The organism is Picosynechococcus sp. PCC 11901, assembly GCF_005577135.1.
In the GTDB taxonomy this organism is placed as follows: domain Bacteria; phylum Cyanobacteriota; class Cyanobacteriia; order Cyanobacteriales; family MRBY01; genus MRBY01.
The window spans coordinates 804847-862517 of sequence record NZ_CP040360.1 but is presented as its reverse complement, the minus strand read 5'-3'; the positions used below and the strand labels follow the sequence as shown (position 1 = coordinate 862517).

Sequence of the window (57671 nt, the reverse complement as noted above, 5' to 3'; positions counted from 1 at the left end):
TCGTTAAGTTCCATCCCTTCGGTGGGCTGCTCATCCACAGCAACGATCACATCTTGGGCCATAATGCCCGCTTCAAAGGCTGGCGTCTCCTCAATGGGCGCAATCACGACCACCTCTTCTGTATCTTTATCCTTGGCGATCTGAATGCCGACCCCGGTCAACTCACCGGACGTATCAACCTGTAAATTTTCAAAATCTTGGGGGGGCATAAACCGGGTGTAAGGATCTCCCAGGAGATCTAACATTTCCCGAATTGCATCGTAGGCTTCGTCTGTGTTGGCATAGTCTTTGCTGAGAAACTCTTGCCGCACTTGACGCCAGTCATTTTGGTTAAAGGTCGCATCAACATATTCTTTGTTGATGACATACCAAACCTCGTCCACAATTTCCTTTGGGCTGTCTTTGAGGTAGGCTTGACTTTTAGAGTAGTGCAGCCCTGCCCCTGTAACCGCCACAGTGGTTAACACTAGAGCTGTTGCACCGAGTACAAAGGGTTTAGAGTTTGACATGGAAGGCTTCAGATAATTAGTAAATTGGGACTGCCCCCATCAATAATTTGCACGACAGCCACTATACCTATGCTAATGCAGCAAACTTAAAATCGGGAAGAGCGATGAAGATTTCCCGATTAGATCAGCATTATTTATGGTGGCTAAAAATAAAGACGAACCAAGGTTCGCCCAAAAAAATTAGCAGCTTGATTGTGTTGAATATCTCGGCCTAGGCCAATCCAGGTACGGCAGGATGGAAGAAAAAGGCCAATCCGAGCACTGTATAGGTCGCTAGCAACAAGCTTCCTTCTAACCAGTTGGAGTTGCCGTCAGAACTAATGGAGTTGGCAATCAGTACAGCCACAGCCACGGCCACCAGTTCAAAAGGATTAAAATCAAGATCCATCGGTTGACCAATGACCCAACCAGCAATCACTAAGACCGGGGCGACGAAGAGGGCAATTTGTAAACTAGAGCCAACGGCAACGGACACAGACAGATCCATTTTATTTTTGAGGGCAACGGTAACAGCGGTGGCATGTTCTGCGGCATTACCGATGATGGGCAGGAGGATCACCCCTGTAAAGAGAGGACTGAGGCCAAGGCTTTCGGTGGCTGCTTCGAGGGAACCGACTAGGAGTTCCGACTCAATGGCAACGGCGAGGGTAACAATCAGTAGGACTCCAACCCAGAGCCAAAGGTTAACTTTTGCCTTGGCTTCTTCTTCTGTTTCCCCTTCTTCTTCGATTTCTGCGACCCCCACATCATATAGATAGGAGTGGGTTTTCATCGAGAACAATAAAGTGAGGCCATAGACCAGAATGAGCACAATGGCTACGGCAACGGAAAGATTTTGGAGAGTTGCTTGGCCGATACCAGCGGAGGTGTACTCTACGGCGGTAGGAATTAGGATCGCAATTACCGCCAAGTTCATGGACGAAGCATTAAGGCGGGCAGCGGTGGGCTGAAAGTCTTGTTCTTTGAACTTGAGGCCACCCAGGAGCATCGCAAAACCCATCACCAGCAGCAGGTTACTAATGATTGATCCGGTGATCGTGGCCTTGACGACATCGACTAAGCCGGACTTGAGGGCGATAAAAGCCAAAATTAATTCGGTGGCATTACCAAAGGTGGCATTTAACAGACCGCCAAGGTTGGGGCCGACGACAACGGCAATTTCTTCGGTGGCTTCTCCCATGAAAGCGGCTAGGGGTACAATGGCGATCGCCGCTGTACAAAATACAGTCACGGGACTCCATTCAAGGAAGTGGCCAGCCAAGGAAATTGGGATAAAAACGAGCAGGGCCAGGAAAAGAGTGTTTTTGTTTAGCATAGAGACGTAAGGGTTGCGCTAGTGTCCAATATAGACGCGAAACCAAGAATCCGCGCCCCTTTCGGCAGAGATTCCCCAAGGCGATCGCCTCGACCCTTGATACTTGCCCTAATACGCGACTTTAAACCCTAAAAATATAGGCAAGGGAGAATATTTCGTGAGAAAAAAAATCTCCCTTGATGGGAGATGTTAACAATTAAATTACTCTCTTAAGGAATAGGAATCAGGATAGAAATTAGGCCGGCATCCCCACTAACTTGGCGCTGAGATCCCAAAGGACATCTGCTTTGTTGTCATCGAGAGCTTCATCAGAAACTTCTTGCATAAAGGCTTCCCGTCCTTGCTGTTGGCGGTTTCCCCAACTCCAGTAAACACCAGATACATCGAAGCCAGAATCCGCAACAACTTTAGCGAGACGTTCTCCGGCCACTTCTTCAGTGACATAACCCCCGGTGATATTTTTTTGGAACCAAGGGAAGATCTTCCGAAATAGACCATAGTGATTTCTAAAGAGGCCCGTTTCGGCAACGCAACCCGGATAGAAGGAATTGAAGATAATCCCGGTGTCTTTGTGATAGCGGTTGTGGAGTTCCCGCATGGTGAGAATATTGCAGAGTTTGCTGTCTTTGTAAGCTTTACCGGGTTTAAAGATTTTGCCGTCGATCATGGCAACAGGGGGCTTAAAACCAGCGGCCATTCCCTGGAGATCGCCAAGGTCGGGGGGCGCAGGAATGGGAATTTTACCGCCTACTTCCTTCGGGTTCGCGGTGACAGTGCCGAGAATCACAAGGCGTTTGTCTGCAGCGGGGGAATTTTTGAGGTCTTCCAACATCAGATTGCAGAGCAGGAAATGACCCAAATGGTTGGTGGCAACGCACAGTTCATAACCGTCTTTGTTGCGTTGGGGTTCCTTGGCGAGGGGCAGATAAACCGCCGCATTACAAACTAGGGAGTTTAGGGTTTTACCCGTTGCCCGAAAATCGGCGACGAATTTACGGACGCTATCGAAATCAGCGAGATCAAGGTTCATGATCGTCCGACTGGCTTCGGGAATACCAACTTCTTTGGCGACTCGCTCGGTTTTTTCGAGGTTGCGGCAGGCCATGACCACATGCCAGCCTTTATCGGCGAGGGCTTTGGCCCCATAGAGTCCGACCCCGGACGAGGCACCAGTAATGATCGCTGTTTTTTGTTGATCTGTCATGATTCTATGCTTTGGCGGAAATTCATCACGTTAACTGCTTGTTGAAAATCTTACTATCGTTCTTTTCCCTTAATTTCAGGGGAATTCGTCGGGGGGAATTTGTCCTGGGAATTGGGCAAGCAGTACGGGAGGGCTGAATTGGGCAAAGGCTTATGCCATGGGGCGATCGCCTTTTGCGTGGGGGAACTGAAACGGCGATCGCCAAACTTTTAATATTTGTATCTCAATATTGCCCACTGCTTTACAAAGCCATATTTCTCGTAAAAACCTGGGGGAAAACTTTACTGAAATTTGAGGCCAGTTCAGGCGGGTTTAGCTTCGCGCTCTAGGAGGAGGGTCACGGGGCCATCGTTGCTGATTTCCACCTGCATCATGGCACCAAATTGTCCGGTTTCGATCTTCAGCCCACTTTGGCGCAAGAAAGCCACAAATTTTTCGTAAATCTGTTCAGCTTGATCTGGTTTGGCAGAACCACTAAAGGATGGTCGTCGGCCCTTACGACAGTCGCCATAGAGGGTAAATTGACTAACCACAAGGATTTCCCCTTGGATATCTTGGATCGAGGCTTGCCAGGGATTGCCCTCAGGATCCGGAAAGAGGCGCAGATCAAGGCATTTGCGGGCGAGCCACTGTAATTCGGCGTCGGTGTCGGTGGGGGAAATGCCGACAAGGAGCGTTAAGCCTTGGTTGATTTGGCCGACAATGTGCTGATTGACGCTGACGTGGGATTGTTGCACCCGTTGGAGAACAATTTTCATCGGTTTTAGTAGAAGCCGGGTTGAATACTACAATGGAGGCGATTTGTGTAATGGGAGAACTTTAGTATGGCTGAGCGAAATGGTGGGGCCTTTGTGGGCGGTGTGCTCATTGGGGGCGCTGTGGGGGCGATCGCCGGTTTATTATTCGCACCGCGCTCTGGTAAAGATACCCGAAAAATTCTCAAAAAATCCCTCGAAGCGTTGCCAGAACTGGCGGAGGATCTCTCGGATAGTCTACAACTCCACGCTGATCAACTCTCGGAAACGGCCCGTCGCAATTGGGAAGATACCCTGCAACGGTTACAGGAGGCGATCGCCGCTGGGATTGAAGCGAGCCAAACCGAAGCCCAACGCCTCGATGCCGAAGAAGAGGAACTCCTTCCTGTCCAAGAGATTGACCCGTCCCAAAATTAAACCGTTTCATTTACAGTGCAAGATCCCCTTTTTTGGTTACTCCTGTCTTTTTTGCTCGTTGCCCTCAGCCTTACCGCTGTCCTCGCCGCTGCTTTCCCGGCCTTTTTGGAACTGGGACGGGCGGCCCGTAGCGCAGAAAAACTCCTCGATACCCTCAACCGAGAACTACCGCGCACCCTCGATGCCCTCCGGCGTACGGGGGGAGATATTACCGAATTAACCGATGAACTCGAAGCCAGTTTTAAAAGTGCACGGGGGATTCTCCAGCAGACAGAAAAAGGACTGAAGCACACCCAACGACAAATTCAACAGGTGCAACGGGGGGGACGTAGCACTTGGACGGGATTCCAGACGGCTTGGCAAACGTTTTGGCGATCGCCCCGTAAAAAATCCAGGCGACGTCGTTAAATTTTCCTTATTCTCTGATGTCATCGCCAAGGGAAATTTAGCCGTAACGGTAATAGGCAGCACAGGCTCCCTCGGAGGAGACCATCGGCGCACCAAGGGGACGTTCTGGGGTGCAGGTTGTACCAAAGGCGGGACATTGCTTGGGTTTTTTTCGACCTTGCAGAATTTCGCCACTGATACAAGAAGAAGGTGCCTGGGGCTGGAAATGCGTCAAATTTAGCTTAAATTTGCGAGAGGCATCAAAGGCGGCATATTTTTCGCGCAAACCGAGACCACTCTGGGGAATTTCACCAATCCCGCGCCAAGTGCGGGGCACAGTTGCAAAAATTTCGGTCACTAATTGCTGGGCCGTGGCATTCCCTGCGGCTTGGACGACGCGACGGTATTGATTTTCGATATGCGATCGCCCTTCCTCCAACTGTTTCACGCAGAGATAAATCCCCTGCACAATATCCAAGGGTTCAAACCCCGTCACGATCAGGGGGATTTGGTAATTTTCGGCGATCGCCTCGTATGGTTGATAACCCATCACCGTGCAGACGTGACCCGCGAGCAAAAAACCCTGAATGGTTCGATCCGGGGCGGACAAAATCACTTCCATCGCCGGCGGCACTAACACATGGGCGACCAAGAGGGAAAAATTGGTTAGTCCTAATTTGGCGGCTTGGTAGACTGCCATCGCCGTCGTCGGTGCGGTCGTTTCAAAGCCCACCGCAAAAAAAATCACCTGTTTATCGGGATTTTCCTGGGCCATTTTCAGGGCATCGAGGGGGGAATAAACCATTTTTACGGCTGCCCCCCGCGCCTTCACCGCAAGCAAATCGAGACTCGTCCCCGGCACGCGCAACATATCACCGAAGGAACATAACACCACATCGGGCAACTGAGCCAGGGCGATCGCCTGATCAATCAGTTCAGCGGGAGTGACACAAACCGGACAACCGGGGCCATGAATCAAGGTAATTTCGGGGGGCAGCAGTTGATCGATACCGTATTTAACGATGCTGTGGGTTTGTCCGCCGCAGATCTCCATGATTGTCCATGGACGGGTCACAAGGGCGGCGATCACCTGCACATATTTCTGAACCGCTGCGGGATCGCGAAATTCATCTACAAATTTCATTCACTATCCCCCCTGCAAAGGACTCCATTTCCGCCAAAGTGGCAAGGGTTTCTGTTGCCGCCACTTCATCCAAAACACTCAGGGCAAACCCCGCGTGAACCACTGCATAATCCCCCACTTGGGCTTCCGGCACATAGGCGAGGCTCACCTCCCGCACCACACCGCTAAAACTAACGCGACCCATTTTAAAAAGGGGGTCATCCCCTGTAATTTCTAAAATTTTTCCCGGCACAGCAAGGCACATATTTTCGCAATATTTTGATTGGATTGGCTACTGTTTATCCTAACGAATTTTTCGCCTTGATGTTATTAGTTTTAAGTTTTTTTATTAAGCTTTTTGTTGAGGCTCTTCTGGATGATTTTCCAACAGTAAAAATCAGATCGCTTGTCCAGCAACCACCATAATCTGCCCCAAGGCGATCGCCCCATCATTGGGCGGAAATTTCTGTGGGTAATAGACATTTGCCCCGCTAGATTTCAACTTTTGGATCGTTTGCTCTAATAAATATTTATTTTGAAAACAGCCCCCCGCTAAGACAATATTTTTTCGAGAATTAAAACCAAGCTTAAGGGTATGCAGATAAATAGCAAAAATAATTTCTACCAAGGTATTGTGAAATTTTGCCGCAATAAAATTTTTAGGCAAGTCATTTTGCAAATCCTGAATAATACCCTGAAATATACCACGACTATCAATCTCTAAGATTGAATCATTTTTTGTGTATTGAAACTGATAAAAATCTGGTATTTGCAAACCATCAATTGAAAATTCTAAAGCCATCGCTGCCTGTCCTTCAAAACTTTCACTTTGCCTTAAATCAAGCAGAGAGGCAACCCCATCAAATAAGCGTCCAACACTAGAAGTGAATGGTGTATTAATGTCTTTTTTAAACATTAATAAAAGCAATTCCAATTCTGTTGCAGAAAAAGCCTGAATTGTGGGTAAATTTAACTTTTTCAATACCTGCAAATCATAGAGTTGAGACAACAAACCTAAAGCACTGCGACGGGGTTCTCGACTCGCTTGATCTCCCCCCGGTAACGGAAACGGTTTAAAGTGGGCAATTTTTTCACAACCCTGTTTTGTCACCCAGAAAAACTCACCGCCCCAAATTGTGCCATCTTCGCCATATCCCGTCCCATCCCAAGCCACACCTAACAGCGGCGATTCAAGCTGATGTTCCGCCATACAAGCATATATATGGGCATGGTGGTGCTGCACTGAAATCAAAGAAATATTCAGTTTCTGCGCGAGATTTTTAGCGTATTGAGTAGAGAGGTAATCAGGATGTAAATCACAGGCAATAATATCAGGTTGAAAGTCATAAATTTGACTTAATTTCTGCAATGTTTTTTCCATCGCTTGCAGTGTTAATTGATTGGATAGATCACCAATATGCTGACTTAGAAAAATACGATTTTTTTGGGCGATCGCCACCATATTTTTTAGATGTGCCCCCATTGCCAAAACACTTTTCGAGAGCGTTCGTTTTAAGGTGAGTGGCTCTGGCGCATAGCCCCGCGATCGCCGCAAAATTATAGGCGTATTGTTCATCACTTGCACCACTGAATCATCCACCGGACGCAAAATTCGGCGATTATGAATTAAAAAGCCATCGGCAATATTTTTGAGCCTCTCTAGCGCTTCAGTTTCCTCAATGCAAATGGGTTCATCACTGCGGTTACCACTGGTTGCAATGACTGGAAAATTCAGGCCTTTTAATAACAAATGGTGTAGCGGAGTATAGGGCAACATTACTCCTAAATTCGGATTGTGCGGCGCAACATTTTCAGCAAGATTAAATTCTTTTTTCTTCTGTAATAAAACAATCGGACTGGCTTGGGAAGTCAAAAATTCTTCTTCTAATTGTGGCAGAAAACAATCATTTTTAATGGACGGCAAATCAGGATACATCACTGCAAAGGGTTTATCAGGACGTTGTTTCCGATCTCGCAATTGTTGTACTGCTTTGTTATTTCTGGCATCGACTAATAACTGAAATCCGCCTAAGCCTTTTAGGGCGACAATTTTTCCATCACGAATATATTGAATTGCTGCCTCTAAAGGTGATTGATTTGTATTTTCTTGCCCTTGGCAATGACTCAAAAATTCAAGTTTAGGGCCACAAATTGGGCAGGCGTTGGGTTGGGCATGGAAACGGCGATCGCCGGGGTCTTCGTATTCCCGTTGACAGTCGGCACACATCGGAAAATCTGCCATTGACGTTAGGGGGCGATCGTAGGGCAGGGTTTCAATAATGCTATAGCGGGGGCCGCAATGGGTGCAGTTCGTAAAAGGATATTGATAACGGCGATTTTGGGGGGCAAAAATTTCTGCAATGCATTCAGAACAGGTAGCCAAATCGGACAAAACAATCGCTATTTTTTCCCCAGTTTGACTGGCATGAATTTCAAACTTTTTAAACCCAATAGGCTCCAAATATTGATATTTTAAAGCATCAATTTTGGCATGGGGGGGCAACTCTGTTTGCAGTTTTTCGAGAAATAAATTTAAAAGCGATCGCCCACCTTCTACTTCAATAGTAACCCCCGCAGCCGAGTTATTCACCCAACCAAATAAATTGAGTGCTGTCGCTAATTGGTAAACAAAGGGACGAAAACCAACCCCCTGCACCGTACCTTGAATCTCTAGGTGTAACCGTTGTTTCACAAGAAATTCAAGGAATTAATACAGGTTGCCCAACAATCATTTGATACTGGCTTTGAAGATAGTTTGACCAGTTATCCATGCCCTCCCCTGTGCGCGCCGATAGTTCAAAAACTTCTGCTTGGGGACACATTTTTTTGATATTTTCTAATGCCAAATTACGGTCAAAACCAACAACTTCAGCAATATCAATTTTGTTAATAATGACGACATCAGCGGACTTAAACATCGTCGGATATTTTAAGGGTTTATCTTCCCCTTCAGTTGTGGAAAGTAGGACAATTCTTTGGTTTTCACCGAGGTCATAGGCAGCGGGACAAACTAAATTACCCACATTTTCAATGATTAATAGATTGGCATCATTAAGGGAGATTTTTCTTGCCGCATTCAAGACCATTTCTGCATCAAGATGACAAAGAGTTCCTGTAGTAATTTGGGCAATCGGAATATTATTTTTTCGCAGCCGTTGGGCATCGTTATCCGTTTCTAAATCGCCCACGATGACGGCTGAATTCAGTTTATTTTTTAATTGCTTAATGGTGCGTTCTAATAATGCCGTTTTCCCTGATCCGGGACTTGAAACGACATTAATAACAAATAAATCTTTCGCCAAAAAATAGCCGCGATTACGCTCAGCTAGACGATCATTTTTTGCAAAAATAGATTGATTAATATCAATGGCATGGCTATGGTTCCCATTGTGATCATGGTGATGGTGATGTTCATGGTCATGGGGGTGATGATGGTCATGATGCCCGTGGGAATGATCATGGGCGTGGGTATGAATTTCCACAGGTTTTTCAACAGCGTTACAACCGCAATTTCCACACATAATTTAAATCACCTCTAATGATTTTAATTCGACTTCTTTACCACTTAAAATATGTTGACTTAAACTACTGCATAACGGACATTCATAAAATAAATTAGGGGGTATAAAGGGGCGATCGCATTGGGCACAGTAACAGGTCACAGGAACCGTTTCAATGATCAGTTTAGCCTGTTCGGCAAGAGTTCCGCTTGCCACCGCCTCAAAGGCAAAACTCAGGGCTTCAGGAACAACACTACTGATTGCCCCAATTCGCATGGTCAAGTTTAAAATTTTGGCGGCATTTTGTTTCTCGGCTGAGGCACAGGCGATCGCCACGGTTTCTGTCATAATGGCTACTTCATGCATGGTGTGAGTCGTTCTTGCAAAAGATGAATCGCTGTTTCGATTGCTTTTTGGGTTATATCAGAATAGTTTTCCCCCAGTTTGAAATCTTGGGCAGGGATTAAAACTAAGTAAGCATCGGGCACATAATGATAAATTTCTTGGGCTAAATTCAAAAGGCTTTTGGGGTCAATAAAATGTCCAAAATTGTGTTCATTATCTCCCCGTTGAATAGGTTTAATCATTACGGTTTCAACGGGAGCCGCATCGATAAAATAAACGCGCTCCACTTGTACCAAATCTTCCACTAATTCAGGGGTGAGTTGATGGGTGGCGATCGCCTTTATCTTTTCCTGATCAAAAAAAGCTTCCGCAACCTTTTGTCCTGCCCCGTCGTCAGAACGTAAGGTATTACCATAACCAATAATTAGAGTCTGTTTCATTAACTATCACGACGAATTTCTTTGACAATGGAACCATCAGGGGAAATTAATTGTAAAATTATCGGCATTTGTCCGGCGGCATGGGTCGAACAACTTAAACAAGGATCATAATTTCTAACCCCAGCTTCCACCCGATTTAAAATGCCTTCTGCAACAGTTTCACCGTGAATATAATGTTTGGCAATTTGGGTCACAGTGCGGTTGATCGCAAAGTTATTTTGTCCTGTCGCAATCACTAAATTTATCTTTTTGAGCAGTCCATTTTCATCCACTTGATAATGATGAAAAAGGGTTCCCCGTGGTGCTTCACTCACGCCAACAGCTTCGGTTTGATTCACCCCCGCCTCTGCTTGTAAACGATTAGAAAATAAATCGGGATCATCAATCATCCGCTCAATTCTTTCGAGGGAACCTAATATTTCAATCAGTCTGGCATGGTGATAAACAAAGGAAGCCTGCACAATTCTGCCGTGCCGTTGTCGATATTCAATCAGTTCTTGATCGGCAGCTTCGGTGCCAAAATGTTCGCAAATATTTAACCGTGCTAAAGGCCCGACACGATACACCCCTGTTTCGCCAAAAAGTTTGTAATAGGGGGATTTTAAGTAGGAATCTTCCTGTAATTTTTCCCCCAAAAATTCACGGTAATTGTTCGGATTAAGGCGATCGCCCACAATATTGCCGTGGTTATCGATCATCCGCAAAATGCCGCCATAATGTTCCCACGCGCCGGACTCGCCCACTAAGCCCAGATAAAGGCTCGGAAAATTGCCAAAAACTGCCACTTCTTCCTGATGGGAATCAAGAATTTTTTTAAATAAACTCAGGGCATTTTTAACGGTATTTTTTGCTTCTGGCAAACCCTCTTTAATATAAGTTTGTCCTTCTTTTGTTAACGGCGATCGCACGCCACCAGGGATTGACCAGGCGGGGTGAACTTTTTGGCTCCCAAGAATTTTAATAATGTCCTGTCCAAATTTTCTTAAACGAATTCCACCCCGTGCCAAATCAGGATCAGCGGCAATTAAACCAAATACATTTCTCGTTTTTGGATCGCCATCCCAACCGAAAATCAAATCAGGACTACTAAGGTGGAAAAAACTGAGAGCATGGGATTGGGTAATCTGAGCAAGATTAATCATCCGCCGTAATTTTTCTGCCCCAACAGGAATCTTTACAGCTAATAATTGATCGCCTGTTTTTGAGGATGAAATTAGGTGACTGACGGGACAAATACCACAGATTCGGGACGTTAAGGCAGGCATTTCCCAGAAAGGACGGCCTTCACAAAATTTCTCAAACCCCCGAAATTCCCCGACATGAAAACGGGCTTCATGCACTTCTCCTTGATCATCTAGGTAAATGGAAATTTTGGCATCTCCTTCGATGCGAGTCACGGGATCAATAATGATTGTTTTAGACATTTTTTACTCCTAGATGATTTTTCAAGCGAACGCTAAAAATGTGTTGATTAAAATAGTTTTTATTTTAACGAATTATGACTGTTAACCACTACACCAATTGTCAACCATTAAATGATCGATGGCTTCTGGATTTTTTTCTAAATATTCTTCAAGGGCAGTTTTATCTACTTTTTGGGATTGTTGGTAGGCGGTTTCAGCTTGTAGTTCTTCCACCATTGCCCATGCTTGAATACAGTCACTCGAATCATGTCCTTTTTCTTGACAGATTAATTTTGCTTGTTGAATGGCGGCTTGCATTTCTGCGGCAAATAACAGTTCTTTGGGACGTTCTAAAAAATCACTTTTGCTAATTAAATCTTCAACGGTAATTATCCCTAAAAGTTTGTCAGTCATGACGGGGGCACTGTGCAAATTCCATTGACTAAATAGGCGGGCAACATATTCAACCGCCAGATCGGGACTCACGAAAATACAAGGTTTGGTCATAATTTCATAGACCCGTATTGCCCTTGGATCATGACCATAGGCGATCACTTTACTGACGATATCAGTGGCGGTCAAAATGCCGTAGGCATCGTGAACATGGCGACGATCAACTATTAATATACGGGTTTTATTCACTCGCATACATTGGGTGGCACTGGCAATGGTCGCTAAACCTTTGATGGTCACCACATTGGGATTCATGATATCGGCGGCAGTCAGCATGGCAAATGTTTGGGACATAAAATCTAGCCGAATTTGATCATTTCTCGCCCTTCCATTTCCGGCAATTTTCCTTCTAATAAGGGGGCGATCGCCGCTTTAATTCGGTCGGCATCGGGGGGGCAACCGGGGAGGAATAAATCGATATCAACGACTTCATGGATGGGCAAAACTCTGGGTAATAAGGGCGGCAAAATTCCTCCGGTAATTTGTTGGGGTAATTGGTGTTCTTCGGTGAGTTCTTTATAGCCCCGTTCTAAAATGGTTTGGGCATCTCCCTTTTGATTGCGAATTCCTGTAACATTGGTCGTTACGGCACAGTCCCCAAAGGCAATTAATAGCTTGGTATTTTGACGAACTTTTTCTAATAATTCCAAATTTTCTTGGTTCGCAACAGCCCCTTCAATGAGACAAACATCGACATTTTCAGGGTAATCTTTGACATCGGAACCGACGGGACTAAAGACCACATCTACATATTTTGTTAACTCAATTAAAAATTCATCGAGGTCTAAAAATGACATGTGGCAGCCGGAACAACCCGCCAACCAAATTGTTGCAAACCGAATTTTTTGTTGGGTTTCTTGCGCCATTATCTTGTCCACTCCCCTTTTGTACGTGCGGTAATTAAAAAGTCTAGTTTTTGGCGATCGCCGAGTTTACTGCCTACGGTGGCTCCCTTGCGGAAAATCGATCCCGTTGGACAAGCATCCACACATTTGCCACAACTCGTACAGGCATCCACCTCACCCCAAGGCTGATTTAAACCGGAGACAATTTTTGATTCACCGCCCCGATTAGATACATCCCAGACGTGTGCCCCCTCGATCTCATCACAGACCCGAACACAGCGGGTGCAAAGGATACAGCGATTATGGTCAATGCCAAATTGCTTATGGGAAATATCCACCTCCCGTTTTGGATATTGGTACGGAAAGCGCGAATGATCCATCCCCACCTCTACCGCCATATCCTGCAACTCACAATTACCATTCGCCACACAGACGGCACAAACATGGTTCCCTTCCGCGAAGAGCAATTCCACCGTCATCCGACGATATTCTTCTAATTTTTCTGTGTGGGTCTGGACGACCATTCCCTCCATCACCTCCGTCACACAGGCGGGTTGGAGTTTATTACTCCCCTCAATTTCCACGAGACAGAGGCGACAAGCTCCCACATCGGACACCCCCTCCAGATGACACAGGGTCGGAATGTGAATCCCCGCATCACGGGCGGCTTCGAGGATCGTTTCCCCAGCGCGGGCGCTGATTAGCTGATCATTTATCGTTAAGGTTTTAACTGCCATAGTTTTGCGATTGTGCTTAAGGTTCTCTCTGTAAGGACTGCATGGGAATTTTAAAAAAATTTAATCGGTATTACCCGCCACGAGGGACTCGTACTCATCACGGAAATAACGCAGGGTACTCAAAATTGGATTGGGCGCACTCTGTCCCAACCCACATAAACTTGCTTCCTTGACCATGTGACAAAGTTGTTCGAGCAGCTTGATATCTTTGGGTTCAGCTTGTCCCTTGAGCATTTTGCTTAACAGTCCCGACATCTGCACCGTTCCGGCACGGCAGGGGATACATTTACCGCAGGATTCGCACTGGCAAAATTCCATGTAAAACTTCGCCACATCAACCATGCTAGTGGCTTCGTCCATGACGATCATGCCGCCGGAACCCATCATTGTGCCGAGTTTGATCAAGGAATCATATTCGATGGGCGTATCAAGGTAGTTCGCCGGAATACAACCGCCGGAGGGCCCTCCGGTTTGGACAGATTTGACTGTGCCGCCGTCGGGGATGCCACCGCCCATTTGCTCGACAATTTGCCGGACAGGGGTTCCCATTGGCACTTCGATTAAGCCGTTGTTGGTCACTTTTCCGGTGAGGGCAAACACTTTTGTGCCTTTGCTTTTTTCGGTGCCGATGCTGCTAAACCAGTCTGCCCCTTCGCGGATAATCGGGACGATGTTGGCGTAGGTTTCGACATTATTAATTAGGGTGGGATGTCCCCACAGTCCAGACTGGGCGGGGTAGGGGGGTCTAGGTCTGGGGGTTCCCCGTCCGCCTTCGATGGAGGCAATCAGGGCGGTTTCTTCGCCACAAACGAATGCCCCTGCGCCAATGCGGATGTCGATGGTGAAATTGAAGGGGGAATTAAAAATCTGACTACCGAGTAAACCTTTACTTTTGGCTTGTTTGATTGCTTTTTCGAGGCGTTGGATCGCGAGGGGATATTCGGCCCGAATGTAAATATATCCGTGATTTGCGCCCACGGCATAGCCGGCGATCGCCATCCCTTCGAGGACGCGGTGGGGGTCACTTTCGAGCACCGCCCGATCCATAAAGGCCCCCGGATCCCCCTCGTCGGCATTGCAGACAATATATTTTTGATCGCCAGGCATTTTCGCGACGGTCGCCCATTTCAACCCCGTGGGATAGCCGCCGCCACCGCGCCCCCGTAGCCCGCTCTGGGTAATTTCCTCCACCACTTCCATCGAGGTCATATCTTCGAGCACTTGGTACAGTTGCCGATAGCCGCCCCGCGCGATGTACGCTTCAATCCGTTCGGGGTCAATTTTGCCGCTATTTTCTAGCACCACGGGTTTTTGTAACGTGAAAAATGGCGCTTGGCGATCGCAAATTTCCAGCTTATTCGAGGGCGTTTCCCCCAATGCTACATCGACGATCTCTGGGGCAACTTCTGGCATCACCTGCTGAAAACAAGTCTCTTCGCTCACATCCACCAACGGCGCAAACCCACAGAGTTTCATGCAACCGACGGGAACCACCTCCAGGCGATCGCCCAAATTTTTTTCTTTAATCCGTTTCTCAATCTCTTCTTTTACCGCCAAACTCCCAGAGGACATACAACCCGCCGCCGTACAACAGCGAATCTGAATTTTTGTGTGGCTATCCTGTTCCGCTTCAGCAATTTCAAATAATTCCGCTAAATCTGTCATCTTTCCCGCAAATCCTGCCTACAAATAAAACACCGAAATTCTGATCCCTGATCCCCGTCAACTCCCCTCAGACAACTGCCGCAACCTTGCCATCACCTGATCGGCGTTCTGTTTGCCGCACACCTCATCGTCATAAACCACCGCTGGCGCAATGCCACAGGCCCCAATACATCGCGCCGTCACTAGCGAAATTTGATCATCCGGAGTCGTTTCCCCCGGCTTAATGTGGAGGGTTTCATCAATTTTATCGAGGAGTTCTTGGGAGCCTTTCACATAGCACGCCGTCCCCAAACACACGACGCAAGTATGTTTCCCCTTCGGTTTTAAGGAAAATAAATGATAAAACGTCGCCACCCCGTACACTCGACTGAGGGGCAGTTTTAACCCCCGCGCCACATATTCAAGCACCTCATCTTCGAGGTAACCAAAGACTTCCTGGGCCTTGTGCAGAATCTCGATCAGGGTATCTTGGCGATATTGATTCCGTTTCATGGCGACTTCCAGCACCCGAAAACGTTTATCCGCAGGAACCGCATGGGAAATGGCCATGGTAATCGTCTCAAATGACAATAAAAATCAGGCGGCGATCGCCTTTGCTTTCATCTTAAAAAGGATTAATCCCAAGGATCAATTAAACGCCTTGAAACCTCAGAATTCTACAGAAAAATTTAAGCTTTTTCTCTAAAATGTTAAGTCTTACAAACGAACCTTGATTGTATAAAAATTAGCATCAGCTTTTTGCGAATTAAGATAAATTTGATCGCGCTATAAAACAATTATTTTGTTGTTTAATTCCAGGGAATTTGACAGTTAATAATTTTAATCAATGTACAAAAAATACTTAACAAATTCGCGGTAATTGTTCACCACTCAGACGTTCTAAAATGCGTGTTACTCCCAGATCATTCTCTACAATCACGGGGGCGATCGCCAAATGTTGTTCCCCACAGTTTTGGGTTGTCACGAGACCAATTTGACGGGCGTTGGGGTTGTGGTGCTGCAAAATCGCTAGGCCTTCCGCCGCCTTTGCTGCTGGCAAAATCGCCACAAAGCGGCCCTCATTGGCGATATGTACCGGGTCAAAGCCAAAAATTTCACAAGCCCCGCGCACCGCTTCAATTACAGGAATTTGATTGCCATGGACTTTAAACTGATATCCAGCGGCGATCGCCAACTCATTCAAGACCGCCCCTAGCCCGCCCCGCGTGATATCCCGTAAACAATGGATTTCAATCTCTGCTTTTAACAAATCCTGTACCGGCTCCACCAAGGGGGCACAGTCACTTTCAATGGGACTTTCAAAGGCTAACCCTTCCCGCTGGGCCATAATCGCGATGCCATGGCGACCGAGATCTCCGCTGACTAAAATCGCATCCCCAGGGGCGATCGCCTTTGGTTGAATATTAAGCCCAGATTCAATAATGCCAATGCCTGATGTGTTGATAAACAGACCATCCCCCTTACCCAGCTCCACCACCTTCGTATCTCCCGTGACGATCTGTACGCCGACTGCCTGGGCCGCCTGCTGCATCGAGACCACCACCCGCCAGAGGGTTTCTAAGGGTAAGCCTTCTTCTAAAATAAAGCCCACACTAAGGTACAAAGGACGCGCTCCCGCCATCGCCAGATCATTCACCGTGCCGTAAATCGCTAATTTGCCAATGTCTCCCCCCGGAAAAAAGAGGGGCTGCACCACATAGGAATCCGTCGTAAACGCGAGTTTCTCCGCCGATACTGGTAAGGCCGCCGCATCATGGCTCGTGCAAGGCTCACCAAAGACCGTGGCAAACATTTTGTCGATGAGGTCTTGCATCAGTTTGCCACCGCCGCCATGGGCTAACAGTACATGGGAAGTATTTTGTAAGGGAAGCGGGCAGGTTAAATCCATGGGGGCGTATTGCTTGCTATTTTTTCGTTTAAGGTAGCGCCTCCCCAAGGGAAAAAGAACCCCGCCATCACTTTGGGTAATGAAAGTTCAAATCCTGAAGTTTGCGGGTGAAATATCGCTGATCTAACAAGTTGTCTCAGCTACGGTTCGGGGCTTGGGAGATGGGGTAATCTGGACTGAAGAATTTGAGCCTCAACGCAAGAAGGAGTCCCCATGAGTTACCGGATGTCGCGCCGTGCCTATGCAGAAACCTATGGCCCCACGGTGGGCGATCGCCTGCGCTTGGCAGATACGGAACTGTGGCTGGAAGTGGAACAGGATTTCACCACCTATGGGGATGAGGTGAAATTCGGGGGCGGGAAGGTGATCCGCGATGGTATGGGACAGTCTGCCGTGACGCGTGCTGATGGGGCGGTGGATACCGTAATCACCAATGCGCTGATCGTGGACTGGTGGGGCATCGTCAAGGCCGATGTCGGCATCAAAGATGGCAAAATTCACAAAATCGGCAAAGCTGGCAACCCTGACATCCAAGACAATATCGACATTATTATTGGCCCCGGCACGGAGGCGATCGCCGGTGAAGGCCATATCCTTACCGCTGGGGGCATCGATAGCCACGTGCATTTTATTTGTCCCCAACAAATCGAAGTGGCGATCGCCTCTGGGATTACCACAATGATTGGTGGCGGCACTGGCCCAGCTACGGGCACCAATGCGACCACTTGTACCCCTGGAGAATGGCACATTTCTCGGATGCTCGAAGCCGCCGAAGGGTTTCCAATAAATTTAGGATTTACAGGGAAGGGCAACAGTGCCAAACCAGAAGGACTGATTGAACAGGTTCGTGCCGGGGTAATCGGCCTCAAACTCCATGAAGACTGGGGGACAACCCCCGCCGCCATCGACAATTGTCTTTCGGTCGCCGATCAATTTGATGTGCAAGTCGCAATTCACACCGATACCCTCAATGAAGCGGGTTTTGTGGAAGATACGATCGCCGCCTTTAAAAATCGCGTCATCCACACCTACCACACCGAGGGGGCTGGGGGCGGCCACGCACCGGACATTATCAAAGTCTGTGGTGAAGCGAATGTATTGCCATCTTCGACAAACCCGACCCGTCCCTACACCCTCAACACCCTAGAAGAACACCTGGATATGTTGATGGTTTGCCATCACCTCGATCGCAGTATCCCTGAAGATGTCGCCTTTGCCGAGTCGCGCATCCGTCGGGAAACCATTGCCGCCGAAGATATTTTGCATGACCTGGGAGCCTTTAGCATGATTTCCTCAGATTCCCAGGCCATGGGGCGCGTTGGGGAAACAATCATTCGCACCTGGCAGACGGCCCATAAGATGAAAGTTCAGCGGGGCGCTCTGGCCCAGGACAGTGGAGATAACGACAATTTTCGCATTAAACGCTACGTTGCCAAATACACAATTAACCCAGCGATCACCCACGGCATTTCCAATTATGTTGGCTCCATTGAGGAAGGAAAATACGCCGATCTCTGTCTCTGGAAACCCGCTTTCTTTGGGGTCAAACCAGAACTGGTGATCAAAGGGGGGGCGATCGCCTACGCCCAGATGGGCGATCCTAACGCCAGCATCCCCACACCGCAACCAATCCACATGCGGCCAATGTTCGCCAATTTTGGGAAATCAATGCAATCCACCGCCTTCACCTTTGTTTCCCAAGCAGCCATGGACGCGGATGTGGCGACGCGATTGGGTCTCCAGAGAACCGTTTTACCCGTTGCCAACTGCCGCAACCTGACGAAGCGCGATCTGAAGTTAAATGATTACCTGCCTAAAATGGAAGTAGATCCCGAAACCTACCATGTGCGGGCCGATGGGGAATTACTGGTCTGTGAACCGGCCACTGTTTTACCCATGGCGCAACGTTATTTTCTTTTCTAAACACAATTTAACCATGACAAAAACAAAGCGACTACACTGAGCAATTGAGAGATTATCGGAGGAAGCGCAGGATTTTTTACTAGATTTTGTTGTTTTCCTCAAACAGCGCTATCCCCAAGGTACTTCTCCAAGTGAATTGAATACATTCCATAGTACTTCTGAGAAAAAAGATCCCTTAATCGGCTTGTTTAGCGGCTTTTATAATTGATCTGCTGATGCAGAGAATACCTTGCAAGAATACATTCAGAAAGAGTCTGACTAGGCATATAAACAATTTATTTAAGTTTGTTCATTTATGAATCCGACACCAGAAAATAACAACTCTGTAAGCAATAAACATGAGTTGGCTCCTACGCAAAATTTACTGGAAAATTCATTGGTAGAATCACTCGGAGAATTCGCTCTGGATTCATTGCTCAAAGATGGTGTTTTCAAAGATATTCCGGGATTCTCTCTTCTATTAGCCGCAATCAAAGCACCAAAAACGTGGAGCGATTATCAATTTCAAAAAAATCTTAAGCGATTTTGCAAGCCGCTTATTAGTATCTCTGAGGTTGATAAGCAAACATTTTTAAATAGACTAGAAAATCAAGAACAATTTAGACAGCGTGTCGGAAAAAATTTACTTTTACTTCTTTCTCAAATTGATGATATCCGAAAACCAGAATTAATTGGACGAGTCTTTGGATATCTAATCAAAGGCAAAATACAGCGTTTTTCGGTCTTATGAGGCGGAGTAGCAACAATGGGTAAACCAATTCTGCAAGTCTTGGCTTGATACTTGTGAGAAGGCGGCCTCAATCCCTTGTGCGAGCTCTGGATAAGTACGGGCTCCCCACGAACGTAAAATACTTTTGACTTTGGAGAAACAATTCTCAATCGGTGAAAAGTCTGGCGAGTATGGAGGAAGAAATATCAGTCTTGCACCAACTGCTTCAATACAGTCCCTAATGGCTTTCCCCTTGTGGATAGAGCAGTTGTCCATAATCACACAGGCTCCTTGCCATAACTGAGGTACTAACTGGCGATGTATGAAAGCTTCAAAAGTGAGACCATCACTACTGCCCAGTAGATTTACATTGGTCAGTACCTTCTCAAGACTAATGGCACTAATCATGGATACTCGTTTCCCCCTTTTGCTGGGACGTTTCCCATGGGCACGTTTTCCCCTGGGTGCTCGACCCCGTAATCGAGTCAGCGCTAAATCAACCCCTGATTCATCAATAAAGATCAAGTCTTTTACTAAAATCTCCCGCACCAGTTGCCAAAATTCATATCGTTGCTGCTGTACTCGTTCTGTTTCTTTCTCATCGGGATGCAGTGTTTTTTTTGAGGGTTATCTTGAGTTTTTGGAGCATCCGAAACATTGTGGTCACACTAATCCTGACGCCAACGGTTTCTTCGAGAAGGTCACAGAGTTCGGCTAAGGTTGCATCATTATGCTGCTTTACTAGCTGTTGCAGGGTGATGAGTTGAGTCTCATTGAGTTTAGAGGGTGTTTATAAAGTAAAGATAAAGAGAACAGGATTTTTGCCCGTGAAGTCGTTAAGGTCAAGCATAAGCGTAACGACACAGGAGAATAGCACCAATGTCTCAAGCTTCTTACCCCAGTGACCTGACCGATGCAGAATGGGCTTTACTAGAACCCTTGATTCCTGCTCCAAAGTCCGGCGGTCATCCACGTACTACTGATATGCGACAGGTCTGCAATGGGATTTTCTATCTCCTCAAAACCGGTTGTCAATGGGCCTATCTGCCCAAGGACTTTCCTCCCTCCTCCACGGTGTACTACTACTATCGCAAATGGCAGAGGCAGGGAGTTTGGGAAAACATCAACCATGCTTTGCGGACTCGCTGCCGTCAAGCAGTGGGGAAAACCCCAGAACCTAGCGTCCTGATTGCCGATAGCCAATCGGTCAAGACGACAGAAAAAAGGGCGATGTCTATGGCTTCGATGGCGGGAAACAGGTCAAAGGAAGACGGAGAAACTTGCTAGTCGACAGTTTAGGGTTACTTTACAAAGTGATAGTCTCCGAGGGAAATAGCTCAGAACGAACCTTTGCCCTTGCTGCAGTGATGGAGCTAAGGGAGCAGCAACAGCAGATGTTGAAGCGATTGCGGTTGATGTGGGTAGATGCTGGATATCGAGGAGGACGCTTTGCCTTAAGTCTCTGGTTAATGGTGCAAGCCAAGGTGGAAGTGATTAGTAGAAACAGTAAAGAATTCATGGTACTCCCGAAGCGTTGGATTGTTGAACGTACATTTGGTTGGTTGAATTATTATCGTCGCCTTAGTAAAGACTATGAGCAATTATCAGAAGTGTCGGAGGCAGGGATTTATGCTTCCATGAGTCGTCTGATGTTGCGTCGGCTAGTTTCCTAAAGATTTACTTTATAAATGGTCTCTTAGTGGGGGTTTGTTTGAGGCGCTGCTTGGGTTGAATATCTCCTGTTTCACGATATTGCTTAGTTAGTTTACGCACGAAACTGTAGGCAACCCGGAATTGCTCAGCAATTTGGCGCTGTGATAGTTTGCCTTCGAGATAGGTGTCAATAATTTTTTGGCGTAAATCAACAGAGTAGGGTCGCACTGCAAATTTTGATTGGGTAGATTACAGCTTTATCTTACTCGCTATCGCTTTACTAGCCCGAAAAATGCTGTATTGTATCCACAGTATGAAGAGCTTATTCTTGCAATAAACAAAGTCAACGTGAATTATTTGAGTGATTTGATTTTGTTTTACTCATACGATCTGCCACCAAAGAATTTAGTTGGTCATTCTGAAAGATTGATTGGAGAAAGAAAAACATCAAGAAGTGCGATGCAAAACTTGATTCAAGCAGGCTTGGTAGATTTGAGATGTATGCCTGATGTCCTTATTTCAGATGATGGAGATTATGAAAAATCAATAGGTCAAATAAACTTTTCTGAAATGTGGCGAATTGATCCTGTAACGGCTAATGGGAAAGTTATAGTAGAAATCATCGAAAATCGAGAAGAAATTTTTTCTTAAAAGTATCATGTAATTGATGGCAAACTAGATCGAGAAAATTCATTCAACTTGTAATGGCGATCGCCAAACGCAAACACATCATCAAAATTTTGACCCTAGACAAACGCGTTTTTTTCTTTTTAGACCAAGACATTGCAAGCATTTTTACCTCTTACCAGAATGAGATTCTGGATACTTTCTATTGGTAATCATTGATTTTTTTTCTAAGTGTAAAGAGAATTTTTATTTCAAAATCAATCCTAGAGGGATCAAAGAGAGGACGATAGAACTATGAGCTATTGATCCTTTGGCAGATCTCTATGAAAAAAGTCTTTGTCCTGGATACGAATGTCCTGCTCCATGATCCCAAGGCGATGCTGTCCTTTGCGGATAACGAAGTGGTCTTGCCGATCACGATTATTGAAGAATTAGACCGCTTCAAAAAACAAGTCGATTCCATCGGTCGTAATGCCCGGCAAGTTTCCCGTACCCTTGATGCCCTCAGCCATGGGGGATCTTTGGTGCAGGGAATCACCCTCGATCAGGGAGGCTTGCTGCGGGTCGCCCTCTGTAAACCCGAAATTCTCGAAACTTTGCCGACGGAATTGGCAGGGGATTCTGGCGATAATGAAATCTTGGCGGTGGCCCTAACGGAACAAAATAATTGTCAATGTCCGGTAGTGCTTGTCAGCAAAGACACCAATCTGCGCATCAAAGCCGGGGTTTTGGGCCTGACTACGGAAGATTATGAAACGGGCAAGGTCAACCTCGATGAGTTTTATGGGGGGACAACAGAAGTTCTTGTAGATGCAGAGGCGATCGCCAAATTTTACCAAGACGGAACTGTGACCCTACCCGAAAGCTTTTTTCTCAATCAGGCGGTAACCCTCGTTGATCGCCTAAAGCCAACCCACACTGCCCTGGGGATTTGTCGCGGCGACGAGCATCAGGTGGTGCCTCTCCATAAAGCAACGAAAGCTCCGGTTTCCAATATCCAAGCGCGCAACCGTGAACAAAAATTTGCCTTGGAATTATTGCTACAGGATGAGATTCAACTGGTGACGTTGGTCGGGAAAGCGGGCACGGGTAAAACTCTCCTGGCCCTCGCTGCTGGGGTGGCGAAAGTGGCCGGGGAACGCCTTTATAATCAACTGCTCATTTCACGGCCCATTGTGCCCATGGGCAAAGATTTGGGCTATCTGCCGGGGGAAATAAAAGAGAAACTCACCCCCTGGATGCAGCCCCTTTACGACAACTTAGATCTGATTTTCAATACCCAAGACCTCAAAGATAAACCGCGCCACTGGCGGCACGGCTACGAGGAACTGATGGAATTAGGCTTGTTGCAAATCGAACCCTTGACCTACATCCGAGGCCGCACGATTCCTCGACAAATTTTGATCGTTGATGAGGCGCAAAATTTAACGCCCCACGAGGTGAAAACCATTTTGACCAGGGCCGGGGAAGGCACCAAGATTATCCTCACCGGGGACGTCGAGCAGATTGATAATCCTTATGTGGATGCGTCCAGTAATGGGCTGACCTATGTGGTAGAAAAATTTAAACAGGAGGCGATCGCCGGTCACATTACCCTCCTCAAAGGTGAACGATCGCCATTGGCAGAACGGGCCTCAATCCTGCTTTAAAAGCTGATTCTAGGGCAACCAACGGGGATAAACTCCCGCAAAGGGTAGGGCCTCCAACTGAGTTTGGTCGGGGGTTTCACCAGGAACAATGAGCCAGAGTTGCCCCCCGGCGATCGCCTCCCCGGATGCCGTCCGGAAAAAAGGCTCTTCCACGTCGGTAATGTCCGTCACCACTTGGCTGAAGAGCAACCCCAGACCATCGGGAGCCATGCTGAGGGCAATATCTTGGTATTGGGTCAACTGGGCGAGGCGATAGACCGTCTGGGTTTCGAGATCAATCTGGGCAAAATAGGGTTGCTCCCGGTATTCGTCCCCAGGGATCAATTCTGTCAGTAAACAATAAAGCTGGGTTTCCGTGGGGTTAAAGTCGCAATCTAGCACCGAGCCGTCCGTATCCAGTAATTTTTGCTCCTGGTTGCGGCTGTTGACCAAATAAAGCGATCGCCGATAGCGTAACTCCGGATTATCACTGTTGAAATCCACCAATACCGCCGTTGTCCCATCGGGCGAAAAGGTCACCACCTGACCGAAGCGGGGCAAAAAGTCGAGGGGTTCTTCTTGGATATCTTCTAGGGAAAAAATGCCAATCCCTTTCCCCTGGGGTAGGGCAATGGTTTTCCCGTCCGGGGCGATCGCAAAATCTCCCCCCGACAAGCCCAACGGTTGCGGTTCTTCCCCAGGCATCACGAGCCACAGCCCAAAGTCCGCCGGATCATCCCGCTTGACCCGTTGCACGGCGATCGCCTCTCCATCCGCTGCGAGTTGAAACTGCAAATTTTGGTAGGTACGATTATCTAAAACCAGTTCTAAATCTGAAGAAGTGTCGTCTTCCCCAAGGCCTGTGCTTACCCGATAAAGTTGACTATCCTGAATCCCTTCTGCTGGGCGCGTCCGATCCACCGCACTAAACAAAATTGCTTTCCCCTCTGGATACACCTGAAAGTCCAGCACCACCAAATTCGGCGGCGTTAAAATGCGTTTCTCGTCCTTTGTCCAGTTGTATAAAATTAACCGTCCCTTTTCCTGCTGTGTCTCATCGGTGCCCACATAGGCCAGGGCGCGATCGCGGGTGCGAAAACTACTGGAAAATGGCTGCATCGTCTTGCCTAGATTTCCCGAAGCCGCAAATTTTTCCCGCGCCCCCCGTAAGGTTAATTGATAATCCTGGCCATAGGGAGCCGGTGCCAGCAACGTATAGGCCAAACGTTTACCCGCCCAACTGGTCTTGCCAGGGAGCGGTGGGTCAATAACTAAATTATCCTCAACCCCCACCGCATCCATCGGTCGGTCGAAGGTCAAAATAAAGGCCGTATCATCCCCACCAATGCGTTGTTCCTGCCAAGAAAATTCCCGCACCCTCGGCCCGGTATTAATCGGACAATCCACGCCACACAGTTGCTCACCACCGACACCGATGCCGATCATCAGACTAAAGATCACAATCAACAGGAGGGCAAGACGATCAATGCGGGTCATGGTTTTCAAAACGGTCATAGGATCTACGGGGGCTGATTGCTCCCATTAAAAAAGGAAAGTGCAGCAAAAAAAATCGTTAAGGAATCCACTGGGGTTGATAGCCCGGCAGCAGAGATTCCGGTGGAACAGGCTGAATTTCTGTATCTGTCCCCAACTCCGGGAGCGCCAATAGCCAGAGTCGGCCCCCTTCCACCGCCAGGCCCGTAGAAGTAAACAGATCGCTGGTGGGCGTTGGTGGAGTCGTGACCACTTGATCAAAGAGGAGGGCAACCCCATCGGCGGCAATGCTCAGACCCACATCCCGGTAATTCGGTAAAGCGAGGAGGGCAGTTTCTTCCCCTGTTTTGAGATTCAAGGCACTGAGAAAAGGTTCCTCAAGCACTTGGCCTGAGGTTTCATTTCGATCCAGCTTGAGGCAATACAAAAGTTCCGCCGCGCGGGGTTCAAAGCGACAATCAATAATCGGCGTGAGGGTGCGTAAAATTTCTGTGGCTTCTCCCTGGGCGTCGATGCGGTGGAGAGAGTAAACGCCATTGGCCTGCTGGAGGGCGATTTGTTGGGTTTGGTCGGGGGAAAAGGCGAGGAGCTTCGTAAATTCTTCCTTGGCTTGGACGGCACCACCATTACGATTTAGGGGAACGAGGGAGAGTTTATTTTGTTGGGAAATGGCAACAACTTCGGCATTGGGGGCGAGGAGAAAGTCATCGGCGGGAATCCCTAGGGCGCGGGGCTCGGCTTGGCCTTCAATGACCCACAAACTGCGATCGCGGGGATTCTCTCGATTTGTGCGCTGAATAATGATCCGTTCTCCATTGTCCGCAAGTTGAAAGGCCCCATTGCGATAGTCTGTGGCTGTTAAGACAGACTGAATGCGCCCGGCAGGTGGGGGGGTGGCGGTAGAGCCTTGGAAATTTAAGCCTGTGCTCACGGTATAAAGTTGTTGGTCGCCAATCTCAGCCTGGGCCGATCCACGGGGAATGGCAGAGAATAATAGGCGATCGCCTTCAGGATACACATCGAGATTAAGAACGATGAGGTCGGCTGGGGTGAGGACGCTTTTTTCCTGGCGAGTCAGGTTATACAAAATCAAGCGGCCCCGGTCAGTGCCGTCGGTGCCAATGTAAGCAAAGGCTCGGTCTCGACTTTTTACCCGACTCAAGAAAGGCACGATATTGGGCTTCTCTGCCGCTTCTGGGGTAGGAGCAGCTAGTTTAAATTGATAATCCTGGCCGTAGATGGGGCGTTCATCAAGGCTATAGAAAAATGTTTTGCCGACCCAACTCCAACGGCCTGCCAGGGGTGGTTCAATGGTGAAATTTTCCGTGACGATAGCTGGATCGAGGGCCTGGTTAAAGGACAGTTGAAATTGCTCGTCCGTTACCCCAATTTGTTGCCCCTCCCAACTAAAGGCCTGCACTTGGGTGAGGGTGCGATCGCCAAATCCCCACAGCAGTGCCACCGCTAACGTAAGGCTAAAAAGAGCAGCGAGGACGACTTGATCGAAGCGTTTGAGGCGAAAAATATCCAAAACTGAAGAAGCCACGAAATTTTGCCACCTTGCATTTTAGCTCACCGTTCCCCATTCCCCGGTGCTAGTCGCCGACCCAGGTGTCCTGGCGCAGGGAAGCTTCAATAAAAGCATCGAGGTCGCCATCCATGACCCCATCCACATCGGTCGTTTCGTGGTTGGTGCGCAGATCCTTGACCATTTGATAAGGGTGAAAAACATAGTTCCGGATCTGATTTCCCCAGGCGGCCTCCACCATATCTCCCCGAATTTCGGCGATTTCCTGGGCCCGTTGTTCCTGGGCAATGATTAATAACTTCGCCTTGAGGATCGCCAGGGCTTTTTCTTTGTTTTGTAATTGCGATCGCTCTTGGGTACAGCGCACGGCCACCCCCGTAGGTAAATGGACAATTCGTACCGCCGTTTCAACTTTATTGACGTTTTGCCCCCCCTTGCCGCCTGCACGGGAGGTGGTGATTTCTAAATCTTTTTCGGGAATATCGACTTTAACGGCATCGTCTCCCAAAATGGGCATCACTTCCACCCCAGCAAAACTGGTTTGGCGTTTGCCATTGGCATTAAAGGGGGAGATTCGCACCAAACGATGGGTGCCCTTTTCATGCTTCAGATACCCGAAAGCGTAACGCCCGCTCACTTCGAGGGTGGCTGATTTTAAGCCCGCTTCGTCCCCTTCGGAAATTTCTGCCAGCCGCACTTTATAGCCTTGTTTTTCGCTCCAGCGGGTGTACATCCGCAACAGCATTTCCGCCCAGTCCTGGGCATCGGTGCCCCCAGCCCCGGCATTAATCGTCAGCACAGCACCGAGGTTGTCATATTCCCCGGAGAGCATCTGTTGCAGTTCCCAGCGGTTTAGTTCCTTCTGGAGACCATCAAGGTTTTCCATCGCTTCCGTGAGGAGGGCCGGGTCTTCTGCTTCGGTCAATAATTCGGCGATCGCCGCCGCATCTTCAAACTGACCCTGCCACTGTTGATACTGAGCCACGGTGCCCTTTAGCTCCGTTAGCTCCTGGAGAATGTCCTGGGCCCCTTGTTGATCCTCCCAAAATTCTGGCTGGGCCGCCTGTTGTTCGAGGTCAAAAATCTTTGCGTCTAAGGTTTTTAGGTCAAAGATAGTCCTGGGTTTTCCCCAGGTGCGCTTGGACAGTTTCGAGGGAACGCTTTAAATCGGTTAATTCCACCATAGATCTTTGGGAGTTGTGGCAAATACGCAAAAAGTACAGAGACAGCCGGCAATATCGGCAGTCAATTATAACGAAATCCCTTGCTGGAAAAAAATGATCATCTCAAATTTCCGGCGCAATTCGCTAAAATAAAACCACCCACGCAATGGAAAAGTTGTCAAGATTACCCCGAAATGATAGAGTCTGCTGAATAATTGCCCCTAGGCTACGGTGCACAGTCGAGATCAATTCTCTCAACATTTTGCTTTTGCTATTGTACGGAACTTTCCGGTGCTGTTTCCCCTGAACCTTCACATGTCCCCGTTACCTTTAAGCTGATTTTTCCTGTTTCCACTAACGCATCGCCATTAATTTAGACAATATGAGCATTGATTCTATCCGCCTACGCAACGAATTCATTAACACCCAGGTGATTACCCGCAACCGAGGGACGCGCCTAGGGGTTGTCAAGGATGTATTAGTGGACATTGACCGTCGCGAAGTCGTTTCCCTAGGGCTACGGGATAGTATTTTCTCGGTCTCTGGAATGCCCAAATATATGTATCTAGAGGCGATCACCAAAACCGGAGATGTCATTCTCGTTGAAGATGAGGATGTGCTGGCTGATGTGGATGTCGAAGCCTATAGTCCTCTGATCAACAGTGAAGTGATTACGGAAGCGGGCGAACCCCTAGGCCGGGTACGTGATTTTCAGTTTGACCTCGAAAGCGGCACCGTCTCTTCGATCATTATCGCTTCCATTGGCTTGCCCCAAATTCCAGAACAGGTGATCAGCACCTACGAACTGCCCATTGAAGAAGTCGTGAGCAGCGGCCCTAACCGACTCATTGTTTTTGAAGGGGCCGAAGAGCGCCTCAGTCAAATTAGTGTGGGTTTCCTCGAACGCCTAGGCATTGGTCGTCCTCCCTGGGAACGGGAACAGGAAGATATCTACTACGCGCCCACTGCCCGCCCGGAAAATCAACTGGGTACGGGGGTGCCCCTCCAGCAGCCAATTTCCCGTCCTGTGGAAACGCGCCAACCGATTAATACCTGGGAAGATGAATGGGAAGAAGAGGCGATCGCCCCACCCCCACCCCAACGCCAGCAGGCCCGCGCCATGAGCTATGACGACTACGACGAAAGTAGCAACTGGGGCGACGACACAGCCTATGAGTACGAAGAACCAGCCCCTAGCTATCCCCAAGACGTCGCCGGTGACGTTTGGGACGACGACACCCTTGACGAAACTCCCTACCAACCTCCGGCGGTTAACATTCCGGAGAAAAAGAAAGAATACGAATACGAAGAAGAATCTGGCTATTAACCACCAAACATGATTGTCCCTTGACTGCAAAGGCCGTAGCTTTAAGCCTACGGCTACTTTTTTGTCTGTTTGGCTCTCCTGCTTCACGGTTATCTAGGTCGAAATATAATTTTTGCTTATAAATTTCAAAACTTAAATCAAACAATCATGGCCCCAGAGTTGTGGCGGATCAATGTAACAGTTTGTTAAGCTGATACCAGCAAGCAATTTTATTTTCTTCACATAGGTACCCATCATGGACGACAAGAAATTTGGTTTCACCGCTTCTGCTGAAAACCTCAACGGCCGCATGGCAATGATCGGTTTCATCGCAGCGATCATTCTCGAAGTAGCAACAGGTCAAGGGGTACTCCACTTCTTCGGTCTCCTCTAAGTCTTTGCACTAACCTCTTCAATTTTCATTGTCAATCTCCGAGGGCTGGATACTATAGTTGGTATTCGGCTTTTTTTTGTTTAGGGCAGTATGGGGCGCGTTATTTATTTCGTTATTCTAATCGGGCTTTGTTGGTGGGCAGCACCAGCCTACGGTGAGTTATGCCGTGTTTATGGGGAACAACAAATTTGTTTGGTATCTCTGAAGCGCAGTGCAAAGTATTATTGGGAGTATCGCGCTGTATTACGCATTAATGGCAAAAAAATTCCGGTACAAAAGTTTGATTGCCTCCACAACCTCGACTTGGCAAATGATCGACGAAAGTTTGTTTGTAGCTTGATTCCACGACGGTAACTACCGGATTAAGGTTAGTGAAAGTCAGTTATTTGAGTCATTTAAATCAAGCCTAAGAATTATTTAAAAAAACCAAGGTAACTCTTCTTAAAAGAGAAAAAAGCAGAATAATAAATATTATTGATTGGCACTAATCTCTTACGTTCGATAGATGATGGCCTGTCATTGAATTGTTATAATGAAAGTGTCGATTAAAATTGAAATAAGCTTCAAAGCTTTGGAAAATCGTCAATTTTAATCTTTATTGCAAGAAAGCGAGGCATTTCATTTTATGGATAAGGATACCCAAAATATTTCTGTTCCTGAAAACCTAAAACCTGAAGATATTAGTAGTGGTGAAGAGCTTGTGCCGGCAGAAGTCGCAGCAAGGAAAGCGCGGGAAGGCGAATTCACCCCAGACCCGAAACAAGAAACAGATAAGAGCGTTGATACAACGGCTGGTTATACAGTCAGTGAGCAGGGTTTAGTCAATAACTACGCGGTAACGCCTGAGGTTTATGAAGAGGAAAAGTCCTCGGCGCAGAGACGACTGGATTACACGATGCTAGGGGTAATTGCCTTAGCTGTGGGAGTTCTATTGATTGGTGCGGCCATTACGGTGAATCTCTTAGCTTAAAGATTTTACAGGCGTAGTGCTGAGCAGTTGATATACCAACTAGCTTTTGCTGAATGATTTCAAGATTCGCCAAGGGGAGGTAACTCCCTTATTTTTTTGTCTAGCGATTGGAAAAGAGAGTGAAGCACTTTCCGGTACAATTTGCCTGAATGTTGTATTGAGTTTGGGATGTAAACCAGTGGCCGCCATAAAAGATCGCTTAAGTTTGTGCATGATCGTCAAGAATGAAGCGGATGCCCTGGGGGATTGTCTCAAGAGTGTGCAAGATCTCGTGGGGGAAATCGCGATTCTCGATACGGGGTCAACGGATGAAACGGTGGCGATCGCCAAGGGATTTGGCGCGACGGTGGGCCATTTCGACTGGAATCAAGATTTTGCGGCGGCCCGGAACGAAGCCCTTAAGCTGGTGACGAAAGAATGGGTCTTGGTTTTGGATGCTGATGAAACCTTAAACCCGAAAGTAATTCCGGCCATCGAAGCGGCGATCGCCAAGCCGGATACTTTGGTTGTCAATTTGCTCCGCTATGAAATTGGCGCGAGTCAATCTCCCTATTCCCTGGTGTCACGGTTATTTCGTCGTCACCCCTCCCTAGAATTTTCGCGGCCCTACCACGCGATGATCGATGACAGCGTACAAACTTTGTTGGCCACAGAACCCCAATGGCAGATTACAGAGTTACCCCAGGTGGCCATTTTCCATACGGGCTATCAACGGACGGCGATCGCCAAATTAGAAAAGAGCACCCGGGCCAAATTGGCGATGGAGACCTATTACGAAGGCCATCCCAATGACCCCTATGTGTGCAGTAAGTTGGGGGGCATTTACTTGGGTGAAGGGTTACCCAAACAGGCCCTCAAGATTCTCAAGCAGGGTTTGAAATACAGCGCGAACGAAAGCGCCAACCTCCGCTATGAGTTGCATTACCACCTGGGTAATGCTTTCCGCCAAAACCACGAACCCGAAAAAGCGATCAAGCATTATCAACTCGCCGGGGAGCAACCCCTCCAAGACAAGCTAAAAATTGGAGCTTACCACAACCTCGGCGCGCTTTTACAGACCCTCGGCAAACCCGATGCGGCGATCGCCCAACATCAGATCACCCTCAAAATTGATCCCACTTTTGCCCCTGGCTATTACAATCTCGGTTTGGCCTACAAAACTCTGGGTCGGGTGGGCGAAGCCATTGACGCCTACGAAAAATCCTTGAAATCAAACCCCCTCAATCCCTGGGCGCACCAAAATTTAGCCGCGCTCCTGTTCCGCATTGGCCAAATCGCCGAAAGCCAGAAATTCTTTAAGCAGGCGATCGCCCTCCATGAGACCCAAAATCCCGCCGAAGCCAAACGCCTCAAGCAAAAGCTGGCCCAACTCATGCACCAATAACCGAAAAAATTTTCCCCAAGCGCCGCAGAAAAATGTAGTACAATAAATTCTCGCAAAAGCGCCAACATAGCTCAGTCGGTAGAGCAACGCATTCGTAATGCGTAGGTCGTGGGTTCAAGTCCCATTGTTGGCTTTTAAATGAATCGATGGCCAAAATGGTTAACGCTTGTTGTTCTGTCAGTCCGGCTGATTGCCCTGGGCTAAGACAACTGCTGCCAAGGCATTCACACGACCGTAACCAAACCATTGGGAATGGCCCTGGGCGTCATAGGTGCCCAAGATTAACTGCAATTGGCGATCGCCAGTTAAATCGACAATTTTTTCGGCTGTGGTTTGTAAAATCTCCCGCACGGCCCACCCCGTCAGCTTCGGATTCACTGACCAGACCAATGCCGTGACTCCCGCCACCAAAGCAGCGGCTTCTAAGGTGCTACCCTGCTGATTTAAAGCTTCAACCGGATCTATCTCGGCCCCCAGGTCATCACTAATTTCCGGTGGGACTGCGACCATCCCTTGTTCTGGTAGCCAAAGGGTTGGTGTGCCTGGATTTGTTGGCCCACAAAGGCTGACCGCCTCTCCCCAGTTGCTATGGCTGGCTTTTTTATTCGCCTCAGTACAACCACTAACGGTCACAACTGCCGGATGATTACCTTTCCCGTCGAGCCAAGCGGTCGGCCCCTGAAAAAGTTGATTCGGCCAGTGACGTTCGTAAATGATTCCGGCGAGGGGGCGATTGGCATCTCCGGCCCCCGTTATCAACAGACAACCTTGACCCCGGTTTCCCTGGGTAGCTGCCCGGTGGAGAGCTAAACTTTGCCGCAGGGAGAGAGGCCCGTTGATCGTCGCCAGTTGCCAAGCCAAAAGAATCACTGCGGCCCCCTGGGCGATCGCCGCATCCAGGACTTTTTCGAGGAGTGCATCATCTAAGTGCTGGGGCAGTTGCAGGAGCAATAGGGTGCATTCTGGGGCAACATCGATCACCAACTGAGCAATGGTATTACCCCAGGTCGTGGGCCGAATTTCTGGAATGGCACCATAGGGAGTTTCGCTTGTTTCAGCGGTTGGCTCGGCAGAATTTTCTAAATCGAGGTCAGGGGCCAACACGGCAATGGTCGTCTGGCGATCGCCTTTGGTCATTTGCCAAGCTTGGGGGATTTGAATGGCGTCTAGGTACCAGTGGCGGCTTTGGGGATTTGTCGCCAAGGACATTTGCCGCACCGCAAGGGGAAGTAAAACATTGGGTTCGGCGAGGGCGATCGCCGGATCTTGCTGGAGGATCTGGGTTAACCGGAGAGGATCGCAGTCAGTTTGCGCCGTTAGTTCATAAATAAACGTTTGATCGGCCCCCAGAAGCGGACGAATTTTTTTAAGGTGGTGGCGATCGCCAATCGCTTTTTGGGCTGCTGGGGAAACCTCCGGGGCGAATTGGAGGGTGATTTGCTGGGTCAGATAGACAAACCCCTCAGCCGAGTCTGCTAGCTGATAAACCGGGTAAGCAAAGAGAATATCGGGATGTTGGCGCGCGGCCCTCAAGGAGGTGGTGAAATCCTCTGGCGGTACAAGAATTTCTTCGAATAAAATATCTGGCTGCCCCGATGGTAAGGGACGATACATTAATCCTGGAACAATATCGAGAAGATCCACATCAGAACTGCGAAATGCCACCAGGAGGCGATCCTCTAACTGATGAAGTAAAAGTTCCGTATGTCCCCGTTGTAAAATAAGACCTTGTTGCTGTGGTGTCCCCCCTGGGCGTGCCATAGGCCTAAGCTCTCCTTGTCTGTTCCCACTGTGGGATCAAGATGTACAACATAATCAGTACTGTTATTGTGTCAAAACAAGACTTGACGAACATTATGAATTTTATCGACCGTTTGATTCCACTCGCTAGTTTGGCAATGGGGTGTTCCTTGGCCATGATGCCATCCGTTTCGGCGCAGCCTGAGGCTGTCCAAGGGAGTAGCAGCGAACTCCGCCCCCTCCAGAGCAGCATTCTCAGTATGTCCGGGGCTTCCCAGGTAATGGATGAGGCGATCGCCGCCATTTCTGCCAAAGATTACGAGGTTGCCGTCTCTAAACTCCAGGAAGCGCGTCAAGTTTATAATCAGCTTTCTAACTTTCACCTAGATCTGGCCAACAGTTTCCAAGGTTTAGACAATTCTGTTTATGATACAGAGCGACGTTCGGCGATCGCCGCTGGGGAAATGCGCGACACCGCCACCTACCGTTTGGCCCTCGTCCACCGTGTCCAAGAAAAACCCGAATTGGCAGTGCCCCTCCTGATCCAGGTAATTCGCTCCCAAAGTCCCACCAGCGACCTCGGCGAAAAGGCCTACCAACAACTGCTAGAAATCGGCTTTGTCAGTCGCGAATTTACCCGGCCTAACTTCTAAAAAACGACGTTTAGATCGCTGCTTGACCCGGGCTCTCTCTTTTTGCCCGTTTGCTTGGGTGGCGATCGCCTCGACACGACGGTTTTGTAATTGATGTAATCGTACTGTTTTAGTTTCTTAGGTACCACGTACGGCGATATAACCCGCTTCGATGCCTTGCAACAACCGGTCTAACGCTTGATACAGAGCATCACTCATGGGAGTTTTCCAGAGCCATTGATTGATCACCCTTGCATCCTGCTTGGTTAAAGTACCTGAAGAAAATACATGATCAATGGTTTCTAATAAAGGGTTCATTTGCTGACATTCCATACTTCTCGCTTTAGCTTTGCCACCTGATTTCCCACGGAAACAAGGCCACAATTTCCTTAGATGTAAGATCAATTCAGTTTGTCAATAAGCTGAAATACTAAAAAAATTATCAAGGATAGCCAGGAACAATAATGTAATCCCCCCCTAAATTCTCTACATTTCTCATCGGATCTTTACTTTTCTTAAACGTTTTTGTTACCGATCGTACTGTGAAGCAAATTATTTTTTACACAAAACCCGGTTGTCATCTCTGTGAGGGCCTCGCCGAAAAATTGGCCCAGGTGACCCAGGTAGAATTCCAACTCGAAATGCGCGACATTACGACAAATCCCCAGTGGTTTACGCGCTACCAGTACGAAATTCCGGTTTTGTGTCTGCTCGAAAATGGTCAGGAAAAAGAATTGCCCCGTTTTCCGCCCCGCATGGCCGTGGCTAAACTCGAAGAAAAATTAGCCGGATATCTGGCTTAAACTTTATTACCCAGGTTTTTGGGGCAATCTCCCAGGAGACTCCTAAGGAAAAAGGCGATCGCCGCTAAGATAGAATACTTGTCCGTGACTGAAGCCAAGTTTCATGCCTGCTGCCAACCGTAACCCCAGCGCCGAAGACATTCCCAACGCAGATTATCGCCAGCTCGATCGGGAACTCCTCACACCGATGATGCAGCACTACGCAGACCTTAAGGATAAGTATCCCAACAATATCTTGCTCTACCGGGTCGGCGACTTTTTCGAGTGTTTTTTCATGGATGCGATCACCGTTTCTCGCGAATTGGAGTTGGTCTGCACCAGCAAAGAATCCGGCAAAGGCATTGGTCGTGTACCGATGACAGGGGTGCCCCACCATGCCCTCGAACGTTACAGCACCCAGCTTTTAGAAAAAGGCTATGGAGTCGTCATTTGTGACCAGGTAGAAGATGCCGCCACCGCCCACGCCGAAAAACGAATGGTGCGGCGGGAAGTGCAAAAGGTTTTGACCCCAGGCACCCTCACCGATGATGGGATGTTGCGGGCGCGGCAAAATAATTATCTTGCGGCGGTGGTGATCGCCGGCAACCATTGGGGGTTGGCCTATGCCGACATTTCTACGGGGGAATTTTGTACCACCCAGGCCCAGGATTTGGCAGCATTGAACTTGGAACTCCTGCGTTTGCAGCCTTCGGAGGTGCTCTATCCTAGCGATGCCCCGGATTTAAATCGTTTGATGCGTCCCAGCGATCGCCAAACATTATTACAAAACCATCTGCCCGCTTGTCTGCCGTCGGACTTTTGTTATGCGCTGCGATCGCCTAGGGAATTTGACCTCAATGAGGCAAAACCCAAGCTTTTGATGACTTTCCAGTGGCGTTCCCTAGAGGGGGTCGGCTGCGAACATTTACCCCTGGCAGTGCGGGCGGCGGGGGGACTCTTGGCCTATGTGGAGGAAACCCAGCAGGCCTACAAGGTGCCCTTTGAAAGCCTCAAAACCTACAGCATCGATGCCTTTTTGCAACTGGATCACCAGACGAGGCGCAACCTGGAAATTACCCAGACGGTGCGGGATAGCAGTTTTTACGGCTCCCTACTCTGGGCGCTGGATGTAACCTGTACAAATATGGGGGGCCGCGCCCTCCGCCGTTGGTTGTTGCAACCTTTATTAGATCCAAAGGCGATCGCCAAGCGTTTGGATTCTGTAACGGAACTGGTGGAACATACAAATCTCCGCCAAGATATCCGGCAATTACTGAAGCAAATTTACGATTTAGAGCGGATTGCTGGGAGAATTGGCTCTGGTAGTGCGAATGCCCGCGATTTATATGCTTTAGCGGAATCTTTAACGAAATTAACCTACCTCGCAGAACTGGCCGCTGAGGGGCGATCGCCTTATCTCCAGGCAGTGAAAGATTTTCCGCCGGAATTAGAAGCCCTGGGACAGCACGTTTTGCAATACCTGGTGGATTCGCCGCCGATTCACATCAAAGAAGGAGGTTTGATCCGGGATGGGGTCGATGAAAACCTCGATTTTCTGCGTCGCTCCCAAGTGGAAGACCGGGAATGGCTGGCGAATTTAGAAGTTACCGAACGGGAACGGACGGGGGTCAGTAAGCTCAAAGTCGGCTATAACAAGACCTTCGGCTATTACATTAGTTTGCCCCGCTCCCAGGCGGACAAGGCTCCCGACGAATATCTACGCAAACAGACCCTCGCTAACGAAGAACGCTACATCACCCCGGAGTTAAAGGAGCGAGAAAGCCGAATCCTCACTGCTAAGGACGACATTTGCAGCCTGGAATACGAAATTTTTGCCACCCTCCGCGCCAAGGTCGCTGAACATACCGACCAAATTCGCACCACCGCCAAGGCGATCGCCGCCCTGGATGTATTGACGAGCTTCGCGGAAACCGCTGTGTACCAAGGGTATTGCCGTCCGGAGATTACCACTGAAAAAACCCTAGAAATTGAAGCTGGCCGTCACCCCGTCGTCGAAAAGTCCCTGGGTATGGGCCTCTTTGTGCCCAACTCCACTTACCTCGGTCGCACTCAGAATTCCTATCCTGATTTGATTATCCTCACTGGCCCCAATGCCAGCGGCAAAAGTTGTTATCTCCGGCAAACGGGCTTGATTCAACTGATGGCCCAGGTGGGCAGTTTTGTCCCCGCCCAAAGCGCTGTAATTCCCATTTGCGATCGCATTTTTACTAGGGTCGGTGCCGTCGATGATCTGGCTACGGGTCAATCGACGTTTATGGTGGAGATGAATGAAACCGCCAATATCCTCAACCATGCCACGGAAAAATCTTTGGTTTTAATCGACGAAATTGGCCGGGGAACCGCAACTTTTGATGGCCTTTCCATCGCCTGGTCGGTATCAGAATACCTCGCCACAGAAATCAAAGCAAAAACGATTTTTGCGACTCATTATCATGAGTTAAATGAGTTGGCTTCATTATTAGAAAATGTCGCCAATTATCAAGTCACAGTTCAAGAAATGCCCGAAGAAATCATCTTTTTGCACCAAGTTCGCCCCGGTGGTGCTGACCGTTCCTACGGGATTGAAGCTGGTCGTTTAGCCGGTTTACCCAAGAGCGTCATTCAACGGGCAAAACAAGTCATGACCCAAATTGAAAAGCACAGTAAAATTGCCGTCGGCCTACGCAAAGGTATCCCCAAGAAAATCACGACCACCACTCCAGAAGATCCCCAAAGGGTATCGGAACAATTAAATATTTTTAAAGTTTAAATTCTTTAAACATCAGACTTCCCTCGCTTGATGGCCCCGACAATATGGGAAAATTGAACCCGATAAAAATCTGATTAAATACAGTCCTTAGAGCTTAACTATCCATGAGCGATCGCCCCACCGTCCAAAATACTTACCGTAAGCCCGTTAAACAACTGGATTTACCGCCCCGGCTCCTCCTCGGCCCTGGCCCATCCAATGCCCACCCCAGGGTTTTAGCCGCCCTCGCTATGCCTCCCATCGGCCACCTCGATCCGAAGTATCTTGAAATTATGGAGGACGTCAAGGATCTCCTCCGCTACACCTGGCAGACCGCAAACCCCTTCACGATTTCTGTCAGTGGTACTGGCAGCGCCGCCATGGAAGCCACCCTCGCCAACATGGTCGAACCCGGTGATAAAGTCTTGATTGGCATCAATGGTTACTTCGGTCACCGCCTCGTGGATATGGCCAGCCGTTACGATGCCGAGGTGCATACTTTTTCCACTGCTTGGGGTAAGGCTTTCACCCTCGAAGAAATTACCGCCGCCGTTGCCCAACACGAGCCGAAAATCCTGGCTCTCGTCCACGCCGAAACTTCTACGGGAGCCAGACAACCCCTCGAAGGCGTCAAGGAAGTTTGTGAAAAGCACGGCACGATGCTCCTAATCGATACTGTGACCAGCTTGAGCGGTGTGCCCCTCTTCCTCGATGAATGGGGCGTTGACCTCGCCTATAGCGGCACCCAAAAAGCCCTCGCTTGTCCCCCTGGCCTTGGCCCCCTGACCCTCAGCCCCCGCGCCCTGGATGTGCTAAATAATCGCAAGACGCCAGTGAAAAACTGGTATTTGGATATGTCAATGGTCAGTAAATATTGGGGTACTGGGAAACGGGTCTATCACCACACCGCCCCGGTTAATATGAACTATGCCCTGCGGGAAGCCTTGATGCTCGTCGCCGAGGAAGGATTAGAAGCCCGTTGGCAACGGCACCAGGAGGCAGCAGATCTCCTCTGGGCGGGCCTCGAAGAGATGGGGTTACAGTGCCACGTAGATCGTGAAATCCGTCTGCCGACCCTCACGACAGTCCGCATTCCCGATGGGGTCGATGGTGCTGCCGTGGCTGCCCAGTTGATGAAAGAGTACAACATCGAAATTGCTGGGGGCTTAGGGGATCTGGCGGGTAAGGTTTGGCGTGTTGGCCTGATGGGTTATAACGCCCGCAAGGAAAATGCGACGCTTCTGTTGGCTGCCCTAAAACAGGTTCTCTTTTAGATAGACTAGAAGCGCAATTTTTATTGAAGATCTAATGATTCTTTCGTTATCTATGGGGCAAGGTTTTTCCCGAAAAATGCTTGTCCTTTTTTCTGCCCTTTGTCTTGGGTTTGGTCTCTGGGGCTGTAATGGCGATCAAGAGACAGCCCAGGCGGATGTCAATGTCGATCCGGAACTGGAAGCGCAAATTCTCCAGGTGATTCGGGACAATCCCCAAGTGTTGATTGATGCGGTACAAAAATACCAACTCTCCCAACAACAGGCCCAACAGGAAGAACAACAAAAGGCGGCTGAGGATTTTCAACAGCAGGTCTTGACGGAACCACAGACGGTCATTGGCGATAGCCCCACCCTGGGTGCTGAGGATCTAAACGTGGTCTTGATCGAATTTTCTGACTTTGAATGTCCGTTCTGTGCCCGCGCCCATAGCACTTTGCAAACGTTTATGGCTCAAAACAGTGACACTGTTACTCTTGTCTATAAGCACTTGCCTTTGGCTCAAATTCACCCCCAAGCAATCCCGGCAGCAGAGGCATCTTGGGCCGCCCAACAACAGGGGAAATTCTGGGAATACCATGATCAGCTTTTTGAAAATCAAGACCGTCTTGGGGAAGAACTTTACCAAGAAATTGCGACAAATCTAGGTCTGGATCTAGAAAAGTTTGAAGGCGATCGCCAAAATGCCCAACCGGCGATTCAACAGGATCTTGAACTGGCTCAACAGTTGGGTCTAAACGGTACGCCTTTCTTTATTTTGGCATCGACGGAAACTGGGAAATTTGAAACCTTCTCCGGGGCATTAGATCTGCAGGAATACGAAGAAAAACTCGCCGCGATCACTACTCCCTAAAATTAGCTTAAATAGTCCAAAAAAAGAGGCTTCTTAATCCGTTATAGATAGAAGCCTTTTTGTTTTTTGATTCTAGAAAAATTAGCCCATCAAAATAACATTGTCAATCACATGAATAATGCCATTGTCAGCTTCGATATCAGCCGCTAAAACCGTTGCATTTTTGACCTCAAAATCATCTTCACCATTAATAGGAATGGGGGAACCTTCGATGGAAGTCACTTCTCCAAGTTTGATTAAATCATCCTTATTTAACCGCCCCGCCGCGACGTGATAAGTGAGAATGCGTGCTAACTGAGGCGGATTTTGTACGAGGGTTTGCACTGTGCCGGGGGGCAATTTGGCGAAAGCGTCATCGTTGGGCGCAAAGACGGTAAAATCCCCTTCTCCGGCTAAAGTTTCCACTAAACCTGCGGCTTGCACGGCGGCCACCAGGGTCGAAAAACCTTCATTATTAACCGCAATATCTACAATACTTGGCATTGTTTAAGCTCCGATTGAATAAATAAAAAAATTCAAAATAGATTAACGATATTCTGCGTTTTGAATGTCCCGTAAGCGGGCTTCTGGCCGGAGAAAACGATCCATTTGGGCTTCAAAAAATTCACGGTTTTTCTGTAAATGTTTCGGATTGGGATCATCCAAAGGATAAAGCAAGGCTGTCCGTAGGGCTTGAATCACCGCAGAGGTGACGTTGTACATCGACCGCTGGAAGGTGATGCCCAATTGGATCAGCTCATCATCTTCGCCCCGGCAATGTTCCTTGTAGTAATCCTTGAGATATTGGGGGAGGAAATGATACATATCATCCATCAACAATGTCGGCGGAATTCCGGCAGTACCCACAGGGAAAACATCGGCGTACAAAATGCCATAGTGGAAATCTTTTTGCGCGTCGGGCACTTCGTGGGCCTGGGCGTTGTAGGATTTTGTCCCCCGGAAAGGTGCGGTGCGGTAAAACACGGCTTCAACGTAGGGTAAGGCAGCCTCATAGAGCCAAGTAAAACCCTTGGATTTGGGGATAATTTCAAAACATTCCCCATCGATATAGACGTGGTGGTAAATGGGGCGACCGGCGATCGCAAAAATGCCATTCACCAAAAAATTCATCGCATCGGGGACACCCTTAAACCCACCTTCATCGTAGATATCCGACATTTCAAAGAAGACGGGCGCCATCACTTCCCAGAAAAGCCCCAAGTTGGCGTAATAGGAGAGTTCGCGCACCTGCTCCAGGAACATATCAGGAAAGAGTTTGTACAGTCCCAACATGACCGGGTTTTTCTTGAAGTAAGCTTTGATCGCGCGGTCGGCGTTGGCTTTGTATTCGTCGGAATCGAGGTAGGCATCAAATTTACCAAGGCCCATGTCCCGCCCATGCCATAGCATTGCCCGCATACAAGCTTCGGCGAATTCCATGTTGATCCGGTCGTGGAACAAGTGATGGAAGAGTTTAGAGGATTTAAAGGTTTCCCCTTTTTTCATAAACTCTAGAAGTTCCGGGTGGGCTGACCCTGTGCCGCGCCAAATGCGAAGATCAGCTTGATCGCCGGCATAGTGATTTTGCCGTTCTAGATATTCGTCGGAAATGAAGTATTTAAAGAAGCGAAAAGGCTCTAAGAAAACTTGTTCCGCAATGTACAACAGATCTCGCCAGTAGAAATCCATCGGCACGGCATAGGCTTTGTAGATGCCGATAATCTGCATCAGGTTTTCGGGGGTGTCGGGCAACATCGAACCCCCGGCTTCGAGGCGGTGAATGACATCGGCGTGGGGATGGGTTGAAGGGGGAATTTTCGTGGTGATCATAGTGCTTTGTTCCTGAGGAAAATGCTGGGCGAATCGGTCAAGCGAGAACGTCTGATTGACTAGGGTGCTTTCGACAATTCAGCGGGAGTCAAGGCAATGGTCTGAACCGTGGGAATGGCGGCAATAAATTGGCTGGTGGTCGGTTCGATCCAGCGGGTGAGCCAGGCGGGTTGTAAACCAAGGAAAAGGATAATGACCGTCAAGGCGATCGCCGGAATTTTTTCACTGGCAAAAACTTTGGGGTAGTAGGCGGTGTGACTGTCGAGGCGACCGAAACAGGTACGGTTGAGCAAAATCACGAAGTAAACCGCCGTTAAACCAGAAGCGATGATGCAAAACAGCGTCGGAATCGGGAAGCGGCTAAAGCTACCTTGGAACACGAGAAATTCTGCGACGAAACCCACCAAACCAGGAATCCCGGCACTGGCCATCCCTGCCAAAATTAGCAGGCTACTGGTGAGGGGCAACCCCCGCACCGGGTTCATCAAACCATTCAATACATCCAAATCCCGCGTGCCAACTTTGCGTTCGATAATGCCGACGAGGTGGAACAACAGCGCCAGAATTAAACTGTGGCTAATCATCTGCGCCACGGCACCGAGCAAGCTTAACTCCGTGCCTGCTGCGGTCGAAACTAGGATATAACCCATGTGACCGATGGAACTGTAGGCGACCATCCGCTTGAGATCCCGTTGGGCGATCGCCGCCAGGGAACCATACATCACGCTCACGGTACCAATGACCGCGAGGGCCGGGGAAACCGTAGACCATACATCCGGGAACAGTTGTAAACCAAAGCGTACCAAGCCATAGGTGCCCAATTTCGCGAAAACACCACCCAACAGAACTGTTACCGCTGGATTTGCCTCCACATAGGCATCGGGCAACCAAGTGTGTAACGGGACGAGGGGAATTTTGATCCCAAAGCCAATCAACAAAATCGTGAGCAGGATTACCTTGGTGTTAAATTCAAGATTTTCTAAGGTTAAGTTCTCAAAGTCAAAATTGCTCGATTGACTGAGCCACACAATCCCCAAAAATGCCGCCAAAACAAATAAGCCAGAAATAGCGGTGTAAATTAAAAATTTAGTTGAAGCATAGCCCCTCTTCTCACCACCCCAGATGGCAATCATCAAATAAAAAGGAATCAACTCAATTTCATAGAAAAGGAAAAAGAGCAACAGGTTATTAGCAATCAAAGCCCCTGTAATTCCACTATTAATCAACAAAATGAGGGAGTAATAAAGCTTTGGACGGTGGTTACTTTCACCAATGCTATAGATCGCGACCAATGTCAGCAAACTATTTAGGACAATCAGCGGCAAAGATAAACCATCCACACCGAGGTTGTAGTTGAGGCCCAGGATGCTTAACCAATTATGGAATTCGGTATATTGCATACCAGCATCTTGGAGGTTGAGGTTAATCAATAAGCCACTACTGATCGCCAGGGTAACAACCGTAAACACCGTTGCCACAATCCGGGTCAGGGGCCTGGGGAAAAGGGCGATCGCCCCAATGCCGATAAGCGGTAAAAACAGTAAGAAACTCAGCATAATCTTTCGGAGAAGGTCATAAATATTTCAGCGAAAATCGTTAACGCATCCCCCTTTAAAATTGCCAATGCTTCAGCAAGGGATACGATAAAGCGGCAATAAAGAGGAGAATACCGGCCACAATCGAGAGGGCATAGGATTGGCTTTGCCCAGAGTTGTTATATTTCAAACTTTGGCCACCGAAAAGGGTTGCTAAACCGAGAAAGTTGATCACCCCATCGACAAAATAGCGGTCTAACCAGTCAATGATTTTGGAAATCAAGGCAACGGCAAAAATAACTGTGTTTTTATACAATTCCGCTGTGTACAAATCCTTGGCGAAAAATTCCCGCACCGGATCTGAAAAAATATGGATCGGTTTACTGATTTTTTCATTGAGATAGAGATACATCGCGGTACCGCCACCGACCATGGTCGAAATAATCAAAACTGCAGCTAGGGGCAGATTCAACTGGTGCCAATCCGGTAGAAAATTCAGCTTCGCCAGAATAAAAGGACTGTGGAGGGCGAAACCCGCAAGAATCACCATCGGCAAGACTAAGGCCCATAATCCTTCTGGCGATCGCACGGTCATCTGCTTCGGCTTACCGCCAAAAATTAGGCCAAATTCTCGCATGATGCTAAAGGAAGTCAAGGCATTGACCGTAATCAAAATCACGGCCAGAATCGGACTTGTTTTCCAAAAATTTGTTGTCAGTTGGGCCAGGCTCCAGAACCCACCAAACGGCGGTAGGGCAACGAGGGAAGCCGCACCGACAAGGTAGCAAATCCCTGTAATCGGCCGCCGCGACCAGAGGCCACCATATTGGGTTAAATCTTGGCTGATATTGACTAAAACAACGCCACCGATCGCCATCACGAGAATCGCCATCGCCACGCCATAGGTGAGCAGCAAGACCAATGTCGTTTGATCCTGTTGGGAACCCACCGCCATGAAGACCATGCCCATATAGGCACTGACGGAATAGGACAAAGAACGTTTGATATCAATCTGGGCGATCGCCACCATGGCTGCCCCCAAGGCCGTCGTTGCCCCAATCGCAATCATAAAGGTAGAAGCAAAATCCGAGAGGGCAAAAATCGGCTGCAACTTAATCAGCACCCAGGCTCCAGTACCAACCACGAGACTATTCCGCACCACCGTTGCCGGGACAGGACTTTCCATCGCCTCATCAAGCCAGAGGTGTAAAGGAAACTGGGCGCATTTCCCCAACGGCCCCGCAATTAAGGCCAAGCAAAGCAGCGTTGCCAAAGTCGGATCGAGTTCTGCCGTTGCCGCCCATTCAGCCAGACCATCAAAATTCCAAGTACCAGCAAGGGGCAACAGAGCCACTACACCCATCAGCAAGAACAGATCGCCGACCCGTTTTGTTAGAAACGCATCCCGCGCCCCCGTGACCACCAGGGACTGGTTAAACCAATAGCCAATTAACAGATAAGTACCGAGGGTCAAAATTTCGAGCACCACATAGCTAAAGAAAAGGGAATTACAGAGCACCAAGGCACACATCCCCGCTTCAAATAAGCTCATGGTCGCGAAAAATCTCGCCCAGCCCCAATCCATTTCTAAGTAGGCCACAGCATAGAGTTGGGCGAGTAAATTAATCCCGGCGATCAGAATCAGCGCCCCGATAGTAATGCTGGAAATATCGAGGTCAATGCTGAGAGTCAAGTCCGCCGCCTGGAGCCAAGTTAATGATGGTTTTAGGGCGGGCTGTTCCCATCGCTCGATGAAGGCAAGACAACTATGGACTAGGGCCATAAAAGTAAGCAACATATTGACGTAGCCCGCAGGCCGTGGCCCTGTTTTTCGGGTGATGCTCGGCATCCATAGCGCCGATAGACCCATTCCCAGCAAAGGATAGCAGGGAACAAGCCAGACACTCTGACTGAAAAAAGTATTCATATGACGATGACGCTGAAATAATTTGCTTAGGAAAAAGCGGGCTGATGACCCATCTTTTTTACTGGTTGGGCAATTACCAACTTCGACCTACCAAAGGCACGGGAAATGACCCAACAATTTTGAGCTTTTAGGGTTGCAGAGCAAGCGATCGCCGCCCTGAATTTTCGAGAGTTTTCTGGCTAGACCGGACCATAAACTCCAAAAAGGCTTGGGCAATCACCGACAGTTGTTTCCCGGCGAGGTAGGCAACATACCAATGGCGCTGGATCGGAAAATGCTCCACATCCAACACCGTTAATTCGCCGTGGGGAGGCTCTGTGATCAAAGTATGGCGGGACAAGACAGAAATCCCTAGGCCACCGGCGATCGCCTGTTTAATCGCCTCATTTGACCCCAGTTCCAGGCGCACCTGCACCGACACATCATGTTCTGCCAGGAGTTTTTCGACCGCGAGTCGTGTCCCCGACCCCATTTCCCGCGTTACAAAATCGGCCCCGTCCAACACAGACAGAGGGAGATTTTTCTGGCGAGCCAGGGGATGATCGGCACGGGCGACCACCACCAAGGGATTGTCCAAAAATGCTTGCGCATGGACATCGAGATCATCGGGCAAATTACTCAGGATGTAGAGATCATCTAGATTATTCGCCATCCGATCATGGAGCTGTTGGTGATTGATCACCTGCAAAGACACGTCGATATCTGGGTAATCTTGGCAAAATTCCCCCAGGATACGCGGCACAAAATATTTGGTTGTGGTGATTACCCCAAGGCGGAGTTGACCCCGTTTCGCTCCCTGCAGGGCGGCCAACTTCATCTCAAAGTTATCCAACCGTTCAAAGATTTCTTGGCAGGTTGCGAGGAGTTCCTCACCTGCTTCCGTGAGATATAGCTTTCTGCCAATATGTTCAAACAGTGGCATGCCGATGGTCTGGGTCAGTTGTTTCACTTGTCCAGAAACCGTCGGTTGGGTGATTGATAATTCCTCCGCTGCCTTGGTAAAACTGCCGTGGCGAGCCGTAGTTTCAAACACCTTCAGTTGGTGGAGAGTTGCAGGGATCAAGGGTTTACTCCTGAACTTGTGCTGTTATGCCTGAGTTTAGCAACACCATAGACTAGAGTCAATACAAGAAAATATCGTCATAGTTTCGGTTCTATATAAGAAAAATTTATAAAAATTCCCTTGGGCTTCCCGTCAAACTCTGATTTTTTCTGGCTTAGGGACGTTTTTAGCGAGTATGGTTCTCCGGACAAAAGTGTCACAATAGGGAAACAAGGCCCTTCACCCTATCGAGTCAAACCTATGGCGATCGCCACTGAATTCAAGTCCATTCCGCGTTTATCTACGGGAAAATTTCAGCAAAAATTACAATCGTTGTTGAATCCTGTGGGATATTTAACCCGCTTAGCAAGCTCGGCACCGGATCTCGCCTATATGCCAGCGGCAGGCTACGACCAGCCCCTGATTTTGGTCTATCATCCTGAGGCGATACGGCAGTTGCTCAGTAATAGTAACCAGGCTTTTGCGGCCCCTGGGGAGTTAAACGGCATTATTGAACCCCTGGTGGGGCAACAGTCTTTGGTGAGTTTGAGCGGCGATCGCCATCGACAAGAAAGAAAGTTGATTATGCCAGCCTTCCACGGGGCGCGGATGCACAACTATGGGGCGCTCATTACCCAGATTATTGAGGAGGAGTTGTCCCAGCTAAAGCCGGGCCAAGCCTTCCAGATGCAGGACATCACCCAAAAGATTACCCTGCGCACGATCATTGAGGTGGTCTTTGGGGTGCAGGGGGGCGATCGCTACGCGCCAATTATGGCGATGACCCGCAAGATTTTAAATCGGTTTACCTCGCCCATCGCCAATAGTTTTCTCTTTTTCACGTCGTTGCAAAAGGATTTGGGAGCCTGGAGTCCCTGGGGCAGTTTTATCCGCGATCGCCAAGCCCTAGATGAGTTGATCTACGCCGAATTGCAGGAACGCCGTACCCACCCCGACCCGGAGCGGACTGATATTTTGTCTTTGCTGATGGCGGCCACCGACGAAGCGGGCAACACCATGGACGATCAACAGTTACGCGATGAACTGATGTTGCTCTTGTTTGCGGGCCACGAAACGACGGCGATCGCCATGGCCTGGGGCACCTATTGGCTCCATGCCCACCCGGAAGTGATGGCAAAAGTCCGCGCCGAAATCACAGCCTTGGGCGAAAATCCTGACCCGATGGACATTTACCGTTTGCCTTACCTCGCAGCCGTTTGCAATGAAACCTTACGGATTAATCCCGTGGCGATGTTCACTTTTGCTCGTCAAGCTGTTGCCACCACCCAGTTGCTCGATTATTCCATTGAGGGGGGCACGGTGCTGATGGGGTCAATTTATCTGCTCCACCAACGCCCGGATCTCTACCCCAACCCCAGGGAATTTCGCCCTGAACGGTTTCTCGAACGGCAGTTTACGCCCTACGAATTTATGCCCTTTGGGGGCGGTGTGCGCCGTTGTGCCGGGGAAGCTTTAGCGATGGTGGAGTTGCGCTTAGGTCTTGCGGCGATCGCCACCCAAGCCGATTTAACCCTACTGGATCAAGTGCCCGTCGCCGCCAAACGCAAGGGGTTAGTTTTGTCTCCTGCAACGGGGGTGAAAATGCGCTTTAACGGCAGCAAAATCTAGCCTGGGCGTTTATTCAAACTGACAAACGTTGGTGAGGGTTTCGACAAAGGTGGGATAGGAAATGGAAGCGGCTTCGGCCCGGTGGATGCGGGTTTCGTCCTTGGCATTTAAAGCGGCGATCGCCAAACTCATGGCAATGCGATGGTCAGTATAGCTATCCATTTCTGCTCCGTTTAAAGAGGCGCCCCCAATGATCTCTAGGCCGTCGGGATGCTCGATAATATTCGCGCCCATTTTCGTCAATTCTGCGGCCATCACTGCGAGGCGATCGCTTTCTTTGACCCGTAACTCCTCAGCATCTTTGATGATCGTTGTTCCTGCTGCGAAACAGGCCGCCACCGCCAGGATCGGAATTTCATCAATCAGCCGGGGAATAATCTCGCCGCCGATGGTGCAACCCTTGAGGGGAGAATATTGCACCCGCAGATCCGCCACCGGTTCCCCGGCCACTTCCCGCGCATTATCCAGGGTCATGTCCGCCCCCATCATCTGCATCGCTTCAATAATCCCGGTGCGGGTCGGATTAATCCCCACATTCTCAATCGTCAAATCAGAATCGGGCACAATCGCCGCCGCCACCATCCAAAAAGCCGCCGAACTAATATCCCCCGGCACCACCACTTTTTGGCCCCGCAACGTCGGGTAGGGGTCAAGGGTCACGCTGTGGGTTTCGGGATCAATGGTGAGATTTGCGCCAAAGGCCCGGAGCATCCGTTCACTGTGATCCCGCGAAAAGGCAGGTTCGGTGACGGTGGTTTGCCCCTCTGCCAAGAGTCCCGCCAATAATACACAGGATTTGACCTGGGCTGACGCAATGGGGGAATGGTAATGAATTCCCTTGAGTTGTTGCCCTTGAATCGCCAGGGGAGCGAGGGTATTGCCTTTTTTGCCCCAAATTTGTGCCCCCATTTCCTTTAGGGGATTGACAACCCGGGACATGGGCCGCGATCGCAAGGAACCATCCCCCGTCACGGCAAAAAAGCGATCCGGCGACGAAGCCAGCAAACCCATCATCAAGCGCATCGTAGTGCCGGAGTTGCCCGCATCGAGGACATTATCTGGTTCTTGCAGATTACCGAGGCCGACCCCCTGCACCCGGACTTCCGTTTCATTTAATTCTGAAATATTGGCCCCCATCGCCGCGAAACAGGCCGCCGTACTGCGGGGATCTTCGCCCAATAGCAAGCCTTCGATGATCGTTTCGCCTTCGGCGATCGCCCCCAACATCAGCGCCCGGTGGGAAATGGACTTGTCCCCCGGAATCCGCACCTTTCCCTGCAAACTGAGGCCCGATGCAGGCGGCGTAATCACAAGTTGCTGGTGGGGAGAAACCGTTTCGAGGCGAATCATAATGTCGGGATGTTACAAATGGGCGATGTCATCTTAGCGGATTTCCAAATCCCTTGCCTATGGCCCGGGGCAGAATCACTCAAATTCGTCCTTTTAACCAAGCACAAATACTTACCCTAGACGCAAAAGTCACAGTTTCCTAACATAAAAAATCGCTGAAAGCCATTGAATTCGTTAAAAGTCAACATATCTTGACTTTTGGGATCACGAAACCCAGGATTCTCTGCTAAAACATGAAACAACAGGCGATCGCCAAAAAAACCGATGCAAGCGCCTACCCTGTATCAGTCCAAAATTCGTGCAACGGAGGAGCCCATCCCATGACCACCACAGTAGGCAATGGATTCGCAGACAACCCAGAAGATATGACCCTGAGGCAACTACGGAAGCTCGCCAGCAAACTTGGCATCAGCCGCTATAGTCGGATGCGCAAAGATCAACTCCTCGCTGAGGTGAAAAAACGCTCAAGCTACGACAATCCCAAAGCCTCAGTCACCCCCGACAAAACTGAATCCATCACCCCAGTCAATAGCCAAGAGGAGGAAACTCAAGTGGAAGCAGCAAAATTTGAAGTTGGTCAAGATGATCCCATCGAGCTCGATCTCGCCAGTGTCGATGAAGACCTCGGTGACCTCCCCGGCGGCTATGGCCAAAGTCGCATCGTTCTCTTACCCCGCGATCCCCAATGGGCCTACGCCTACTGGGATATTCCCAATGACCACAAGCAATACCTGCGGAACCAAGGGGGCCAGCAGATCGCCCTGCGTCTCTATGACGTCACGGATATCAACCTCGACTACCAGACCCCCCACAACGTCCAAGAATATTTGTGTGATGAAATGGCGCGGGAATGGTATTTCCCCGTCCCCGTTAGCGATCGCGATTACGTTGTCGAAATCGGTTACCGTTGCGCCGATGGCCGTTGGTTAAGCTTGGCCCGCTCCACCGCAATTCGCATTCCCCCTGTCTATCCCAGCGACTGGGTAGAAGACATCTTTGTGACCGTCCAGTGGGATGAAGAACTGAAAGGAAAAACCGTTTACAACCTGGTGCCCCCAGCCAAGAAACAAGCAGAAGCTGCTGCCGCCGCTGCCGAAAGTACCTCTAGTCCCATCTACGACGAAATCTTTGGCGATCTCCAATCCCTCGAAGCCCAACGTATTGCTGGGTCTCTGTTTGGTTCGATGCAACATGTGGCTGGCTCAGTACCGCCCCAAGAATCCATCAGTTCCTATGTCTTCCCCTCTGGGGCAGGACTATGGGCAGCCCCCAACGTTTCTGGTCTCAATATGTCCGGCTTGAATATGTCCGGTGCTGGCTTTGCGTCGATGCCACCAGCGCGTCCCCGGAAATTCTGGCTTGTGGCCGATGCAGAGTTGATTGTTTACGGTGCGACGGAACCCGATGCCACTGTCACCATTGGTGGTCAACCGATCAAACTGAATCCAGACGGCACATTCCGCTTCCAGATGTCTTTCCAGGACGGCAATATCGATTATCCAATTGTGGCCGTGGCTGCCGATGGGGAACAAACCCGTTCGATTCACATGACCTTTGACCGGGCGACTCCTTCTCGGAATACCAACACCAAAGAACAGGCAATGGACGAGTGGTTTGTCTAGGCTACTGTTGCGGTAAATCTCAAAAACGAATGCTTTGATTTGATTAATTTATTTCTTGACCTCTCCATCTGGGGAGGTTTTTTGTTCTGAAGTTTATCTGTCGAGAGGGTTAATCGCCATAAAAAAACCAGTTATTTTGCTTAAATAACTGGTCTATGGGGAATGGATTGCAACTGATTTTGAGGCAATCAGTCGTTTACCATTTGTTGTTTTCTGCTTGGTCAGCGATGTAAGCGGCAACGTTAGCAATGTCAGCATCGCTTAGACGACCACCGAAAGCAGGCATTGCCCCTTGTCCGTTGGTTACTTGGTAGGCAACCGCTTCTTCGAGGGACTTGCTGCCATCTTTGTAGCCAGCGAGGTAAGTTTTTAGGGCATCAGCCTTTAGGGTTTTGGTGGGCATGACTGCGTTGTTACCACCAGCATGGCAAGCGGCACAGTTAGCGGCAAATACCTGGGCACCAGCAGCAGCATCAGCGGCAAATGCAGGAGTCCCGAAGGCAAAAACAGTAGCAAGTACGGTTAAAGCAATAGCAAGTAATTTTTTCAAAGGAGTTTTCCTCTCAATGCTCTCAACAGAAAAAGAATTTGGTTAAAAGTTTAATATAATCAACCAGACTATATTTTATCGATCTTGTCGTTTGGTTCAAACGCTTAGCCTGAAATTCCCTAAATTGTTTCAATTTGTCACGAAATTGCCCTATGCAGTCCGCATCTCCTTCCTCCGATGGTATGGCAGTGGTCAAGACCTGGGACCTTTGCAAAACTTACCGTACCGGCTTTTGGCTCAACAAAACCAGTGAATCCCTGAAAAGTTGTTCCCTCGAAGTCTTGGCAGGCGAAACCTTCGGGCTACTGGGGCCAAATGGGGCAGGCAAAACAACTCTTTTGAAAATTCTCCTAGGTATTATTCGACCGACTGGGGGCAATGCGACGCTGTTGGGGAAACCGTTTGGCGATCGCCCCACCCGCCAGCGCATTGGCTACCTCCCGGAAAATGCTTATTTCTATGACTTTTTGACGGCCTGGGAATTTCTAGATTTTACGGCGGGTTTATTTCAGATTCCGCGCGGCAAGCGACAAAAGCGGATTAAATTACTGCTGGATACGGTGGGACTGGCCCAGGAAGTGGCGAAAAAGCGGCAACTCCGCAAATATTCCAAGGGGATGCTCCAGCGGGTAGGGATGGCCCAGGCGTTAATCAATGATCCTGATTTAGTCTTCCTCGATGAGCCGATGTCGGGCCTCGATCCCCTCGGTCGCTACCAAGTGCGAGAAATTATTTTGTCCCTAAAGGCCCAGGGAAAAACGATTTTCTTTAATTCGCATATTTTGGCGGATGTGGAACTGATTTGTGATCGCCTGGCGATTTTGTCGAAGGGGGAAATTATCTGCCAAGGTACTTTAGATGAGCTTTTGGGGGCAGCAGATCGCTATCAAGTCGTCATCGAAGGGGGTACCGAGGCAGCGTTACGGTCTTGGGTGCCGGATTTAGCCCGCAAGGATCACCATTGGATCGGCCATTTGGAGGGAGATCCCCAAAAGTTCATTGCTTCCCTGAGCTTGATGAAGGCGCGATTATTAGATTTGAAATTGGCGCGAGTTTCCCTAGAGGATTTCTTTATTCGCCAAATTCGTGACCATGATCCCCAGGCGCACATCGAGGAAAATCTCAAGGCGATCGCCTAAATTGTGAACTGTGCATATAAAGTATCTGTCTATAATTTTTGAAAAAACACTCATTTAAGAAAGATTACAAGCTTTCGAGTGGAAAATATTATGCATTTTGGTTTTAATGATATGGAGTAGACAAAATCTAAACTTATTGGGCTATATTTATGTCGATTGATGAATTGACATTCTCGAATCTTCCTGAAGTCGAGAAGTATGTCAACCAGATGGTGCGTGGAAGTAAAGTCACCTGTAATTTGCAACTAAAATCACCAATGTTATTGGTAGTCATAACAAGACCAAAAGACGTCCAAAAGACTCCTTTAGAATATGAATTTATCTCCGAGAAAATATTAAGTGTTTTTAATAAGATTCCTAGCACTAAGACAATTCTAATAAAATCTGCCCAGTTTTATGCCAGAGTAAATGGAGAGGCTCCCGAATGGAGAATGGTTAAACCAATTCTATACATACCCGAACTTGAAGAGAAGCAGCCACAAGAATCAAAAGAAGTATTAAATCAAAATCTTCCACCTAGTCAACAACAGAGTAAATCTTCACCCAACCACTTAGTCAAAAACAGCAATCACAACGAAACCAAAGCCTATCAGTCTTTAAATGTTTATCAGTCTTTGAATCTTCGAGTACAGCTTTTAGGGCGCGGTATCACTAATGAAATTTTAAGTTTATATATCAATGGAAAAAGTGTCGCCAACAAATTCAAAACATTGCATGACTGCTTAAATCACCTGGGTTTACAGGGTTTTTATATAGTTGCTTGCTCAATAGAAACAGAGGGAACATACACTCATTTTTATACGTTACAAAGAAAATTGGTACTCCACTCTATTCCAGATGTTCCAGATATTTTTGATGAATTGGAACAGATCAACAATGGCGTTTCTTTAGATGACAGCATCAGAAGCTTATTTGAAGGAGGGGCTCGTTTTTGGTAAATCAAACAAAATCATTTTATGAATTCTAATCTAGTAATCGCTAGCTTTTAAAGTCTGACAGGCTATCAATTATAATAACTTTTGGTGGATTGCTATTTTTTTGAAAATTTCGATACAGCCTTATTTGCGATTTTTTCTTTGAGGCAAATACTACCAAAAACCTCCTTAAGAAGCTTAAGGAGGTCGAAAAAGTTCAACAGGAAATTCGTTTATTTCGCGGGATCAAGTTTGGCGATCGCCGCTTCCATTTCTGAGGCAATTTTCGCTTCAAGGGCCGCAGAATCCGTTTCCATATAAACCCGCATCAACGGCTCTGTACCAGAAGGACGCAGGAGCACCCAACTGCCATTTTCGAGGTACAGTTTCACGCCATCTTTTAAGCCCACTTCCTTGACCGCTAAACCAGCCACAGTTTCCGGGGGCGTCGCCTTATAGAAGTCCAAGACAGCCTTTTTGTGGGGTTCTTCCAGGTGCAGATCCAAGCGTTTATTGAAGAGCGGTCCAGCGGCATCTTCGAGGGCTTCTTTCACCAATTGGGAAAGGGGTTTGCCTTCGTAGGCGATCGCCTCGGCCACGAGCATATCCGCCAAAATGCCATCTTTTTCCGGGATATGACCGAGCACACTCAAACCACCGGATTCTTCACCGCCAATGAGGACAGCAGTTTCGCGCATTTTTTCGCCGATATACTTGAAGCCGACTGCTGTTTCAAAAATTTCTAAGCCATATTTTGCGGCCAAATTGTCGAGCAAATGGGTTGTGGCCACCGTGCGGACGATCGCCCCTTTTTGACCTTTGTTTTTCAGCAGGTGCCGCGCAAGCAAGAGCAGAATTGTGTTGGGCGTTAAAACATTTCCCAATTCATCCACAACCCCAAAGCGATCGCTATCACCATCGGTCGCCAAGCCTAGATCTGCTTGATCCGCTTTTACCGCATCCACGAGGCCCACCAACTGAGAGCCTTTCGGTTCTGGCATCCCACCGCCAAACAAAACATCACGGCTGGTATTAAATGATTCCGTTTCACAGCCGCAGTGGGCGAGTACTTCATCTAAATAACCGCGCGACGTGGAATACAGCGCATCGTATTTAACTTTCAGGCCCGCTGAGCGAATCTTGTCCACATCCAGGAGGGTGTAGATAAATTTTAAATAGGCAGGTTTCGGGTCGAACCGAGAAATCTTGTCGCCATTTTTGCCCGTGGGCATCTCCGCCGAAGCACTAGCAATATTCGCCACAATCGTGTCGGTGATTTCTGGGGTCGCTGGCCCGGCGTAATCGGGAATATATTTGATCCCGCAGTAGGGGGCGGGGTTATGGCTGGCCGTAAACATCAACGCGCCGGCAGAATTGAGAAACTTCGCATTGTAGGCAATCACCGGGGTCGGGCAATCCCGCTCTACCACCTGCACCGTCCAACCGAGATCCGCGAGCACTTCCGCCGCAGTCTGGGCAAATTCGTCTGCAAAAAAACGGGTGTCATAGGCCACCAGCACCGGACGATCCTTCCCATAGGCCGTCTCTAGGTAGCTGGCGATCGCCCGGGTCACTTTACAAACATTAGCGAAGGTAAAATCATCGGCGATAATGCCACGCCAACCGTCAGTGCCAAACTTAATCGGGGGATTGCTTGCAATACTCATGTGAAGAAAAACAGGGCTTGTTAAAAATCCCCTTTATCTTATCCGCAAGGGGGAAACCACGAATGGCGATTTTCTTACAAAATTTCCCCGAAGACAGGCATTTTTCCAAAGCATTAGATATTATTAGGTCTATACTGGCTAGTCCCAGTAAAAAGTCATAGGCGAAAGACTGTCTTTTCTATCCTTCGGGCGGTGCAAATTTTGTCTAGATTGATGTACATATCGGACGATTTAACCCCAAACCCTTGATCAATGGAGTGATGAATAACCGTGGCAACAACCGAACCCCGTCAATCCCAACCCCTCGATGTCGCCCAACTCCAGCAGGAACTCCAACTGCGGGATCAACTGGTGCAGCAACTGTCCCAGGAGTTATTTCGTCTCGTCAAGGGCAATGATGACCCGGCCCCGGAGCTAGAAGCCCAGCACCAAGAAGAACTCCAGCGCCTCCGGGAGCAGTTCCAAGAGGTTGAACAGCAAGTCGTTTTGTATCAAGAGCGTTTGACCCAGAAAGATCAAGAAATTTCCCAATTGCGCCAATCCGTTAAAGAATTAGGCGATCGCAGTCGGCGGTTAGAACAGGTGGTTCAAGAACTACCGCAGATTTATCGGCAAAAATTTGCTGAGAGAATGGCAACAGTTCGCGATAAAGTAGAGAAGCTGCAAAGGGAGAATCGCCAACTCCATGCCGACTTACAAAGTGTGAGTTACCGCCTTGCAGTGAAAAATCGTCGTCATAGCCTGTCTGAGATTGAATTACCCACATTTAACCCCAAAGGTGGCAGCCCCATCCCGACGTTCAGCACCCTCTAAGGTCATCATCTTAGTCAATGCTGAATTAAAGCATTCTGGCAAATTTATCTCTGCTTCCCCCGTTACGGAGCGGATGATTAAGGCATTTAAAACGGCAATTGTGCAGCAGGCCGAGGGCACAGAAGTAGAAGTGCTCACACCGGCGATGGTTCGGCACGGGGGCCAGTCCCAGGGTCGCGACGTCCTCGTTTGTCCCTTGACGATTGATTTACCAGAGCCTTTTTCTTTCACGCACCAAAAAGTATTTCAAGCCTGTCGCAAAATTGAAGAGCGGCGTCAGTGGGTGCAGAAACACACAACCCACCGGGTCTGTAACCACAACTATTTAGGTGATCACTGGCTACCAATTATCTACACGGCGAAGGGGCCTTTGTACGGCGAAGTGATCGGTGAAGGGGTAATGCCCAACTCCTACCACCAGCCCATCGACCTCCGGGATGAACAGCGCCAAAGCTTATATTATCTGGGCTACCAGCTCCTCGATTCCATTGGGGCTACGCCTGGGGTTTACCTGCTACAGTTTTCTTTCTCACCGGAAAAGCGGTTAATTTTTGATCGACTCTGGCCTTTCCCGGCAGCACCGGCGATCGCCTCTCTGCGCTGCCAACAACCAGACCTGTTTACCTGCCATTGGCATTGTCTGACGGGGCAAAGTATTCCTGATGTGATTATTCCCCATTACCTCGCATCCTAAAGTTTCCCTGAAATTTTCCTGGGGATGTGAGCGATCGCTGACTTATCAGCCATATCAGTAAATAACTGTCAAAAAATTAAACGAATCATCTCAGAGGCTGTGGCGATCGTCGTTTCCTGATTAACAATAGGCCCAATGGCCCCAGGCCATAAACGCTTTAGGACAACGGTAAACAGCATCAGTTATGGGAAACGTAAAAAAAATTGGTGTACTCACCAGTGGCGGCGACTGCTCCGGCTTGAATGCAGCGATTCGGGCTGTAACTCGCTGCGCCCGACATCAATACGGTTGGGAAGTGATTGGTATCTGTCGAGCGACCCTCGGCCTGCTCCAGGAGCCACCAGAAACCATTGTCCTCACTGAAGATCAAGTCGATACTTGGTTAACGATGGGGGGCACCATGTTGGGGACGACCAATAAAGGTAATCCCTTTGCTTTTCCCATGGAAGACGGTTCCCTAAAGGATCGCTCCCAGGAAATTGGCGAAGCTTATCACCGCTTGGGGCTGGATGCACTGGTCGGGATTGGCGGCGATGGTAGCTTGGCGATTCTCCAGAAATTAGCCCACCTGGGGGGCATGAACCTCGTGGGCATCCCCAAAACCATTGACAATGATGTGGGCATTACGGAACGTTCCATTGGGTTTGAAACAGCGGTCAATATTGCCACGGAAGCTTTAGATCGACTGCATTTTACGGCGGCCAGTCACAACCGAGTGATGATTGTGGAAGTCATGGGGCGAGATGCCGGCCACATCGCCTTAAATGCGGGGATTGCTGGCGGTGCCCATGTGATCTTGATCCCAGAGATTGCCTACGACTTACAGACGGTGTGTGAGTTTATTTGCGATCGCCAAAATTCCGGTAATGGTCATACCCTTGTCGTTGTTTCAGAGGCGGTCTGTACCACCTCTGGGGAAACCCTCAAACACGAATTGCAATTTGGGGAATGTCGCCTGGGGGGCATTGGTCAATACATGGGTGATGAGGTGGCCAAAAAGACTGGCGCAGAAACGCGGGTAACGGTATTGGGCCACATCCAACGGGGGGGCATCGCTTCACCCCTAGACCGTTTGTTGGCCTCGGCCTTTGGGGTGGCGGCGGTGGACTTGATCGTCCAGGGCAAATTTGATCACATGGTGACTTGGCAAAATGGCCAGGTGTCTAGTGCGCCCATTAGTGAAGCCAT

At 48.7% G+C, this 57671-nt stretch carries 57 protein-coding genes and 1 tRNA gene (2 of these 58 only partly in view); 24 read left to right on the top strand and 34 right to left on the bottom strand.

The window, feature by feature from the left end:
- The 4 genes from ctpC to dtd all read right to left on the bottom strand — a co-directional run.
- Nucleotides 1-509 carry the 5' end (the start) of a carboxyl-terminal processing protease CtpC gene (ctpC, locus tag FEK30_RS05130; RefSeq protein ID WP_138072166.1) on the bottom strand. Its footprint begins 814 nt before the window's first position, so the window shows 509 of its 1323 coding nt (coding positions 1-509); the start codon lies at nt 507-509; its stop codon lies beyond the left edge, outside the window.
- Between the two features lie 211 nt (nt 510-720).
- Entirely contained in the window at nt 721-1824 is a 1104-nt protein-coding gene (gene cax, locus FEK30_RS05125; protein WP_065709923.1) for a calcium/proton exchanger, read from the bottom strand.
- A gap of 235 nt (nt 1825-2059) precedes the next feature.
- Nucleotides 2060-3028 (bottom strand): protochlorophyllide reductase, encoded by a 969-nt coding sequence (locus FEK30_RS05120; RefSeq protein WP_138072164.1) that lies wholly within the window; start codon nt 3026-3028, stop codon nt 2060-2062.
- 302 nt (nt 3029-3330) lie between these two features.
- Entirely contained in the window at nt 3331-3786 is a 456-nt protein-coding gene (gene dtd / locus FEK30_RS05115) for a D-aminoacyl-tRNA deacylase (RefSeq protein WP_012305846.1), read from the bottom strand.
- A gap of 66 nt (nt 3787-3852) precedes the next feature.
- Between dtd and FEK30_RS05110 the strand changes: the two genes are divergently transcribed.
- Both FEK30_RS05110 and FEK30_RS05105 read left to right on the top strand, forming a co-directional pair.
- Nucleotides 3853-4200, top strand: a complete 348-nt coding sequence (locus tag FEK30_RS05110; RefSeq protein ID WP_012305845.1) for a YtxH domain-containing protein — start codon at nt 3853-3855, stop codon at nt 4198-4200.
- A 15-nt stretch (nt 4201-4215) separates the two neighbouring features.
- Complete coding sequence (locus FEK30_RS05105; protein WP_012305844.1) at nt 4216-4608, top strand: hypothetical protein; 393 nt, start codon at nt 4216-4218, stop codon at nt 4606-4608.
- 37 nt (nt 4609-4645) lie between these two features.
- Here FEK30_RS05105 and hypD read toward each other — a convergent pair whose 3' ends face one another.
- The 14 genes from hypD to hypE form a co-directional block, all read right to left on the bottom strand.
- A complete protein-coding gene (gene hypD / locus FEK30_RS05100; RefSeq protein WP_138072162.1) occupies nt 4646-5731 on the bottom strand; it encodes a hydrogenase formation protein HypD in 1086 nt (361 codons plus the stop codon).
- The gene (locus FEK30_RS05095; RefSeq protein ID WP_045441432.1) at nt 5715-5975 is read right to left on the bottom strand and encodes a HypC/HybG/HupF family hydrogenase formation chaperone; all 261 of its coding nucleotides are present in this window, start codon (nt 5973-5975) and stop codon (nt 5715-5717) included. Before FEK30_RS05095 ends, hypD begins: the two co-directional genes overlap by 17 nt.
- Before the next feature lie 132 nt (nt 5976-6107).
- Entirely contained in the window at nt 6108-8402 is a 2295-nt protein-coding gene (gene hypF, locus FEK30_RS05090; RefSeq protein ID WP_138072160.1) for a carbamoyltransferase HypF, read from the bottom strand.
- Nucleotides 8403-8409: 7 nt separating this feature from the next.
- Nucleotides 8410-9060 carry a hydrogenase nickel incorporation protein HypB gene (gene hypB / locus FEK30_RS05085; RefSeq protein WP_255448010.1) on the bottom strand — a complete coding sequence of 217 codons (651 nt, stop codon included), beginning with the start codon at nt 9058-9060 and terminating at the stop codon, nt 8410-8412.
- Nucleotides 9036-9227 (bottom strand): hypothetical protein, encoded by a 192-nt coding sequence (locus tag FEK30_RS17055; protein WP_255448032.1) that lies wholly within the window; start codon nt 9225-9227, stop codon nt 9036-9038. Before FEK30_RS17055 ends, hypB begins: the two co-directional genes overlap by 25 nt.
- A 7-nt stretch (nt 9228-9234) precedes the next feature.
- Nucleotides 9235-9576, bottom strand: coding sequence for a hydrogenase maturation nickel metallochaperone HypA (gene hypA / locus FEK30_RS05080; RefSeq protein ID WP_138072156.1), 342 nt, complete (start codon nt 9574-9576; stop codon nt 9235-9237).
- Nucleotides 9564-9995: a hydrogenase maturation protease gene (locus FEK30_RS05075; protein ID WP_138072154.1), complete on the bottom strand. Its 432-nt coding sequence runs from the start codon at nt 9993-9995 to the stop codon at nt 9564-9566. Before FEK30_RS05075 ends, hypA begins: the two co-directional genes overlap by 13 nt.
- Nucleotides 9995-11419, bottom strand: a complete 1425-nt coding sequence (locus FEK30_RS05070; RefSeq protein WP_138072152.1) for a Ni/Fe hydrogenase subunit alpha — start codon at nt 11417-11419, stop codon at nt 9995-9997. The genes FEK30_RS05075 and FEK30_RS05070 overlap by 1 nt, the downstream gene beginning before the upstream one ends.
- Nucleotides 11420-11500: 81 nt before the next feature.
- Nucleotides 11501-12127 carry a CP12 domain-containing protein gene (locus FEK30_RS05065; protein WP_138073749.1) on the bottom strand — a complete coding sequence of 209 codons (627 nt, stop codon included), beginning with the start codon at nt 12125-12127 and terminating at the stop codon, nt 11501-11503.
- A gap of 23 nt (nt 12128-12150) precedes the next feature.
- The gene (locus FEK30_RS05060) at nt 12151-12717 is read right to left on the bottom strand and encodes an NADH-quinone oxidoreductase subunit B family protein (RefSeq protein WP_138072150.1); all 567 of its coding nucleotides are present in this window, start codon (nt 12715-12717) and stop codon (nt 12151-12153) included.
- Nucleotides 12717-13433, bottom strand: a complete 717-nt coding sequence (gene hoxU, locus FEK30_RS05055) for a bidirectional hydrogenase complex protein HoxU (RefSeq protein WP_138072148.1) — start codon at nt 13431-13433, stop codon at nt 12717-12719. The genes FEK30_RS05060 and hoxU overlap by 1 nt, the downstream gene beginning before the upstream one ends.
- A 60-nt stretch (nt 13434-13493) precedes the next feature.
- Nucleotides 13494-15098 (bottom strand): NADH-quinone oxidoreductase subunit NuoF, encoded by a 1605-nt coding sequence (gene nuoF / locus FEK30_RS05050; RefSeq protein WP_138072146.1) that lies wholly within the window; start codon nt 15096-15098, stop codon nt 13494-13496.
- Between the two features lie 57 nt (nt 15099-15155).
- The gene (gene hoxE / locus FEK30_RS05045) at nt 15156-15647 is read right to left on the bottom strand and encodes a bidirectional hydrogenase complex protein HoxE (protein ID WP_012305832.1); all 492 of its coding nucleotides are present in this window, start codon (nt 15645-15647) and stop codon (nt 15156-15158) included.
- A 292-nt stretch (nt 15648-15939) separates the two neighbouring features.
- Nucleotides 15940-16986: a hydrogenase expression/formation protein HypE gene (hypE, locus tag FEK30_RS05040; RefSeq protein ID WP_138072144.1), complete on the bottom strand. Its 1047-nt coding sequence runs from the start codon at nt 16984-16986 to the stop codon at nt 15940-15942.
- A 213-nt stretch (nt 16987-17199) separates the two neighbouring features.
- Here hypE and ureC point away from each other — a divergent pair, with 213 nt between their 5' ends.
- Together ureC and FEK30_RS05030 are read left to right on the top strand one after the other, a co-directional pair.
- Entirely contained in the window at nt 17200-18909 is a 1710-nt protein-coding gene (gene ureC, locus FEK30_RS05035) for an urease subunit alpha (RefSeq protein WP_138072142.1), read from the top strand.
- 295 nt (nt 18910-19204) lie between these two features.
- Nucleotides 19205-19639 carry a hypothetical protein gene (locus tag FEK30_RS05030; protein WP_138072140.1) on the top strand — a complete coding sequence of 145 codons (435 nt, stop codon included), beginning with the start codon at nt 19205-19207 and terminating at the stop codon, nt 19637-19639.
- On the opposite strand, the gene FEK30_RS05025 is transcribed toward FEK30_RS05030, so the two are convergent.
- Both FEK30_RS05025 and FEK30_RS17290 read right to left on the bottom strand, forming a co-directional pair.
- A complete protein-coding gene (locus tag FEK30_RS05025) occupies nt 19634-20230 on the bottom strand; it encodes an IS630 family transposase (protein WP_030008364.1) in 597 nt (198 codons plus the stop codon). The genes FEK30_RS05030 and FEK30_RS05025 overlap by 6 nt on opposite strands.
- A complete protein-coding gene (locus tag FEK30_RS17290) occupies nt 20217-20372 on the bottom strand; it encodes a winged helix-turn-helix domain-containing protein (protein WP_397429008.1) in 156 nt (51 codons plus the stop codon). The genes FEK30_RS05025 and FEK30_RS17290 overlap by 14 nt, the downstream gene beginning before the upstream one ends.
- 125 nt (nt 20373-20497) lie before the next feature.
- On the opposite strand from FEK30_RS17290, the gene FEK30_RS05015 reads away from it, so the two are divergent.
- Nucleotides 20498-21291, top strand: a protein-coding gene (locus tag FEK30_RS05015) for an IS5 family transposase (protein ID WP_138072138.1) whose coding sequence is annotated in 2 segments (ribosomal slippage) — nt 20498-20831 and nt 20831-21291 — 795 coding nt in all. Because the reading frame shifts where the segments join, the coding sequence is not laid out codon by codon here.
- A 4-nt stretch (nt 21292-21295) separates the two neighbouring features.
- Here FEK30_RS05015 and FEK30_RS05010 read toward each other — a convergent pair.
- Entirely contained in the window at nt 21296-21499 is a 204-nt protein-coding gene (locus FEK30_RS05010) for a helix-turn-helix domain-containing protein (protein WP_220094739.1), read from the bottom strand.
- Between the two features lie 12 nt (nt 21500-21511).
- On the opposite strand from FEK30_RS05010, the gene FEK30_RS05005 reads away from it, so the two are divergent.
- Both FEK30_RS05005 and FEK30_RS05000 read left to right on the top strand, forming a co-directional pair.
- Nucleotides 21512-21922, top strand: coding sequence for a hypothetical protein (locus FEK30_RS05005; RefSeq protein ID WP_138072136.1), 411 nt, complete (start codon nt 21512-21514; stop codon nt 21920-21922).
- 299 nt (nt 21923-22221) lie between these two features.
- Nucleotides 22222-23547, top strand: a complete 1326-nt coding sequence (locus FEK30_RS05000) for a PhoH family protein (protein WP_138072134.1) — start codon at nt 22222-22224, stop codon at nt 23545-23547.
- Between the two features lie 9 nt (nt 23548-23556).
- On the opposite strand, the gene FEK30_RS04995 is transcribed toward FEK30_RS05000, so the two are convergent.
- From FEK30_RS04995 to prfB, 3 genes are all read right to left on the bottom strand, one after another.
- On the bottom strand, nt 23557-25041 hold the full coding sequence (locus FEK30_RS04995) for an Ig-like domain-containing domain (protein ID WP_030007903.1): 1485 nt from the start codon (nt 25039-25041) through the stop codon (nt 23557-23559).
- 58 nt (nt 25042-25099) lie between these two features.
- Nucleotides 25100-26566, bottom strand: coding sequence for a hypothetical protein (locus tag FEK30_RS04990; RefSeq protein WP_138072132.1), 1467 nt, complete (start codon nt 26564-26566; stop codon nt 25100-25102).
- Between the two features lie 49 nt (nt 26567-26615).
- A protein-coding gene (gene prfB / locus FEK30_RS04985; RefSeq protein ID WP_138073747.1) for a peptide chain release factor 2 occupies nt 26616-27729 on the bottom strand; the annotation gives its coding sequence in 2 pieces (ribosomal slippage) (nt 26616-27656 and nt 27658-27729; 1113 coding nt in all).
- 364 nt (nt 27730-28093) lie between these two features.
- Here prfB and FEK30_RS04980 point away from each other — a divergent pair.
- The 5 genes from FEK30_RS04980 (at nt 28094) to FEK30_RS04960 (ending at nt 31898) form a co-directional block, all read left to right on the top strand.
- Nucleotides 28094-29038 carry a PRC-barrel domain-containing protein gene (locus tag FEK30_RS04980; protein ID WP_012305824.1) on the top strand — a complete coding sequence of 315 codons (945 nt, stop codon included), beginning with the start codon at nt 28094-28096 and terminating at the stop codon, nt 29036-29038.
- Between the two features lie 235 nt (nt 29039-29273).
- On the top strand, nt 29274-29411 hold the full coding sequence (locus FEK30_RS04975) for a chlorophyll a/b-binding protein (protein ID WP_012305823.1): 138 nt from the start codon (nt 29274-29276) through the stop codon (nt 29409-29411).
- A 625-nt stretch (nt 29412-30036) separates the two neighbouring features.
- Nucleotides 30037-30381: a hypothetical protein gene (locus FEK30_RS04970; protein WP_012305821.1), complete on the top strand. Its 345-nt coding sequence runs from the start codon at nt 30037-30039 to the stop codon at nt 30379-30381.
- Nucleotides 30382-30592: 211 nt separating this feature from the next.
- Nucleotides 30593-31765, top strand: coding sequence for a glycosyltransferase (locus FEK30_RS04965; protein ID WP_339374153.1), 1173 nt, complete (start codon nt 30593-30595; stop codon nt 31763-31765).
- 60 nt (nt 31766-31825) lie between these two features.
- Nucleotides 31826-31898 (top strand) — tRNA-Thr (locus tag FEK30_RS04960).
- Between the two features lie 44 nt (nt 31899-31942).
- Here the strand turns inward: FEK30_RS04960 and FEK30_RS04955 are convergent.
- Complete coding sequence (locus FEK30_RS04955) at nt 31943-33526, bottom strand: S8 family serine peptidase (protein ID WP_138072130.1); 1584 nt, start codon at nt 33524-33526, stop codon at nt 31943-31945.
- Between the two features lie 95 nt (nt 33527-33621).
- On the opposite strand from FEK30_RS04955, the gene FEK30_RS04950 reads away from it, so the two are divergent.
- Complete coding sequence (locus FEK30_RS04950) at nt 33622-34158, top strand: tetratricopeptide repeat protein (RefSeq protein ID WP_012305818.1); 537 nt, start codon at nt 33622-33624, stop codon at nt 34156-34158.
- 117 nt (nt 34159-34275) lie between these two features.
- On the opposite strand, the gene FEK30_RS04945 is transcribed toward FEK30_RS04950, so the two are convergent.
- Nucleotides 34276-34470 (bottom strand): hypothetical protein, encoded by a 195-nt coding sequence (locus FEK30_RS04945; RefSeq protein WP_138072128.1) that lies wholly within the window; start codon nt 34468-34470, stop codon nt 34276-34278.
- 209 nt (nt 34471-34679) lie between these two features.
- Between FEK30_RS04945 and FEK30_RS04940 the strand changes: the two genes are divergently transcribed.
- The 4 genes from FEK30_RS04940 to FEK30_RS04925 all read left to right on the top strand — a co-directional run bounded on the left by FEK30_RS04940 (nt 34680) and on the right by FEK30_RS04925 (nt 39792).
- Entirely contained in the window at nt 34680-34940 is a 261-nt protein-coding gene (locus FEK30_RS04940) for a glutaredoxin family protein (RefSeq protein WP_012305817.1), read from the top strand.
- Nucleotides 34941-35043: 103 nt separating this feature from the next.
- Nucleotides 35044-37689 carry a DNA mismatch repair protein MutS gene (gene mutS, locus FEK30_RS04935; RefSeq protein ID WP_138072126.1) on the top strand — a complete coding sequence of 882 codons (2646 nt, stop codon included), beginning with the start codon at nt 35044-35046 and terminating at the stop codon, nt 37687-37689.
- Nucleotides 37690-37793: 104 nt separating this feature from the next.
- Nucleotides 37794-38942 carry a pyridoxal-phosphate-dependent aminotransferase family protein gene (locus FEK30_RS04930; protein WP_138072124.1) on the top strand — a complete coding sequence of 383 codons (1149 nt, stop codon included), beginning with the start codon at nt 37794-37796 and terminating at the stop codon, nt 38940-38942.
- Nucleotides 38943-39018: 76 nt separating this feature from the next.
- Complete coding sequence (locus tag FEK30_RS04925; protein ID WP_255447962.1) at nt 39019-39792, top strand: DsbA family protein; 774 nt, start codon at nt 39019-39021, stop codon at nt 39790-39792.
- A gap of 81 nt (nt 39793-39873) precedes the next feature.
- Here FEK30_RS04925 and FEK30_RS04920 read toward each other — a convergent pair whose 3' ends face one another.
- From FEK30_RS04920 to FEK30_RS04900, 5 genes are all read right to left on the bottom strand, one after another.
- Nucleotides 39874-40275, bottom strand: coding sequence for a fasciclin domain-containing protein (locus FEK30_RS04920; protein ID WP_138072122.1), 402 nt, complete (start codon nt 40273-40275; stop codon nt 39874-39876).
- Nucleotides 40276-40317: 42 nt separating this feature from the next.
- The gene (locus tag FEK30_RS04915; protein WP_012305812.1) at nt 40318-41601 is read right to left on the bottom strand and encodes a CO2 hydration protein; all 1284 of its coding nucleotides are present in this window, start codon (nt 41599-41601) and stop codon (nt 40318-40320) included.
- Between the two features lie 59 nt (nt 41602-41660).
- Nucleotides 41661-43157, bottom strand: a complete 1497-nt coding sequence (locus FEK30_RS04910; protein ID WP_138072120.1) for an NADH-quinone oxidoreductase subunit M — start codon at nt 43155-43157, stop codon at nt 41661-41663.
- 55 nt (nt 43158-43212) lie between these two features.
- Nucleotides 43213-45063 (bottom strand): NAD(P)H-quinone oxidoreductase subunit F, encoded by a 1851-nt coding sequence (locus FEK30_RS04905; RefSeq protein ID WP_012305810.1) that lies wholly within the window; start codon nt 45061-45063, stop codon nt 43213-43215.
- Between the two features lie 127 nt (nt 45064-45190).
- Nucleotides 45191-46126 carry a LysR family transcriptional regulator gene (locus FEK30_RS04900; RefSeq protein WP_062431791.1) on the bottom strand — a complete coding sequence of 312 codons (936 nt, stop codon included), beginning with the start codon at nt 46124-46126 and terminating at the stop codon, nt 45191-45193.
- A gap of 240 nt (nt 46127-46366) precedes the next feature.
- On the opposite strand from FEK30_RS04900, the gene FEK30_RS04895 reads away from it, so the two are divergent.
- On the top strand, nt 46367-47734 hold the full coding sequence (locus tag FEK30_RS04895) for a cytochrome P450 (RefSeq protein ID WP_138072118.1): 1368 nt from the start codon (nt 46367-46369) through the stop codon (nt 47732-47734).
- A gap of 9 nt (nt 47735-47743) precedes the next feature.
- On the opposite strand, the gene aroA is transcribed toward FEK30_RS04895, so the two are convergent.
- The gene (gene aroA / locus FEK30_RS04890; RefSeq protein WP_138072116.1) at nt 47744-49084 is read right to left on the bottom strand and encodes a 3-phosphoshikimate 1-carboxyvinyltransferase; all 1341 of its coding nucleotides are present in this window, start codon (nt 49082-49084) and stop codon (nt 47744-47746) included.
- Nucleotides 49085-49404: 320 nt separating this feature from the next.
- Between aroA and FEK30_RS04885 the strand changes: the two genes are divergently transcribed.
- Nucleotides 49405-50706, top strand: a complete 1302-nt coding sequence (locus FEK30_RS04885) for a DUF4912 domain-containing protein (RefSeq protein ID WP_012305806.1) — start codon at nt 49405-49407, stop codon at nt 50704-50706.
- 196 nt (nt 50707-50902) lie between these two features.
- Here FEK30_RS04885 and FEK30_RS04880 read toward each other — a convergent pair whose 3' ends face one another.
- Nucleotides 50903-51256, bottom strand: a complete 354-nt coding sequence (locus tag FEK30_RS04880; protein WP_012305805.1) for a c-type cytochrome — start codon at nt 51254-51256, stop codon at nt 50903-50905.
- A 152-nt stretch (nt 51257-51408) separates the two neighbouring features.
- On the opposite strand from FEK30_RS04880, the gene FEK30_RS04875 reads away from it, so the two are divergent.
- On the top strand, nt 51409-52395 hold the full coding sequence (locus FEK30_RS04875) for an ABC transporter ATP-binding protein (protein WP_138072114.1): 987 nt from the start codon (nt 51409-51411) through the stop codon (nt 52393-52395).
- 149 nt (nt 52396-52544) lie between these two features.
- Nucleotides 52545-53333 (top strand): hypothetical protein, encoded by a 789-nt coding sequence (locus FEK30_RS04870; protein WP_099240426.1) that lies wholly within the window; start codon nt 52545-52547, stop codon nt 53331-53333.
- 209 nt (nt 53334-53542) lie between these two features.
- Here FEK30_RS04870 and FEK30_RS04865 read toward each other — a convergent pair whose 3' ends face one another.
- Nucleotides 53543-54976, bottom strand: coding sequence for a phosphoglucomutase/phosphomannomutase family protein (locus FEK30_RS04865; protein ID WP_030007883.1), 1434 nt, complete (start codon nt 54974-54976; stop codon nt 53543-53545).
- 270 nt (nt 54977-55246) lie between these two features.
- Here FEK30_RS04865 and FEK30_RS04860 point away from each other — a divergent pair, with 270 nt between their 5' ends.
- The 3 genes from FEK30_RS04860 to FEK30_RS04850 form a co-directional block, all read left to right on the top strand.
- Nucleotides 55247-55789, top strand: coding sequence for an Npun_F5560 family protein (locus FEK30_RS04860; protein WP_138072112.1), 543 nt, complete (start codon nt 55247-55249; stop codon nt 55787-55789).
- A complete protein-coding gene (locus FEK30_RS04855) occupies nt 55755-56483 on the top strand; it encodes a hypothetical protein (RefSeq protein WP_030007882.1) in 729 nt (242 codons plus the stop codon). Before FEK30_RS04860 ends, FEK30_RS04855 begins: the two co-directional genes overlap by 35 nt.
- Nucleotides 56484-56667: 184 nt before the next feature.
- Nucleotides 56668-57671, top strand: the 5' portion of a protein-coding gene (locus tag FEK30_RS04850) for an ATP-dependent 6-phosphofructokinase (RefSeq protein ID WP_138072110.1). The gene runs 94 nt beyond the window's last position; the window shows 1004 of its 1098 coding nt (coding positions 1-1004); its start codon is at nt 56668-56670; its stop codon lies beyond the right edge, outside the window.

Excerpts from the sequence above, each read along its gene's own strand:
- FEK30_RS05065 (WP_138073749.1), bottom strand. The coding sequence starts at position 12,127 with ATGCTGACTGCCGCCGATATCATGAATCCCAATGTGGTGACCATCAAA.
- FEK30_RS04950 (WP_012305818.1), top strand. The coding sequence starts at position 33,622 with ATGAATTTTATCGACCGTTTGATTCCACTCGCTAGTTTGGCAATGGGG.
- FEK30_RS05120 (WP_138072164.1), bottom strand. The coding sequence starts at position 3,028 with ATGACAGATCAACAAAAAACAGCGATCATTACTGGTGCCTCGTCCGGG.
- cax (WP_065709923.1), bottom strand. The coding sequence starts at position 1,824 with ATGCTAAACAAAAACACTCTTTTCCTGGCCCTGCTCGTTTTTATCCCA.
- FEK30_RS05110 (WP_012305845.1), top strand. The coding sequence starts at position 3,853 with ATGGCTGAGCGAAATGGTGGGGCCTTTGTGGGCGGTGTGCTCATTGGG.
- FEK30_RS04925 (WP_255447962.1), top strand. The coding sequence starts at position 39,019 with ATGCTTGTCCTTTTTTCTGCCCTTTGTCTTGGGTTTGGTCTCTGGGGC.
- FEK30_RS04865 (WP_030007883.1), bottom strand. The coding sequence starts at position 54,976 with ATGAGTATTGCAAGCAATCCCCCGATTAAGTTTGGCACTGACGGTTGG.
- FEK30_RS04875 (WP_138072114.1), top strand. The coding sequence starts at position 51,409 with ATGCAGTCCGCATCTCCTTCCTCCGATGGTATGGCAGTGGTCAAGACC.
- ureC (WP_138072142.1), top strand. The coding sequence starts at position 17,200 with ATGAGTTACCGGATGTCGCGCCGTGCCTATGCAGAAACCTATGGCCCC.
- FEK30_RS05075 (WP_138072154.1), bottom strand. The coding sequence starts at position 9,995 with ATGAAACAGACTCTAATTATTGGTTATGGTAATACCTTACGTTCTGAC.
- FEK30_RS04915 (WP_012305812.1), bottom strand. The coding sequence starts at position 41,601 with ATGATCACCACGAAAATTCCCCCTTCAACCCATCCCCACGCCGATGTC.
- FEK30_RS04910 (WP_138072120.1), bottom strand. The coding sequence starts at position 43,157 with ATGCTGAGTTTCTTACTGTTTTTACCGCTTATCGGCATTGGGGCGATC.
- hoxU (WP_138072148.1), bottom strand. The coding sequence starts at position 13,433 with ATGGCAGTTAAAACCTTAACGATAAATGATCAGCTAATCAGCGCCCGC.
- FEK30_RS04920 (WP_138072122.1), bottom strand. The coding sequence starts at position 40,275 with ATGCCAAGTATTGTAGATATTGCGGTTAATAATGAAGGTTTTTCGACC.
- hoxE (WP_012305832.1), bottom strand. The coding sequence starts at position 15,647 with ATGGCCATTTCCCATGCGGTTCCTGCGGATAAACGTTTTCGGGTGCTG.
- FEK30_RS04895 (WP_138072118.1), top strand. The coding sequence starts at position 46,367 with ATGGCGATCGCCACTGAATTCAAGTCCATTCCGCGTTTATCTACGGGA.
- FEK30_RS05060 (WP_138072150.1), bottom strand. The coding sequence starts at position 12,717 with ATGGCGCAAGAAACCCAACAAAAAATTCGGTTTGCAACAATTTGGTTG.
- FEK30_RS04870 (WP_099240426.1), top strand. The coding sequence starts at position 52,545 with ATGTCGATTGATGAATTGACATTCTCGAATCTTCCTGAAGTCGAGAAG.
- FEK30_RS04975 (WP_012305823.1), top strand. The coding sequence starts at position 29,274 with ATGGACGACAAGAAATTTGGTTTCACCGCTTCTGCTGAAAACCTCAAC.
- FEK30_RS04930 (WP_138072124.1), top strand. The coding sequence starts at position 37,794 with ATGAGCGATCGCCCCACCGTCCAAAATACTTACCGTAAGCCCGTTAAA.
- hypD (WP_138072162.1), bottom strand. The coding sequence starts at position 5,731 with ATGAAATTTGTAGATGAATTTCGCGATCCCGCAGCGGTTCAGAAATAT.
- dtd (WP_012305846.1), bottom strand. The coding sequence starts at position 3,786 with ATGAAAATTGTTCTCCAACGGGTGCAACAATCCCACGTCAGCGTCAAT.
- FEK30_RS05070 (WP_138072152.1), bottom strand. The coding sequence starts at position 11,419 with ATGTCTAAAACAATCATTATTGATCCCGTGACTCGCATCGAAGGAGAT.
- FEK30_RS05095 (WP_045441432.1), bottom strand. The coding sequence starts at position 5,975 with ATGTGCCTTGCTGTGCCGGGAAAAATTTTAGAAATTACAGGGGATGAC.
- FEK30_RS04970 (WP_012305821.1), top strand. The coding sequence starts at position 30,037 with ATGGATAAGGATACCCAAAATATTTCTGTTCCTGAAAACCTAAAACCT.
- FEK30_RS04995 (WP_030007903.1), bottom strand. The coding sequence starts at position 25,041 with ATGACCGTTTTGAAAACCATGACCCGCATTGATCGTCTTGCCCTCCTG.
- mutS (WP_138072126.1), top strand. The coding sequence starts at position 35,044 with ATGCCTGCTGCCAACCGTAACCCCAGCGCCGAAGACATTCCCAACGCA.
- hypE (WP_138072144.1), bottom strand. The coding sequence starts at position 16,986 with ATGGATTTAACCTGCCCGCTTCCCTTACAAAATACTTCCCATGTACTG.
- FEK30_RS04905 (WP_012305810.1), bottom strand. The coding sequence starts at position 45,063 with ATGAATACTTTTTTCAGTCAGAGTGTCTGGCTTGTTCCCTGCTATCCT.
- FEK30_RS04965 (WP_339374153.1), top strand. The coding sequence starts at position 30,593 with ATGATCGTCAAGAATGAAGCGGATGCCCTGGGGGATTGTCTCAAGAGT.
- FEK30_RS05030 (WP_138072140.1), top strand. The coding sequence starts at position 19,205 with ATGAATCCGACACCAGAAAATAACAACTCTGTAAGCAATAAACATGAG.
- aroA (WP_138072116.1), bottom strand. The coding sequence starts at position 49,084 with ATGATTCGCCTCGAAACGGTTTCTCCCCACCAGCAACTTGTGATTACG.
- nuoF (WP_138072146.1), bottom strand. The coding sequence starts at position 15,098 with ATGACAGATTTAGCGGAATTATTTGAAATTGCTGAAGCGGAACAGGAT.
- FEK30_RS04980 (WP_012305824.1), top strand. The coding sequence starts at position 28,094 with ATGAGCATTGATTCTATCCGCCTACGCAACGAATTCATTAACACCCAG.
- FEK30_RS04885 (WP_012305806.1), top strand. The coding sequence starts at position 49,405 with ATGACCACCACAGTAGGCAATGGATTCGCAGACAACCCAGAAGATATG.
- FEK30_RS04955 (WP_138072130.1), bottom strand. The coding sequence starts at position 33,526 with ATGGCACGCCCAGGGGGGACACCACAGCAACAAGGTCTTATTTTACAA.
- hypA (WP_138072156.1), bottom strand. The coding sequence starts at position 9,576 with ATGCATGAAGTAGCCATTATGACAGAAACCGTGGCGATCGCCTGTGCC.
- FEK30_RS05000 (WP_138072134.1), top strand. The coding sequence starts at position 22,222 with ATGAAAAAAGTCTTTGTCCTGGATACGAATGTCCTGCTCCATGATCCC.
- FEK30_RS04945 (WP_138072128.1), bottom strand. The coding sequence starts at position 34,470 with ATGGAATGTCAGCAAATGAACCCTTTATTAGAAACCATTGATCATGTA.